This is a genomic window from Pseudomonas sp. EA_105y_Pfl2_R69, from assembly GCF_963970915.1.
Taxonomy (GTDB): domain Bacteria; phylum Pseudomonadota; class Gammaproteobacteria; order Pseudomonadales; family Pseudomonadaceae; genus Aquipseudomonas.
Genome location: NZ_CAXAOO010000001.1, coordinates 746594 through 802713, shown reverse-complemented (window position 1 = coordinate 802713; position 56120 = coordinate 746594). Strand labels below are relative to the sequence as shown.

Below are 56120 nucleotides of genomic sequence, written 5' to 3'. Positions count from 1 at the left end.
GCAGGTTCTGCCCATCGAGCACATAGACCGCACGGCCCAGGTCGAACAGTTTGCGCTCCACGGCGTAGGCCAGGGTGCTCTTGCCAGCACCGGACAGGCCGCTGAACAGCACGGTGGCCGGCTGCTGACCGAAGCGTGCGGCACGCTCCTCGGTGGACACGTGGGCCAGCTTGCCGTGATGGCCGTCGCCACTCTGCGCACCCACTGGCTCGGCGATGATCATGCCGGCACCGACGGTGCCGTTGGTCAGGCGGTCGACGACGATAAAGGAGCCGGTGGTGCGGTTGTGCGCATAGCCGTCGAGGGCGATGGGCGCATCCAGGGCGACGCGCACCTGACCGATTTCGTTGAGCTGCAGGCTGCTGGCCGAGCCATGCTCCAGGGTGTTCACATCGACCCGGTGGGTGATGCTGGCAATCGAGCCCGGCACGTAGCTGGTGGCGCGTTTGATATCGTACTTCTTGCCCGGCAGCATCGGCTCCTCGGCCATCCACACCAGCATGGCGTCGAAGCTGTCGCTGATCTGCGGACGGTTATCGGCGTGCACCAGCATGTCGCCGCGGGACACGTCGATCTCGTCTTCCAGGGTCAGGGTGATCGCCTGGCCCGGGCCGGCATGTTCCAGTTCGCCTTCATAGGTGACGATGGACTTGACCTTGCTGCTCTTGCCCGACGGCAAGGCAATCACTTCGTCGCCCTTGCGCACGATGCCGCTGGCCAGGGTACCGGCGAAGCCGCGGAAGTTCAGGTTGGGGCGATTGACGTACTGCACCGGGAAGCGCAGGTCGGTGAAGTTGCGATCGCCGGCCACTTCAACGGTTTCGAGGATTTCCATCAGCGACTGGCCGTCGTACCAGGGCGAGCGCTCGCTGCGGTTGACCACGTTGTCGCCCTTGAGCGCCGACATCGGAACGAAATGCAGGGTGCTCGGCTTGAGCGCGATGCCTTCGGCGAACTTCAGGTAATCGGCCTTGATCTGCTCGAACACGCCCTGATCGAAGCCCTTCAGGTCCATCTTGTTGATGGCCACGACTATGTGCTTGATGCCCAGCAGGCTGGCGATAAAACTGTGGCGCTTGGTCTGGGTCTGCACGCCGTAACGGGCGTCGATCAGGATGATCGCCAGGTCGCAGGTGGAAGCGCCGGTGGCCATATTGCGCGTGTACTGCTCATGGCCGGGGGTGTCGGCGATGATGAACTTGCGCTTGGCGGTGCTGAAATAGCGGTAGGCCACGTCGATGGTGATGCCCTGCTCGCGCTCGGCCTGCAAGCCGTCGACCAGCAGCGCCAGATCGACCTCTTCGCCAGTGGTGCCGGACTTCTTCGAGTCACGGGTAATGGCTTCCATATGATCTTCGTAGATCATCTTGGAATCGTGCAGCAGGCGGCCGATCAGGGTACTTTTGCCGTCGTCGACGTTGCCGCAGGTGAGAAAGCGCAGCAAATCCTTGCGTTCGTGCTGGGCCAGGTAGGCGAGGATGTCCTCGCTGATCAGATCGGATTGGTGCGACATCTTAAAAGTACCCCTGACGTTTTTTCTCTTCCATCGAACCGGCAGCATCGTGGTCGATGACACGCCCCTGACGCTCGGACGTTCGGGTCAGGAGCATTTCCTGAATGATGTCGGTCAGGCTGGTGGCCGTGGATTCCACTGCACCGGTAAGCGGGTAGCAACCGAGGGTACGGAAGCGCACCATCTTCTTGGTGATCTGGGCTTTTTCTTCGTCGGAAAGGTGCTCGAGGATGCGATCGTCGTCGATCATGATCAGCGTGCCATTCTTCTCGATCACTTCGCGCTCGGCAGCGAAGTACAGCGGCACAATCGGGATCTGCTCCAGATAGATGTACTGCCAGATATCCAGCTCGGTCCAGTTGGACAGCGGGAACACGCGGATCGACTCGCCCTTCTTGACCTTGCCGTTGTACACGTTCCACAGCTCGGGGCGCTGATTCTTGGGGTCCCAGCGGTGCTTGCTGTCGCGGAAGGAGTACACCCGTTCCTTGGCCCGGGATTTCTCTTCGTCGCGGCGCGCGCCACCGAAGGCGGCATCGAAGCCGTATTTGTCCAGCGCCTGCTTGAGGCCCTCGGTCTTCATCACGTCGGTGTGCTTGGCACTGCCGTAAGTGAAGGGGTTCATGTCCTGGGCCACGCCATCGGGGTTGATGTGGGTGATCAGATCCAGGCCGTACTCCTTGACCATCTTGTCGCGAAACGAATACATCTCCTGAAATTTCCAGCGCGTGTCGACGTGCATCACCGGGAACGGCAGCTTGCCGGGAAAGAACGCCTTGCGTGCCAGATGCAGCATCACGGCGGAGTCTTTGCCGATGGAATAGAGCATTACCGGGTTGTCGAATTCGGCGGCCACTTCACGAATGATGTGGATACTTTCCGCCTCCAGCTGTTTCAGGTGGGTCAGTTTATCGAGCATGGTTACTCACGATTTGCAGTGTAATTGGGCCGGCGGGCCGTGGACGATGGCGCACTCTAGCACAGCGCTCCCTTCTATTCAGGAGCCCGGTTAGATCGAAAAGGTCTAGCTTTATACCGGCAAAACAGGCCGATGCAGCGCCTCAGATGGGGTTGTCGCAGTCGATAAAGCGGTGTTCCAGAGCGAAGTGACGCGCCAGGTATTCACCCAGCGCCTGCACGCCATAACGCTCGGTGGCGTGGTGGCCGGCGGCGATAAAGCTGATGCCGTTCTCCCGGGCACTGTGAAAGGTCTGCTCCGAGGCCTCGCCGGTCAGGTACAGATCGACGCCGGCGGCGATGGCCTGGTCGATATAGCCCTGACCGCCACCGGTACACCAGCCGACCCGGCGGATCAGCCCTGCGCCTGCGACCAGCAATGGCTCGCGCCCCAGCACCTGCTGCACGCGGCCTGCAAAATCCTCGGCGCTGACGGCCTCATCGAGGGAACCGACCAGACCAACGGTACGCGGGTTGTCCGGTTCCAGCGGGCCTTCGACGGTGATGCCGAGCCGGTGGGCCAGCTGCACGTTGTTGCCCACCTCTGGATGCAGATCCAGGGGCAGGTGGTAGGCCAGCAGGCTGATATCGTGAGCCAGCAGGGCCTGCAGACGGCGACGCTTCATGCCGGTGACGCAGGGGTTTTCGCCTTTCCAGAAATAACCATGGTGAACCAGCAGCACATCGGCCTCGGCCGCCACCGCGGCATCGACCAGGGCCTGGCTGGCGGTGACGCCACTGACGATACGCAACACCTGAGGCCGGCCCTCGACCTGCAGGCCATTGGGGCAGTAATCGCTGATACGCGCCGCATTCAGATAACGGTCGGCTTCTGCCACCAGGGTTGCCAGAGCAATGGCCATAGGAATTCCTTCTTGCGCGGATTAGGGGTCGCTGCTTTATTACCGGCCACCCCTCTATAATGGCGCACCTTAAGGGGCCGGTCCGGCCCTCGCAACCCTCAGGATTCGATTGATGTTCAAGGCCCTGCGTTTTCTTGGCTGGCCCCTGCTGGCCGGCGTGCTTCTGGCGCTGCTGATCATGCAGTACTACCCGCAATGGGTCGGCCTGCCGAATCAGGATGTGCACGTGCGCCAGACCCCGGTCTACAGCCGCATGCAGGAAGGCCCGGCATCCTACGCCGACGCCGTGGACATTGCCTCGCCCGCGGTGGCCAACCTCTACAGCACCAAGTTCACCAATAAACCAGCCCTGCCCCTGTTCGACGATCCACAGTTTCGCAAGTTCTTCGGCGACAACCTGCCACGGCAGCGACGCATGGAGTCCAGCCTGGGTTCGGCGGTGATCATGAGTCCGGAAGGCTACCTGCTGACCAATAACCATGTGGTGGCCGATGCCGACCAGATCGTGGTGGCGCTCAAGGATGGCCGCGAGACCCTGGCCCGAGTGATCGGCAACGACCCGGAAACCGACCTCGCGGTGCTCAAGATCGACCTGCCGCAGTTGCCGTCCATGACCCTGGGGCGCTCGGACAACGTCAAGATCGGCGACGTCACCCTGGCCATCGGTAACCCCTTCGGCGTCGGCCAGACCGTGACCATGGGCATTATCAGCGCCACCGGGCGCAATCAGCTGGGCCTCAATACCTACGAAGACTTTATCCAGACCGATGCGGCGATCAACCCCGGCAACTCCGGCGGTGCCCTGGTGGACGCCTATGGCAACCTGGTCGGGATCAACACCGCGATCTTCTCCAAGTCCGGCGGCTCGCAAGGTATCGGTTTCGCCATTCCGGTGAAGCTGGCGATGGATGTGATGCAGGCAATCATCGAGCATGGCCAGGTGATCCGTGGCTGGCTGGGCATCGAGGTGCAGCCGCTGACCCCGGAGCTGGCGGAATCCTTCGGCCTGGAAGGCCGCCCCGGCATCGTCGTGGCCGGTATCTACCGCGATGGCCCGGCGCAGAAAGCCGGCCTGCAACCGGGCGACCTGATCCTCAATATCGATGGCGAACCCGCCGGCGACGGCCGCCGCTCGATGAACCAGGTGGCCCGGACCAAGCCCGGCGAGAAGATCCGCATCGAGATCATGCGTAACGGCAAGCTGCTGGAGCTCAATGCCGAGATCGGCGTGCGCCCACCGGCCAACGGCAACTAATTCCCCACGCAATCCGCTTAACGATAACTCTTCTCAATTTTAATGTTATGTTATTACATTGAAATTAATCGAGAGGAGTTCCGTCTTGCGCTCAACCCTTGCCCTCGCCGCCAGCCTGCTTGCCCCCGGCGCGCTGGCCGCCCCCCCGGTCCAGCTCACCGACAGCGTCATCACCGCACCGGCGGAGGTCGCCGATGGCCCGGTACAGGGTTACCGCGCCACCCGCTCGGCCAGTGCGACCAAAACCGACACACCACTCAATGAAATCCCCCAGGCCATCAGCGTGGTGCCCGCCGCCGTGCTGGAAGACCTCGGCAGCAGCGATGTCGAGCGCGCCCTGGACTTTGCCGGCGGGGTCTCCAAGCAGAACGACTTCGGCGGCCTGACCCTCTACGAATACAGCGTGCGCGGCTTCACCACCTCGGAGTTCTACAAGGACGGCTTCAGCGCCAACCGCGGCTACCCGAGCACCCCGGACGCCGCCAGTATCGAACGCATCGAAGTGCTCAAGGGCCCCGCCGCCAGCCTCTATGGCCGCGGCGACCCCGGCGGCACGGTGAATATCGTCACCAAGAAGCCCCAGGCCAACAGCTTCGCCCGCCTGCAAACCAGCGCCGGCAGCTGGGACCGCTACCGCACCAGCCTGGACCTCAACAGCCCGCTGGACGAACAAGGCGACCTGCTGGCGCGCCTCAACCTGGCCGTCGAGGACAACCACAGCTTTCGCGATCACGTGACCAGCGAGCGGCTGTTCGCCGCGCCCTCGTTCAGCTGGCAGCTCAGCCCCGATACCCGCCTGCTGCTGGAGGCCGAAGTGGTGCGTCATCGCTCGGTATTCGACCGTGGCATAGTCGCACCGAACAACCGCCTGGGCAGCGTTTCGCGTTCGACCTTCCTCGGCGAACCCAGCGACGGCGACATCGAGAACGACAACAACCTTATCCAGGCCAGCCTCGAGCATGCCCTCAACGACAGCTGGCAACTGCGCCTGGCCAGCCATTTCAAGGAAGGCGAGCTGACCGGCGACGCCTCGGAAAACCAGGCCCTGGCGGCCGACGGGCGCACCCTCACCCGACGCTTTCGCGAGCGCGAAACCACCTGGCACGACAGCATCACCCAGCTGGAACTGCGCGGCGACGTGCAGCTCGGCGGCTTGCAGCACCAGCTGCTGATCGGTAGCGAGTATGAGAACTACCGCAAGAACGAGCGGGTCACCGAAGTGCGCCCGCGCAGCGCCATCGACATCTACGACCCGATCTATGGCCGCCCGCGCCCCACTGGCGCACGCTCCGGTAGCGACAATCACGAGCAGGTAGAGAGCCATGCGCTCAATCTGCAGGACCAGATTGTCTTTACCGAGCGTCTGCGCGGGCTGATCGGCGTGCGCTTCGAGCACTTCGACCAGTCGATCGACAACCGGATCAATGCTGCACGCAGCAATCAGAGCCACGATGCGGTTACCCAGCGCGCCGGCCTGCTCTACCAGCTGACGCCGGCCGTCGGCCTGTTCGCCAATGCCTCCACCTCGTTCAAGCCGAATAACGGCCTGGACCGCAGCGACCGGCCGTTCGACCCGGAACAGGGCATCGGCTATGAGGCCGGCGTGAAGCTGGACCTGTTGGACAACCGCCTCAGCGCCACCCTGGCGGCCTTTCACCTGACCAAGGAAAACGTGCTGAGCGCCGACCCGGTCGACGCCAGCTTTCAGACCGCCGCCGGAGAAGCGCGCAGCCAGGGCTTCGATCTGCAGCTCAGCGGCCAGTTGAGCGATGCGCTGCGGGTGATCGGTGCCTTCGCCTTTATCGACGCCGAGGTCACCAAGGGTGACGCAGCGCTGCCGGCCGGCAGTCGCCTGCTCGGCGTTGCCCGGCAAAGCGGCAGCCTGCTGGGCGTTTATGAGTTTCAGGATGGCTGGCTGCGCGGCGCGGACCTGGGCGCGGCCGCCACCTATGTCGGTGACCGCTCCGGCCAGACCGGCAGCAACTTCACCCTGCCGGCCTATCACACCCTCGACCTGCTCACCCACTACCCCCTCAGCCCGCGGGTAAAGGTTGGTGCCCACCTCAACAACCTGTTCGACGAGAAGTACTACGAGCGCTCCTACAGCAACCTCTGGGTCATGCCCGGCGAGCCGCGCAACCTGAGCTTCAACCTGACTGTCGATCTCTGATTTCCCTCAACCCAAGGATCTTCCATGAAAAAAGTCTTTCCGTTACTCGCCGTCGCCCTGCTTATCGGCCAGGTCCAGGCCCACGGCCTGTGGACCGAACAACGCCGTGGCAATATCGAAACCATCTACGGTCATGGTGCCGAGGACAATGCCTTCAAGGCCGAGAAGATCAGCGGTGCCTGGGCCTACGACAACCACGCCAAGATGATTCCGGTCACGGTCAAGCGCCTCGACGACCACGCACGCCTGGAGCCGCTGAAGCCGCCAGCGCTGATGACTGTTGCCCTGGACAACGGCCCCTGGTCGTTGACCCCGGACAAGCAGTGGATCAACCAGGGCCGCAGCCAGGTGCCGAACTCGACCCAGTCGCTGCACACCTTCAAGTACAGCCTGGCGATTTACCGGGAGGGCGCGGAGCTGCCTGCGCTGGATCAGTTGAAGATGGTCATCCTGCCCGAGGCCGATCCGCTCGCAGTCGGCGTGGGCAAGCTGCTGCCGGTACGCGTGCTGATCGACGGCAAGCCCGCCGCGGGCATCGAACTGATCGGCGACTACCGCAGCGCCCCACACCAGATCAGCGCCACCACCGATGGCGAAGGCCGCGCCAAGGTGATGGTGCGCAACGAAGGGCTGAATATCATCGCCGCCGAGATCGACTTGCCGGTGGTCAATGATGCGGATATCGAAAGCCGCGGCCTGTTCACCTCGCTGACCTTCCTCGGCGAAGCGCACCGCGAATAGCCGGCAGCGCATCCATAAAAAAGCCGGAGCAGGGCTCCGGCTTTTTTATGTCGCAACGCTTACAAGCCGCTCAAGGCATCCAGCAGCGCCTGGTTCTGCTCCGGCGTACCGATGCTGATGCGCAGGAACTGGGCAATGCGCTGCTGCTTGAAGTGGCGCACGATCACCCCCTGCTCACGCAGGCCGGCGGCCAGGGTCGCCGCATCCTTGCCCGGATGACGGGCGAAGACGAAGTTGGCGGCCGAGGGCAGCACCTCGAAGCCCAACCCCTCAAGGCCGGCAACCACCGCGTCGCGACTTTCGATAACCTGGCGACAGGTCTGCTCGAAGTAGTCGCGATCCTCGAAGGCCGCCGCCGCACCGGCAATCGCGATACGGTCCAGCGGGTAGGAGTTGAAGCTGTTCTTGATCCGTTCCAGGGCCTCGATCAGCTCCGGGTGGCCGACTGCGATACCGACCCGCAACCCAGCCAGGGAACGCGACTTGGACAGGGTCTGGGTCACCAGCAGGTTGGGGTACCTGTCCACCAGCGCGATGGCGCTCTGGCCGCCGAAGTCGATATAGGCCTCGTCGACCAGCACCACGCTATCCGGGTTGGCCGTCAGCAGCTGCTCGATGGCCTCCAGCGCCAGCACGCAACCGGTCGGCGCATTGGGATTGGGGAAGACGATGCCACCATTGGGCCGCGCGTAGTCCTCGACGCGGATCTGGAACTGCGGGTCCAGAGCGATCTGCTCCGAGGCGATGCCATAGAGACCGCAGTAGACCGGGTAGAAGCTGTAGCTGATATCCGGAAACAGCAGCGGCTTGTCGTGCTGGAACAGGCCGTGAAAGGCATGCGCCAGCACTTCGTCGGAACCGTTGCCGACGAACACCTGGGCCGGCTGCACACCGTAGTAATCGGCCACCGCCTGCTTGAGGCGCTCGCCATTGGGGTCCGGGTACAGGCGCAGACTGTCATTCAGCTCGGCCTGCATGGCCTCGATGGCCCTGGGCGACGGGCCGTAAGGGTTTTCGTTGGTGTTGAGCTTGACCAGCTTGGCCAGTTTCGGCTGCTCACCCGGTACGTAAGGCACCAGGTCTTTGACGAAGGGGCTCCAGAATTTGCTCATCTGCCCTTCTCTCCTCGAATTCGTTCGATTTGCTTGTGTAGGAGCCAGCTTGCTGTGGTCCGGCAATCCGGCGATCCACGCCAAAGAGCATCGCGAGCAAGCTCGCTCCTACGGGTTCGGTATTCGCCTCAGGGTTTGATGCGGTACTCGGCGCTACGCGCGTGAGCGGTCAGCGACTCGCCGCGGGCCAATACACTGGCGCTCTTGCCCAGTTCGGAGGCACCGGCGGCCGAGCAATGGATGATCGACGAGCGCTTCTGGAAGTCGTAGACCCCCAGCGGCGAGGAATAGCGCGCGGTGCCGGAGGTCGGCAGCACGTGGTTGGGGCCTGCGCAGTAGTCGCCCAGGGCCTCGGCGGTGTAGCGCCCCATAAAGATCGCCCCGGCGTGACGGATCAGCGGCAGGTACTGCTCGGGGTTTTCCACCGACAGCTCCAGGTGTTCCGGGGCGATACGGTTGGCCACCTCGATGGCCTGGGCCATATCGGCGACCTGAATCAGCGCGCCGCGGGCTTCCAGGGAGGCGCGGATGATCTCGGCGCGCTCCATGGTCGGCAGCAGTTTGGCAATGCTCTCGGCGACGCGGTCGAGGAAGGCGGCATCCGGGCTGAGCAGAATCGACTGGGCGTCTTCGTCGTGCTCGGCCTGGGAGAACAGGTCCATGGCGATCCAGTCCGGGTCGGTCTGGCCGTCGCAGACCACGAGGATTTCCGAGGGTCCGGCGATCATGTCGATGCCGACCTTGCCGAACACATGGCGCTTGGCGGTGGCCACATAGATGTTGCCGGGGCCGACGATCTTGTCCACCGGCGGCACGCTCTCGGTGCCATAGGCCAGCGCGGCAACCGCCTGGGCCCCGCCAATGGTGAATACCCGGTCGACCCCGGCGATGCAGGCGGCCGCCAGCACCAGCTCGTTGAGCTCGCCGCGCGGGGTCGGCACCACCATCACCACTTCGGGTACGCCGGCGACCTTGGCCGGGATGGTGTTCATCAATACCGAAGACGGGTAGGACGCCTTGCCCCCCGGCACATAGAGGCCGGCGCGGTCCAGCGGGGTGACCTTCTGCCCCAGCACCGTGCCGTCGGCCTCGGTGTAGGTCCAGGAATCCTGCTTCTGCTTCTCGTGATAGCTGCGCACCCGCTCGGCGGCGATTTCCAGCGCCTGACGCTGCTCCGCGGTGATGCGGGTCAGGGCCAGTTCCAGGCGCTCGCGCGGCAGGATCAGGTCGGCCATGCTGGCGACTTCCAGGCCGTCGAACTTCTGGGTGAACTCGACCAGGGCTGCATCGCCACGCTCGCGCACGGCCTTGATGATCTCCAGCACGCGATGGTTGACCGCATCGTCCGAGACACTTTCCCAGCTCAGCAGATGATCCAGATGACGGGCAAAGTCCTGGTCGGCGGCGTCGAGTCGGCGGATAGCGATAGCAGCGGTCATAGCGGGCCTCATGATTGGCAAATGCTCGGGCGTCGCTAGGCTACCAAGCCCACCGCATGGACGCCCGAGATAATTGGCTATGACACGGATAGGCAGACGCGGCGTATTGCCGCGTGAAGGGTATTAGCTCGGGTGTCGCGACTCGACCGCTTCGCGCAGGGTGTCGATCAACGCCTGGATGCGCGCGTGCTGCATCTTCATCGACGCCTTGTTGACGATCAGCCGCGAGCTGATGTGGGCGATCAGCTCCTGAGCCTCCAGACCGTTGGCGCGCAGGGTGTTGCCGGTGTCGACCACATCGATGATCTTGTCGGACAACCCCACCAACGGACCCAGCTCCATCGAACCGTACAGCTTGATGATATCGACCTGACGGCCCTGTTCGGCGTAGTAACGCTTGGCCACGTTGACGAACTTGGTGGCCACCCGCAGGCGTCCCTTGGGCTCGGCCGCGCCGACCGCACCGGCGGTCATCAGCTTGCAGCGGGCGATGCGCAGGTCCAGCGGCTCGTACAGGCCCTGGCCGCCGTACTCCATCAGCACATCCTTGCCGGCCACGCCGAGATCGGCGGCGCCATGTTCGACATAGGTCGGTACATCGGTGGCGCGGACGATCAGCAGGCGCACGTCATCCAGGGTGGTGGGGATGATCAGCTTGCGGCTTTTCTCCGGATTCTCGGTCGGCACGATGCCGGCCGCGGCAAGCAGCGGCAGGGTGTCGTCGAGAATGCGGCCTTTGGACAGCGCGATAGTCAGCATTTTTAATAAAAATCCTTAGAAGCTGTTTAAAAACGTCGCGAGCGCAGCTGAGACAAGGCGAAAACGGGCGAGGAAGCGGAGTTTACTGGTGTAAATGAGCATTCCGACTGGGCTCGCACCCGAGCCTGTTTTCAACGCAGTATCAGCTAGCGCAGCAGTTTTAAAACTGCTTCTAGCCCGGCACACGGCGAATTTTGGCACCTAACATCTGCAGTTTTTCCTCGATGCACTCGTAACCCCGGTCGATGTGATAGATGCGGTCGATCAGGGTATCGCCGTCGGCGACCAGAGCGGCGATTACCAGGCTGGCCGAGGCACGCAGATCGGTGGCCATGACCGGTGCGCCCTTGAGCTTGTCGACACCGGTGACGATCGCGGTATTGCCTTCAACCTGGATCTGCGCGCCCATGCGGCTCATTTCATAAACATGCATAAAGCGGTTTTCGAACACGGTTTCGATCACCGTGCCGGTGCCCTCGGCAATCGCGTTGAGGGCGATAAACTGCGCCTGCATATCGGTGGGGAACGCCGGATAAGGCGCGGTCCGCAGGTTGACGGCCTTCGGCCGCTTGCCCTTCATGTCCAGCTCGATCCAGTCGTTGCCGCAGGTGATTTCCGCCCCGGCTTCCTGCAGCTTGGCCAGCACCGCTTCCAGGGTGGTCGGATCGGTGTCCTTGAGCTTGACCCGGCCGCCTGTCGCCGCCGCCGCCACCAGGTAGGTACCGGTTTCGATACGGTCGGGCATCACATTGAAGCGTGCGCCGTGCAGGCGCTCGACGCCATCGATGGTGATGGTGTCGGTACCGGCACCGCTAATTTTCGCGCCCATGGCGATCAGGCAATTGGCCAGGTCGACCACTTCCGGCTCGCGCGCGGCGTTTTCCAGCACGCTACGACCCTTGGCCAGGCTCGCGGCCATCATGATGTTTTCGGTGCCGGTGACGCTCACGGTGTCGAAGAAGAAATGCGCACCGCGCAGACCGCCCTCGGGGGCCTTGGCCTTGATATAGCCGCCTTCCACATCGATGATCGCGCCCATGGCTTCCAGGCCACGGATATGCAGGTCGACCGGCCGCGAGCCGATGGCGCAACCACCCGGCAGGGCCACTTCGGCATAACCGAAACGCGCCACCATGGGCCCGAGCACCAGGATCGAGGCACGCATGGTTTTCACCAGTTCGTAGGGCGCGACCAGGGTCTTGATCGCCCGCGCATCCACTTCCACGCTGAGTTTTTCGTCGATCACCGGTTCGATGCCCATGCGCCCGAACAGCTCGATCATGGTGGTGATGTCATGCAGGTGCGGCAGGTTGCAGATGGTGATGGGGGCATCACCCAGCAGGGTGGCGGCGAGAATCGGCAGGGCGGAGTTCTTCGCCCCGGAGATGCGGATTTCGCCGTCGAGGCGCACACCGCCGGTAATAATCAGTTTGTCCATGATTCTCTCGGTTTAGGAGCGCGCGGCCCAATCGGCACGGCTGAAAAATTTCATGCTCACGGCGTGGATGCTGCCATCGGCAATCCAGGCGTTGAGGTGAGCGTAGATCTGCTGTTGACGCTTGACCGGGCTGAGGCCGGCCAACTCGTCGCTGATCAGGTTCAATTGGAAGTTGCAGCCTTCGCCTTCAACTTCCACCTGGGTATTCGGCAACTTAGCCTCCAGGAGGCTCTTCACTTCTAAGGCCTGCATGCTCAACCTCGATCAACGCATGGATTAACGACAGCAAAGCATGGGGCAGCCTGTCGAACGGATGACGAGCCCCGGGCAAAAATCGGACTTTACCTCGCCCGCAGCGATCAAGTCCGGCGGCAGCCAGGGCTCGCGGGTCGAGCATCATACAAAAAAGCCCATCCACTGCGAACCCCGCATCGTCGCCAGCCGACCAAAACCCGCTCTGCGCGGTCTCAGGACTCCAGCGGTAACACCTCGAGCAGGCCACAGACACCGGCAATCTGCCGCATATCCTCGGACAGGCCGCGCACCACCAGGCTTTTGCCCGCGGCCTCGGCGTCGCGCATAAAGGCCAACAACAGGGACAGGCCGACGCTGCTGGATTTGCTCACCGAAGCACAGTCGATCACACAGCCCGGCCCCTGGCTCGCACCGATCAGGCGCGCGCCCTGTTCACGCAGCGTCGGGGCGCTCAGGTAATCGAGCACGCCGTCGAGCCGCAACACGCCGGGACTCGCCTCGCCAATAGCGGCCTGACTCATGACTCACCCGAGCTCTGACGGGCCTTGGCGACGGTATCGCTCCAGGTGTCGATGACCTTGTTCAGGTCATTGCCGTTGTTCTGCATGGACTGGGCGAACTGATCGCGGAACAGCTTGCCGACGTTGATGCCGTTGATGATCACGTTGCGCATCTTCCAGGTGCCATCCTGGCTGACCATGGTGTAGGACAGCGGATAAATCGCGCCATTGCCATCCTTGATTTCCATATTCACCGCAGTGCGCTGCGGATCCTGCTTGCCGCTGACCGGTAGCACGCGGATGTCCTGGTTGTTGTATTCGAGCAAGGCATTGCCATAGAACTGCATCAGGCTGCGCTTGAAGTTTTCTTCGAAGCGCCGCATCTGCTCGGGGTTGGCCTGGCGCGAGAAGCGCACGGTCATCACGCCCCGGGAAATCCCCTCGACATCCACCACCGGACCGAGAATGTTGTTCAGCGCGTCGTAGAACGCCGCCGGATCGGTGCGGTATTGCTCCTTGTTTTCCTTGAGGTCGGCCAGCAGCTTGGTGGTGGTTTGCTGCACCACCTCATGGGCCGCCGGGGCCGCCCAGACGGACAGCGACATCAGGGCCAGGCAAAGGAACAGGCTGTTACGCAGTAACTTGATCATATTCACTACCTTTATCAATTGGCCTGGTCTTTATTGACCGAGTTGAGCAGAAACTTGCCAATCAGATCTTCCAATACAAGGGACGACTGGGTGTCGTGAATGGTTCCACCATCGCGCAACAACTCCTCTTCACCCCCCACGCTGATGCCGATGTACTTCTCGCCCAGCAGGCCGGCGGTGAGGATCGACGCCGTGGAGTCCAGCGGCAGATTGTCGACATCCTCATCGAGCACCATGGTCACGCGCCCGGTGTAGCTCTCGCGATCCAGGTCGATGGCCGTCACCTTGCCGATGGTCACCCCGGCCATGGTCACTTTCGACCTGACCGTAAGACCGGCGATATTCTCGAAGTGCGCGTAGACCTTATAGGTGCCGTCGCTGCTACCCACGGCCAAGCCGCTGACGCGCAGGGCCAAGAGCAACAAGGCCAACAACCCGGCCAACAGGAACAAGCCGACACCAACTTCCAGCGTGCGGTTCTGCATCAGAAATCTCCAAACATCAAAGCGGTCAGAATAAAGTCCAGCCCCAACACGGCCAGCGAGGCATACACCACGGTTTTGGTGGTGGCGCGGCTGATGCCTTCCGAAGTCGGCTCGCAGTCATAGCCCTGGAACACGGCGATCCAGGTCACGACAAAGGCGAAGACCATGCTCTTGATCACGCCATTGAGCACGTCTTCGCGAAATGAAACGCTACTTTGCATATTGGCCCAGAACGAGCCCTCGTAAACCCCAAGCCAGTCGATGGCGACCATGGCCCCACCCCAGATGCCGACCACGCTGAAAATCATCGCCAGCAAGGGCATCGAGATAAAACCGGCCCACAGCCGCGGCGCGACTATGTACTTGAGCGGGTCGACCCCGATCATCGCCAGGCTGGAGAGCTGCTCGGTGGACTTCATATTGCCGATTTCCGCGGTCAGCGCCGAACCGGCGCGCCCAGCGAACAACAAGGCGGTGACCACCGGCCCCAGCTCGCGCAGCAGGGTCAGGGCGACCATCTGCCCCACCGCCTGCTCCGAACCGTATTGGGTCAGGATGCTGAAGCCCTGCAGCGACAGCACCATGCCGATAAACAGCCCCGATACCACGATGATCGCCAGGGACATCACCCCCACCGAATAGAGCTGCTTGACCAGCAACTGGAAGCCGTTGCGCGAACCGCCGCCGAATAACGCCCGCAGCAGAAACAGACTGGAGCGACCCAGCGTGGCCACCACGTCGATACCGGCCCGGCCGAACAGGCGAACCCGCTCGAGCACAGATGTCTTGCGCATCAGCGCCCCCCCAATAGATCGTCGCGGTAGTTGGCCGCCGGAAAGTGGAAGGGTACCGGCCCGTCGGGGATACCCTGCATAAACTGGCGCACCCGCGGGTTGTCCGATTTCATCAGCTCGTCCGGGGTGCCCTGGCCCAGCACCTGGGTGTCGCCCACCACATAGATGTAGTCGGCGATGCTGGCGGTTTCCGCCAGATCGTGGGAGACCACGATGCTGGTAATCCCCAGGGCATCGCTGAGCAGGCGAATCAAGCGCACCAGCACGCCCATGGCGATGGGGTCCTGGCCGACAAAGGGTTCGTCGTACATCAGAATCTGCGGATCCAGGGCGATGGCGCGAGCCAGGGCCACGCGGCGCTTCATGCCGCCGGACAGCTCGTCCGGCATCAGCTCGAGGGCACCGCGCAGGCCCACCGCCTGCAGCTTCATCAGGACGATGTCGCGGATCATTTCCTCGGGCAGCTGGGTGTGCACCCGCAGCGGGAAGGCCACGTTCTCGAACACATCCAGGTCGGTGAACAACGCGCCACTCTGGAACAGCACGCCCATCTGCTTGCGCATGTCGAACAGCTCGCTGCGCGACAGCGTGGGCAGGTTTACGCCATTGACCCAGACCTCGCCCTCGCTCGGCCGCAGCTCGGCGGCGATCAGGCGCAGCAGGGTGGTTTTGCCGCAGCCGGACGGCCCCATGATGCCGACGACCTTGCCACGGGGAATGCGAATATCGATATTGCTGAAGATATCCCGCTCGCCGCGCTTGAAGCTCAGGCTCTTCAGCTCTACGGCATATGGGTTCTCGGCGCTCATCTGGACTCCTTGCTCTAACGCTTGCCTGACAGACGCAGCATCCCGAAAAAAGGGCACTACAACCGCCGAACGGACCGAAAATGGGCGCGAACTATACCACTAGGCTTTTCCCGACCCAAGATTGAACATGTGATGCCAGATAACAGTTTGCACAACCGCTCGAGCAGCGAGTCGTGCTGGAAGTGCTGGGCAGGCGCACCTTTCCCGCTATAATCCTCGACTTTTACTCAGCCGCCCTAGAGACGCCATGAGCCAGCCCAACGAACTGATCCAATCCGCGCAGCGCACCATCCGCCTCGAACTCGAAGCGATCGAGGACCTGCTGCAACGCATCAACGGCGATTTCGTCCGCGCCTGCGAGCTGATTCTGGGCAGCAAGGGCCGCGTGGTCGTGGTGGGCATGGGCAAATCCGGGCATATCGGCAACAAGATCGCCGCCACCCTGGCCAGCACCGGCACCACCGCCTTCTTCGTCCATCCGGCCGAAGCCAGCCATGGCGACATGGGCATGATCACCCGCGACGACGTGGTGCTGGCCCTGTCCAACTCCGGCTCGACGGCGGAAATCGTCACCCTGCTGCCGCTGATCAAACGCCTCGGCATCACCCTGATCAGCATGACCGGCAACCCCAATTCGCCCCTGGCCAAGGCCGCCGAAGTCAACCTGGACGCCCAGGTCTCCCAGGAAGCCTGCCCACTGAATCTGGCACCGACCTCCTCGACCACCGTGTCCCTGGTGCTCGGCGACGCCCTGGCCATCGCCCTGCTGGAAGCCCGCGGCTTTACCGCCGAAGACTTCGCCTTTTCCCACCCCGGCGGAGCCCTGGGCCGCCGCCTGCTGCTGAAAGTGGAAAACGTCATGCACGCCGGCAGCGCCCTGCCCCGCGTGCAGCGCGGCACCTCGTTGCGTGATGCCCTGCTGGAAATGACCCAGAAAGGCCTGGGCATGACCGTGGTGGTGGAAAGCGACGGCCGCCTGGCCGGGGTCTTCACCGACGGCGACCTGCGCCGCACCTTGGATCGCGGCATCGACGTACGCCAGGCCCTGATCGACGATGTGATGACCGCCCACGGCAAGACCGCCCGCGCCGAGATGCTCGCCGCCGAGGCCCTGAAAATCATGGAAGACCACAAGATCAGCGGCCTGGTGGTGGTCGACAGCAACGACCACCCGGTCGGTGCGCTGAATATGCACGACCTGCTGCGCGCCGGAGTAATGTGATGACCCTAGAAACGCTCAACCCTGACCTGCTGCAACGCGCCCAAGGCGTCAAACTGGCCATTTTCGATGTCGACGGTGTGCTCACCGACGGCAAACTGTACTTCCTGGTCGACGGCAGCGAGTTCAAGACCTTCAATACCCTCGACGGCCACGGCATCAAGATGCTGATCAACTCCGGAGTGCGCACCGCCATCATCAGCGGGCGCAAGACCCCGGTGGTCGAGCGCCGTGCGCAGAACCTGGGCATCCAGCACCTGTACCAGGGCCGTGAAGACAAGCTGGTGGTGCTCGACGAGCTGCTCGGTGAACTGGGCCTGAGTTATGCGCAGGTGGCCTACCTGGGCGACGACCTGCCGGACCTGCCGGTGATCCGCCGGGTAGGCCTGGGCATGGCCGTGGCCAGCGCCGACGCCTTCGTCCGCCAGCACGCCCATGGGGTAACCCAGGCCCGCGGCGGCGAAGGGGCCGCCCGCGAGTTCTGCGAACTTATCATGCGCGCCCAGGGCAGCCTCGAAGCCGCCCAAGCCGCCTACCTATAGAGCCCATCATGTCGCGCAAACTGCTCAACATTGCCCTGCTCGCCTGCGCCGCCGCGCTTCTGGTGGCGCTCGGCTACTGGAACATCAACCCCGCAAGCTTCTCCGAGCGGGACAAACCGGGGACCGCGCAGAACACCATCGATTTCTACGCGACCACTATCCGCACCGTGCAGTACATGCCCGACGGCTCGCTGCACTACGAGGTCACCGCGGACAAGACCGAACATATCCAGAGCACCGACATCACCCTGCTCAGCAACCCCGACATGCAGCTGTACCGCGGCGACGAGCTGCCGTGGAACATCAGCAGCGAGCGCGGCGAAGTCGCCCCCGCCGGCAAGGAAGTCGAGCTGATCGACAAGGTGCGTATCGCCCGCACCGACGCCAAGGGCCGCCCGACCATTCTCACCACCAGCCGCCTGACCGTATTCCCGGATAAGGAATATGCGCAGACCGAGCAAGCCGTTAGAATCGACGCCGCCAATGGGGTGACCACGGCACAAGGAATGAAAGCGTACTTGAATGACGGCAGGATGCTCCTGCTGTCCAATGTAAGAGGTCAGCATGAGGCTCGTTAAAACCCTCCCCCTTCTTTTCGGTCTCAGCGCCGCGCTCGGAAGCATCAGCGCCTGGGCCCTGCCGTCGGATCGCGAACAGCCGATCCGGATCCAGGCCGACAGCGCCGAACTTGACGACAAGAAAGGTGTGGCCGTGTACCGCGGCACCGTGGTCATCACCCAGGGAACGCTGAAGATCACGGGCGACACCGTGACCATCACCCAGACCGCGGCGGGCGATATCGACGTGTTCACCGCCGTCGGCAAGCCCGCCTATTACGAGCAGTTGCCAGCCGCCGACAAGCAGATCGTCAAGGCCTACGGCCTGACCATCCAGTACTTCGCCGCCAACGAGCGCATCGTGCTGATCGACCAGGCCAAGGTGATCCAGGAAGGCAACACCTTCGAAGGCGAGAAGATCGTCTATGACACCCAGCGCCAGATCGTCAACGCCGGCCGCGCCACTGGCAGCAATGTCAGCGTGCCACGGCCGCGAATCGACATGGTGATCCAGCCGAAGAACAAACCAGCCGACCAGCAGGCGCAGTAACCATGGCCACATTGAAAGCCCAGCACCTGGCCAAGAGCTACAAAGGCCGCCAAGTCGTGCGCGACGTCAGCCTGAGCATCGACAGCGGGCAGATCGTCGGCCTGCTCGGCCCCAACGGCGCGGGCAAGACCACCTGCTTCTACATGATCGTCGGCTTGGTCCAGGCCGACCAGGGCCGCGTCCTGATCGACGACCTCGACGTCAGCCACCAGCCCATGCACGGCCGCGCCCGCGCCGGCATCGGCTACCTGCCGCAGGAAGCCTCGATCTTTCGCAAGCTCAGCGTGGCCGACAACATCATGGCCATCCTGGAAACCCGCAAGGACCTGGACCGCACAGAGCGGCGCAAGGAGCTGGAAAGCCTGCTGCAGGAGTTTCATATCAGCCATATCCGCGACAACCTCGGTATGAGCCTGTCCGGCGGCGAACGCCGGCGTGTGGAAATCGCCCGCGCCCTGGCGACCTCGCCCAAGTTCATCCTGCTCGACGAACCCTTTGCCGGGGTCGACCCGATCTCGGTCGGCGATATCAAACAGATCATCTACCACCTCAAGGCCAAGGGTATCGGCGTACTGATCACCGATCACAACGTACGCGAGACCCTGGACATCTGCGAAACCGCCTACATTGTCAGTGACGGCCAACTGATCGCCGAAGGCGACGCCGAAGCCATCCTGGCCAACCAGACGGTCAAAGAGGTGTACCTGGGACATGAGTTCCGCCTGTAACAGGGGCTTTTCTCACGCAAACAAGCGCCACCCCTAGGCAAACCCCTTAGAGTCAGGCATATAATTTGCTTCCTTGTGGCGCCTCCGCGCCCTGTAGTGGATTGCGCACAGACGCCGGTAAATAAGGTCTGCAATGAAACCATCGCTAGTCCTGAAGATGGGCCAGCAGCTGACGATGACACCGCAGCTGCAACAGGCCATTCGCCTACTCCAACTGTCGACCCTGGATCTGCAACAAGAGATCCAGGAGGCACTGGAATCCAATCCGATGCTCGAACGCCAGGAAGACGGCGAAGATTTCGACAACTCGGACCCCATGGCCGATGGTGCGGAGAGCGCCACTTCCAGCGAACAGCAAGAGCCCACGTTCCAGGAGCCCAGCTACCAGGAAAACACCCAGACTGTGGACAACCTGGAGGAAGGCGACTGGAACGAGCGCATTCCCAACGAGCTGCCCGTCGATACCGCCTGGGAAGACATCTACCAGACCAGCGCCAGCAGCCTGCCGAGCAGCAGCAACGACGATGACGAGTGGGACTTCACCACCCGCACCTCCAGCGGCGAGAGCCTGCAGAGCCATATGCTCTGGCAGCTCAATCTTTCGCCCATGTCCGACAAGGACCGCCTGATCGCGGTGACCCTGATCGACTGCATCAACGAGCAGGGCTATCTGGAAGAAACCCTGGAAGAAGTGGTCGAGGCCTTCGACCCGGAGCTGGACATCGAACTGGACGAAGTCGAGGCCGTGCTGCACCGCATCCAGCAGTTCGAGCCCGCCGGCATTGCCGCGCGCAACCTCGGCGAATGCCTGCTCCTGCAACTGCGCCAACTGCCGGCCAAGACCCCCTGGCTGAGCGAGGCCCAGCGCCTGGCCAGCGACTACCTCGACCTGCTCGGCAGCCGCGATTACAGCCAGCTGATGCGCCGCATGAAGCTCAAGGAAGACGAGCTGCGCCAGGTTATCGAGCTGATCCAGAGCCTCAACCCGCGCCCCGGCTCGCAGATCGAATCGAGCGAGCCGGAATACGTGGTGCCGGACGTGATCGTGCGCAAGCACAACGAACGCTGGCTGGTGGAGCTGAACCAGGAAGCCATGCCGCGCCTGCGGGTCAACGCGCAGTACGCCGGTTTTGTGAAGCGTGCCGACTCCAGTGCCGACAACACCTTTATGCGCAACCAGCTGCAGGAAGCGCGCTGGTTTATCAAGAGCCTGCAAAGCCGCAACGAAACCCTGATGAAGGTCGCCACGCAGATCGTCGAACACCAGCGCGGCTTCCTCGACTACGGCGACGAGGCGATGAAACCTCTGGTGCTGCACGATATCGCCGAGGCCGTGGGCATGCACGAGTCGACCATCTCGCGGGTCACCACACAGAAATTCATGCACACCCCGCGCGGCATTTACGAGCTGAAATACTTCTTCTCCAGCCACGTCAGTACCTCCGAGGGCGGCGAATGCTCGTCCACCGCAATCCGCGCCATCATCAAAAAACTGGTCGCCGCGGAAAATGCAAAAAAGCCGTTGAGTGACAGCAAGATCGCTGGTTTACTGGAGGCACAGGGCATTCAAGTAGCCCGCCGTACAGTCGCAAAGTACCGTGAATCCCTCGGGATAGCGCCATCCAGCGAGCGCAAGCGATTGATCTAGGGCGGCACAAGAAGGAAGACGGTTCACACTGCACAAAACAACACCCGGCCTCGCCTTTGCGCGCAAGCAGCTCTGCTGCCTATACGCGCCGGCGACAGTGCCAGACTCGTTCTGCCAGGGTCTTCCACGCCACAGTGTTCCGGCGGCAGGCCTATTGCCTGCCTCTTACACACGGCAACAAGGAGAATGCGGTATGCAAGTCAACATCAGTGGACATCAGCTGGATGTGACCGACGCCATGCGCGCCTATATCGACGAAAAACTCGGTCGACTGGAGCGCCACTTCGACAAAATCACCAATGTGCAAGTCATCATGGAGGTCGAGAAGCTCAAGCAGAAAATCGAAGCGACCCTGCACATTGCCGGCGGTGAAGTCGTCGCCAATGCGGTACACGACGACATGTACGCCGCCATCGATTTACTCACCGACAAACTCGATCGCCAACTCATCAAGCACAAGGAAAAACAGCTCGACCGTCAACAGGGCGCACTGGCCCGCTGACCTCGCCTATCTCCTATGATCCGACTTGAAACTATCCTGACCCCCGGCCGTTCCCTGGTGAACGTGCCGGGCGGCAGCAAAAAACGTGTTCTCGAACAGATTGCCAACCTGGTGGCGCGCGAGCTGCCCGACCTGGATGGCCAAGATATATTCGAAAGCCTGATCGCCCGCGAAAAACTCGGCTCGACCGGTTTCGGCAATGGCATCGCCATTCCGCACTGTCGCCTGCCCGGTTGCAACGCGCCGATCAGTGCCCTGCTGAAACTGGATGCCGCGGTGGACTTCGACGCCATCGACGGCGCGCCGGTCGATCTGCTGTTTGTCCTGCTGGTTCCCGAAGCGGCGACCGACGCCCACCTGGAACTGCTGCGACAGATCGCCAGCATGCTCGACCGCAGCGACGTGCGCGACCGCCTGCGCCAGGCTCAGAGCAGTGAGTCCCTGTACCAGGTGGTGGTGGACGTGCAAAGCCAACTCAATCGAGCCTGAGCATGCGCCTGATCATCGTCAGCGGTCGCTCCGGCTCCGGCAAAAGCACCGCCCTCGATGTACTTGAGGACAACGGTTTCTATTGCATCGACAACCTGCCGGCAGGCCTGCTCCCGGAGCTGGCCGAACGCGCCCTGCTGCATACCGAGCTGCTGCACCCGCAAGTGGCCGTGTCGATCGACGCGCGCAACCTGCCCAGCCACCTCAAGCGTTTCCCCGAGCTGCTCGACGAGGTGCGCGCACGGCATATCAAATGCGACGTGATCTACCTCGACGCCGATGAAGAGACTCTGCTCAAGCGCTTCTCCGAGACCCGCCGGCGCCACCCGCTGACCAACGAGAGCCGCTCGCTGGCCGAGGCCATTGCCGACGAAAGCCTGCTCCTGGGCCCGATCATCGATCTGGCCGACCTGAAGATCGACACCACCCACCTCAACCTCTACCAGTTGCGCGACAGCCTCAAGCTGCGCCTGCTCAACCAGCCGGAGCCGGGTACCGCCTTTCTTATCGAGTCCTTCGGCTTCAAGCGCGGTATGCCGGTGGATGCCGACCTGGTGTTCGACGTGCGCTGCCTGCCCAACCCCTACTGGAAACCGGACCTGCGCGACTACTCCGGCCTGGATCAACCGGTGGCCGACTACCTCTCGGCCCAGGCCGATGTCGAAGACATGTACCAGGACATCTTCGCCTACCTGACCAAGTGGCTGCCGCGCTTTGCCGCCAGCAACCGCGCCTATGTCACGGTCGCGATCGGCTGCACCGGCGGCCATCATCGTTCGGTATACCTGGCCAACCGCCTCGGCGAAGCCCTCAAGCCCATCCTGAAGAACGTCCAGATTCGCCACCGCGACCTCAGTTAAGGAATTGCCGCGATGCCCGCCTGCGAAATCACCATCATCAACAAGCTTGGTCTGCACGCCCGTGCCGCCGCCAAGTTTGTTGGCGTCGCCGGCCGCTTCCCCTGCCAGGTCAAGATCGGCCGCGCCCCGGACAGCCTGGTGGACGGCAAGAGCATCATGGCGGTGATGATGCTCGCCGCCGGCAAAGGCACGCCCGTGCACCTGCATACCGAGGGCGAACAGGACGGTGAGGCGCTCAATGCCCTCAGCGAGCTGATCAACAACTACTTCGACGAAGGCGAATAGCGGATCGAAGCAATAAAAAGGGGCTGAGCGCTTAAGCGACAGCCCCTTTTTCATACAGCCCGAATCAACTACCGGCCACCGTCATCCGCTCGACCAGCACCGAGCCGGTGCGGATATTGCTGCGCAGTTCCAGATCATTACCCACAGCGACAATCTGCCGGAACATATCCCGCATATTGCCGGCGATAGTGACTTCCTGCACCGGGAACTGGATCTCGCCGTTCTCCACCCAGTAGCCGCCCGCGCCGCGGGAATAGTCGCCGGTGACCATGTTCAGGCCCTGGCCCATCAACTCGGTGACCAGCAGACCGCGGCCCATGCGTTTGAGCAACGCTTTCTGGTCTTCATCGCCATGGCTGACGAACAGGTTGTGCACACCACCGGCATTGGCGGTGCTGGGCATGCCCAGCTTGCGCCCGGAATAGGTGCCCAACACGTAGGAGAGCAACTCGCCACGCTCGACAAAGGACTTGGCGTAGGTGGCCAGACCGTCGCCGTCGAAGGCGGCGCTGCCCAACGCGCGGGGGATATGCGGACGCTCGTCGAGCGTCAGCCACTCGGGAAACAGCTGCTGACCCAGTGTGCCTTCGAGAAAGGAGGACTTGCGGTACAGGTTGCCGCCGGAAATCGCCGCCAGGAAACTGCCGAACAGACCGGTGGCCAACTCGGCTGCAAACAGCACCGGCACCTCGCAGGTCGGCACCGGGCGCGCGCCCAAACGGCTCACCGCGCGCTCGGCGGCGCGCCGGCCGATGCTGCCGGCATCGGCCAGCAGCTCGCCCTGGCGATTGACGTCATACCAGTAGTCGCGCTGCATCTGCCCACCGTCTTCGGCGATCATCACGCAGCTCAGGCTGTGCCGAGTGCTGGCATAACCGCTGACAAAGCCATGGCTGTTGCCATACACCCGGCAACCTTGATGGGTATTGAGGGTGGTGCCGTCTGCGTTCTTGATCCGTCCATCCGCGGCAAAAGCCGCCGCCTCGCAGCTCAAGGCCTGCTCGATGGCCTGCTCCGGGGTGATCGACCAGGCATGGTAAAGATCCAGCTGCGGCAGTTCGCGGGCCATCAAACCGGCATCGGCCAGGCCGGCGCATTCGTCCTCGGAGGCATGCTTGGCAATCGCCAGGGCGGCCGCGACGGTCTCGCGAATGGCCGCCTCACCGCTGGCCGAGGTACTGGCCGAACCCTTGCGCTGGCCGACATAGAGGGTGATGCCAAAGCCCTGATCACGGTTGAACTCGACGGTTTCCACCTCGCGCTGACGCACCGTGGTGGACAGGCCCTGCTCCACCGACACGGCCACTTCGCAGGCGCTGGCACCCTGCTTGCGGGCCTCGGCAATAATCTGCTCGACCTGGGCCTGCAATTGCGGCACCGCCTGGGGGCCGACTATATCTACTTCACTCATAAACACTCCTGAACGATAAGCTGCAGCACGGCCAGACAAGCCAGGCGCTTACAGCTGGAAACTTGCTGCTATCATGTCGGCGTTTTCCACTGGACCGCCACCATGTCTGAATACCTTGACGACTTCTCCGGCGAGAAGAGCAAAACCCAGGTCAAGCGCGAGTTGCATGCGCTACAGGATCTGGGGCAACGCCTGACTACCCTGAAACTCGACCTGCTGAACAAGCTGCCGCTGACCGACGAACTGCGCCGCGCCCTGGCCGAAGCGCCGAAACACACCGCCAATGCCGCGAAAAAGCGCCATGTGCAGTTTATCGGCCGGCTGATGCGCGATCAGGACATCGAATCCATCCTGACCCTGCTCGACCAGCTGGATGCCTCCACCCGCCAGTACAACGAACGCTTTCATAACCTGGAGCGCTGGCGCGACCGCTTGCTCAACGGCACCGACGAAACCCTGGAAGCCTTTGTCGTCGAATACCCCGACGCCGACCGCCAGCACCTGCGTCAGCTGATCCGCCAGGGCCAGCACGAACTGGCGCAGAACAAAGCGCCAGCCGCGTCACGCAAAATCTTCAAATATATCCGCGAGCTGGATGAAACCCAGCGCGGCCTGCGCTAGGCAGCTACATCGCCGGGCTGGAGCCCAATAGCTCCGGCCCGTAGCCCTCTCCAGGCTCAGCCACTCCACGCCACAACCTAGGCGTGATACAGCCAGTACACAAAACCGCCCAGCACAGCAGTCCAAATCTCTACAAAGCCCAGAGTGCCCAGCCAGCGCACACTGCGTACGGTCTTGCGTGGGCGAACCCGCCCAAACGTAACCACGATCACAGTCCAGCGCCCCAGCGAATAGCACAGCCATTCGAAGAGCCAATCCAACAACGCCCCCAGCAGCTCATCCACAATCTCAGCTGCCTGTCCCACCCACGGTAATCGCATCGATCTTCAGCGTCGGCTGGCCGACGCCCACCGGCACCGACTGGCCGTCCTTGCCGCAGGTGCCGACACCGCTGTCCAGGGCCAGGTCGTTGCCGACCATGGATACCCGGCTCATGGCTTCCGGGCCATTGCCGATCAGGGTGGCCCCCTTGACCGGGGCGGTGATCTTGCCGTTCTCGATCAGGTAGGCCTCGCTGGTGGAGAAGACGAACTTGCCGCTGGTGATATCGACCTGACCGCCGCCGAGGTTGGCGCAGTAGATGCCCTTCTTCACCGAACGGATGATTTCCTCCGGGTCGCTCTCGCCGGCCAGCATGTAGGTGTTGGTCATGCGCGGCATCGGCAGGTGCGCGTAGGATTCACGGCGACCGTTACCGGTGCAGGCCACGCCCATCAGGCGGGCGTTGAGCTTGTCCTGCATATAGCCCTTGAGCACGCCGTTCTCGATCAGGGTGGTGCACTGGGTCTGGGTACCCTCATCGTCCATGCTCAGGGAGCCGCGGCGCTCGGCCAGGGTCCCGTCATCGACGATGGTGCACAGGCTGGAAGCCACCTGCTCGCCCATGCGCCCGCTGTAGGCCGAACTGCCCTTGCGGTTGAAGTCGCCTTCCAGACCATGGCCGACCGCTTCGTGCAGCAGCACGCCGGACCAGCCCGCGCCCATAACCACCGGCATGCTGCCGGCCGGGGCGGGGATCGCCTCCAGGTTGACCAGGGCCTGGCGCAGCGCCTCACGGGCGTAGCCCATGGCGCGCTCTTCGTTATTGCTGGTCTGTTCGAGGAAATAGCGGTAATCGGTACGTCCGCCACCGCCATGACCGCCGCGCTCGCGACGGCCATTGTGCTCGACGATCACGCTGACATTGAAGCGCACCAGCGGGCGGATATCCGCGCCCAGACTGCCATCATTGGCGGCGACCAGCACCCGGTCCCAGACGCCGGCCAGGCTGACAGAGACCTGCTTGATCCGCGGATCGAGGGCGCGGGTGGCGACGTCGATACGCTTGAGCAACTCGACCTTTTCCGCCCGCCCCAGCACATCCAGCGGATTGTCCGGCGCATAGAGCGGCGTCAGCAGCGGGCTGCTGAAGGCCTGTACGCGGCCATGCTGCCCGGCCCTGGCAATTGAACGGGCGGCCTGCGCCGCCTGGCTCAGGGCCGTGGCGGTAATCGCATTGCTGTAGGCAAAACCGGTCTTCTCCCCGGACTGGGCACGCACGCCCACGCCCTGATCGAGGTTGAAGCTGCCTTCCTTGACGATGCCATCCTCCAGGGCCCAGGTTTCCGAGACCTGGCTCTGGAAATACAGGTCGGCGGCATCGATACCCGGACCAGCCAGTTCGGCCAGTACCCCGGGCAGATGCTCAAGGGTCAAACCACCCGGACCCAACAGATGTTCACTGACGGACACCAACATCTCGCTCATAACGGCTTAATCTCGTTCATGACTGCTCCACGCCAGGCAGCCGGGGTTCGGCTGTGGCAAAAAATCGTTTGTGCCGGGCCACCGGCATGCGCCGACGAACGGCGGCCTGTTCCGCGGCATCGCGCTCGGCCACAAGCACCGCCTGGCCCGCGGCCTGCTCGGCCAGCACCTGGCCCCAGGGGTCGATGATCGCAGAATGACCAAAGGTCTCGCGGCCGCCCGGATGACGGCCGCCCTGCCCGGCCGCCAGCACATAGCACTGGGTTTCGATGGCGCGCGCGCGGGTCAGCACCTGCCAGTGCGCCGCCCCGGTCACCGCGGTAAAGGCCGCCGGCAGGCTGATCAGTTCGGCCCCCGCCTCACGCAGAGCGCCAAAGAGCTCGGGGAAGCGCAGGTCGTAGCACACCGTCAGCCCCAGACGCCCCAGCGGCGTGTCGGCCACCACCACCTGCTCACCGCAGGCGAAGTCATCCGATTCACGGTAACAGCCATGGCTGTCGCCGACCTCCACATCGAACAGGTGCAGCTTGTCGTAACGCGCCACCCGCTGACCGTATTCGTCGATCAGCAACGAACAGGCGCGGGGCTTGGCCGTGGGCTGGGCGTCCGGCGGCAGTGGCAGGGTACCGGCGACAATCCACAGGCCCAGATCGCGGGCGGTCTGATACAGCCAGGGCAATATAGGCCCCTCGCCCGCGGCTTCACGGTGGCCGAGCGCAGCCAGATCACTGCGCCCCATGGCGGCGAAATTTTCCGGCAATACCGCCAGCCGCGCCCCTCTGGCCGCGGCTTGTTGCAATAACAGCCGGGCCTGGGCCAGGTTGGCCAGCACATCGGCCTGACTGACCATTTGAATGACGGCGAGACTCATGACATGCGGATTCCGAAAACGGCTCGAACCGTCAGCTTACAAGCCATGGCCCCCGACTGCACAGCCACACGTCCAAAGACGCCCACTCACCGCGGTTTCTCAAAGGGTTTGTCGAAGCTGATCTGCGGATCCTGCCAGGGCCCCTTGACGTCGTACTGCACACTGGCGAAACGCGCCACCCGGTCGCCCAGCAACTTGTCGGCAATAAACAGCGCGCCGCCGATGGCCGGGGCCCCGACGATCAGGGCGGCCAGGGGCAGGTTATTGCTCACTGGCAGGGTGACCAGTAGCTTGGCATCGACCTGCTCCCGGCGCATATCCAGGGTACCGTCCAGCTCCAGGTTGCTCGAGGGCCCGATCAGGGTCAGCGGCTCACGGGTGACGAACACCCCCTCGCTGGCGACCAACAGACCCTTGACCCGGTCATAGCTCAAGCCCTTGTCCAGCAGATCGGAAAAGTCCAGGCGCAGGCGACGGCCAATCGAGTTGAAGTTGAGGAGACCGAAGACCCGCAGCGCCGAGGCCGGCCCCTGCACTTCGGAAAACTGCCCCTTGCGCATGGCCACATCCAGGCTGCCGGAGAATCGTTTCAGGCCGAACCAGGCCGGCGAGCCCGGCCAGTTGCCATCGACCTCCAGGCGAAAGCTGGCGCTGCTGGCGGTCGGTGCATAACCCCAGGCGATCAGCACATCAGCCAGATCCGCGCCGCCCAGGCGGCCGCTGTACCAGCTCCGGCTGGCCCCCGGGGTGCCCTGCCAGCCGCCCTGGCCGCTGAGCTGCAGGCCCTTGAGGTTGAGATCGAGGTCGCTGAACTTCACCCCATCCCCGCTCGGACGAATCTTCAGCGACCAGGCACCAAGGGCCTCGATACCCTGATAAACCGTGGCGATACGCAGGTCGATCGCCGGGATCTGACGCGGATCGACGCCGGCCAGCGGGTCGGGCTTGTCCACCGCCACACTGGTTTCTGGCTTGGGTTCGGCCGCAGGCAGACGCAGGTAGTCGAGGTTGAGGGCAATCGGCACCGCGGTATCATCCGCCACATCGATCCGGCCCTTGATCCGCTCACTGTCCAGGTTCACCGCCCAGCTCTGGGCGACCCGCTGCAAACGCAGTGCAAGCGCCTCCAGCTCGGTACCAAAACCGCTGAAGCGGCCAATCTGCAGCTGCGCATCGCTGAACAGCTGCTGCGCGCTCTCGCTCGGCATGCGCTTGTAGGGTTGCAACACCGCCTGCCAGGCGTCCCAGTCCAGCTCCGCGACCCGGCCGCGCAAACGCACGCCCTTGCCTCCCGGAAGGCTCGCCGGGCCGTCCGCCAGGCGCAATTCGCCGCGCCCTGCGCCGAACTGCCCGAGCGGCGCAGCGAAAGACAGACTGGCCAGCTCGGCATAATCCAGCCAGTAGCGGCGCTCGGGGCCGCTCAGGGTCATCCGCCAGTCGGCGTAGCTGGTCGCGCCAGCCGCCTTGCCGAAAGGCGCGGGCAGCGCGATGGCCAGGCCCTGAAGATTGGAGTCGACCCGCAACTGGCTGTCGGCTCCATCCAGGGCCAGGCGCAAGCGGTAAGGCAGGCTGCCGCTCAGCGGCAGCGGCTGGGTCACGCCCAGCCAGGCGCTCAGCTCGGTGACGCCGACCCGGCCGGTGGCCTCGATGCGCGTCAGGGCACGGCCCGCGCGGCCTTCGGCCAGCGCCTTGCCACGCACCGCGTGGCCCAGCACCCGGGCGCGAATATCCGGCGCGCTGAGGCCGCGGGCCGTGTCGTAGCGAAAGCGCCCCTGCACCTGGCTGAGCTGCAGCAGCGGGTTGCTCAGGTTGAGTTCGGCATTGCTGCTGGCAAAATCGACCACCACTGCGGGCAGCAGCCCCTTGCGCAGCGGCAGGTCGAGCTTGAGCCTGCCGCTCAGATCACCCGCGCCGCTCCAACCGGCGAATATCTCGGCAGTGCCCAGCGGCGCGTCCTGAAGAATCTGCAGGGCATCATCGACACTGCTGCTCAGCTCGCTGTTAAGCAGCAAACGTATCGGCTGCCCGGGCAACGCCGTGGCAATCAGGGCCTGGGCATTGCTCACCCGGCTGTTGAGAATGCGCCCCTCGGCCAGCTCGACGCGCACCCCGCTGTCCTCGATATAGACTTCCCCGCGCCCTTCACGCAGCGTCGGCCAACCGGGCTGATAGGCCAGCTCGGCGTCGCGCACGGCAAAGAACAGGCTGAGGCTGCGCGCGGCATTTTCCGCCCCCTTGATCAACGACCCCTGGTACTGGAAGAAGCCCTCATCCACCCGGCCGCTACGAATCGCGCTTTTCAGCCAGGCATCCAGCTCGGGGCTCAGTCCCGGAGCCAGGCTCGGCAGGTATTTTTCGGTAAAGCGCGCATCGCCATCACGCAGGCCGACGCGCAGGTCCATATAGTCTTCGGCCTGGGGATCGCGCATCAGGCGAATCAGGAAGTCGCCGGCAATCGCCCCCTCTTCGCCCACCACCTGCAGATAGGGGCTGCGCAGGGTGAATGCCTGCTCATCGAGTTGCCAGGTCAGCCTGGCATTGGCCGTGCTGTAGTGCCAGGGCTGGGGGAACAGGGTGTCCAGGTGCAGGGAGAAGTTCTCGCTGGCCATGCGCAACTCGCCCTGGGCGAGGTCGCCGCTGATGCTGCCACTGACGTTTTCCGCCGCAGGCGAGGCCAGGTAGGCGGCAAAGCCGATGCCGTCGAGATTGGCCGAGAACTGCAGGCGGCCAGGCCCCTCGACCTGCGGCCGGTAATCGAGCTGCAGGTTGCGCACCGCGCCCTGGGGGTTGAGTTGCGCCAGCACGCCCAGGGCCTTATCCGGCAGCGGGGCCAGCGCCGCCACCAGCGGCTGCAGGGGGGCCAGGTCGAGGTGATCGGCACTGAGCAGCCATTGCTCTTGCAGCTCCACACTGCCCGCCTGCTGCCTGAGGGCCACGCGCGCCTCGCCCCAGCGCTGCTCGCCCCGGCTGAAGGCCAGGTCATCGAACAGCACCTCGGAGCCCTCGGCGGTGCGGGTGAAGTAGGCGTTCAGGCTCAGGTTGCTCAACGCCACCGACTCGCGCGGGCCATAGCCCGCCTGCAACTGCGGCGCGTGCAGGCGGCTGACGGCACGCTGCACCGCCCCCTCGGCCCAGGACAACCAGATCTCGCCGCCGGCCTGCAGGCGCTCGAGCCGCCAATCCGCCAGCAGGCTGGCCGGCACCCAGGCGGCCCAATCGCTCTGCGGCAGGCTCAGGTACAGTTCGGTCCGGGCCTCGCGCCAGCGCTCGGGCTGCATCCGGGTGCGTAACTGCAGAGCCAGCGGCTGGCCATCGGGCAGCAGCAGGCGGCCATCCAGGCGCTGACTGGCGCGGCCGTTGCGCAGCGTCAGATTGACGTAGGTCAGGGTGCGCGCCGGTTGCTCGAACGCCTGCAGGGTCACCTGGCTGTTGAGCAGCGACAGGCGTTTGACCGTCTGCAACTGGCGCAACAGCTGGGGCACGTCCAGGGGCGCGGCCGCCTCGCGCTGCGCCAGCCCCTTCAGCGCCCAGCCACCCTCGGCATCCTGCTGGACCAGCAGCTGCAGGCCGTCCAGCTCCAGACGCGCCACCCGCAGTTGCCGCGCCGCCAGGCTGGCCAGCACATCGGGCACCACCCGCACCTGATCGAGCTGCAGGACTTCCAGGCCTTCGCCGACCCGCAGGTCATGGGCAATCAGCACCGGCGCAAAGCCCTGCCAACGCCCCTCCAGGGCACCGATGCGCACCGGCATGGCCAGCGCCGCAGCGGCCTTGTCTTCCACCTCCAGGCGGTATTCGGCGGCCAGCGGCAACAGCTCCCGGCCGAGACTGACATACAGCGCCGCCAGCACCAGGCCGAGCGCACAGAGCCCCAGCGTCCAGCGCAGCAGGGCCATGATCCAGCGAGCCAATGCCTCCATTCAGCTTATACCCGACAAATCAGACGAGAATTCAGAGCAACACCACATCGTATTGCTCCTGGGAGTACATGGTCTCGACCTGAAACTTGATAGTGCGGCCGATAAAGGCCTCCAGATCGGCGACATTACCCGACTCCTCGTCGAGCAGGCGGTCGACCACCTTCTGGTTGGCCAGCACCCGGTAGCCCTCGGCCTGATAGGCCCGAGCCTCGCGCAGGATCTCGCGAAAAATCTCGTAGCAGATGGTTTCCGCGGTCTTCAGCTTGCCGCGGCCCTGACAGGCGCTGCAGGGCTCGCAGAGCACCTGCTCGATGCTTTCGCGGGTGCGCTTGCGGGTCATCTGCACCAGGCCCAGCTCGGTGATGCCGATGATATTGGTCTTGGCGTGGTCGCGCTCCAGCTGCTTTTCCAGGGTGCGCAGCACCTGGCGCTGGTGCTCCCCGTCTTCCATGTCGATAAAGTCGATGATGATGATCCCGCCCAGGTTGCGCAGGCGCAGCTGGCGGGCGATGGCGGTGGCCGCCTCCAGGTTGGTCTTGAAGATGGTCTCTTCCAGCGTACGGTGACCGACGAAGGCCCCGGTATTGACGTCGATAGTGCTCATCGCTTCGGCTGGATCGATGATCAGGTAGCCGCCGGACTTGAGCGGCACCTTGCGCTCCAGGGCGCGCTGGATCTCGTCCTCGACGCCGTACAGGTCGAAGATCGGCCGCTCGCCGGGGTAGTGCTCGAGGCGGTCGGCGATTTCCGGCATCAGCTCAGCGACGAACTGGGTGATTTTCTGGAAGGTCTCCCGCGAGTCGACGCGGATCTTCTCGATCTTCGGGTTGACCAGGTCGCGCAGGGTGCGCAGCGCCAGGGACAGGTCCTCGTAGATCACCAGCGGCGTCGGGCCGACCTTCATCTGGGTGGCGATCTGCTCCCACAGCCGGCGCAGGTAGCGGATATCGGCGAGGATCTCCTCGGCCCGGGCCCCATCGGCGGCGGTACGCAGGATAAAGCCGCCGGCTTCCTCGATGCCTTCGGCGGCCACACAGTCGGCCACCACCTGCTTGAGGCGCTCGCGCTCGGCTTCGTCCTCGATCTTCAGCGAGATGCCGACGTGAGCGGTGCGCGGCATATACACCAGGTAACGCGAGGGAATCGACAGCTGGGTGGTCAGGCGCGCGCCCTTGGTGCCGATCGGGTCCTTGGTCACCTGCACCACCAGGCTCTGGCCTTCGTGCACCAGGGCGCTGATGCTCTCCACCGCACTGCCTTCGCGGCTGGAGATTTCCGCGGCATGGATAAAGGCCGCACGCTCCAGGCCGATATCGACGAAGGCCGCCTGCATCCCCGGCAGTACGCGCACCACCTTGCCCTTGTAGATATTGCCGACGATGCCGCGCTTCTGCGTACGCTCGACGTGCACTTCCTGCAGCACGCCGTTTTCCACCAGCGCCACACGCGATTCCATCGGCGTGATATTGATCAGAATCTCTTCGCTCATGCGCTTATCTCTTCTGAAGCAAGCTGAAAGCCCGGACGGCGGCACTCGTGCCAGCCATCACCCGCGCCCCGCAACCTCTTGACTGTCAACCGGCAACGACTGCCAGCACGGAATGGCAAATTCTTCGAGCAGCTCGGCGGTTTCGCACAGGGGCAAGCCCACTACCGCCGAATAACTGCCCTGCAACTGGCTGACGAACACCGCCGCCAGCCCCTGGATCGCATAACTGCCGGCCTTGTCCTGCGGCTCGCCGCTGGCCCAGTAGGCCGCGATCTCCTCGGCCCGCAATGGCCGAAAGCTGACCTGACTGCTGACCACCCGCACGGCCACCCGCGCCGGACTGGCCAGGGCCACGGCTGTAAGCACCTGATGCATACGCCCGGACAGGGCCATCAGGGTCGCCCGGGCCTCTGCCGCATCGGCGGGCTTGCCCAGAATACGCCCATCCAGCACCACGGCCGTATCGGCACCGAGCACCACGGCATCCTGCGGCCGGCTCAACGCCGCCAGGCCGGCCTGCGCTTTCGCCCGGGCCAGACGCTCTACATAGGCGACTGGCAGCTCATCTGGCAATGGATTTTCATCAATAGGAACGATTTGGCTGAGAAAGGGCACGCCAATCTGCGTCAACAATTCACGTCGACGCGGCGAACCGGATGCCAGATAGAGCGTGGCCATGCAGACTTCTCCCTGTCGGATAAGCGCAAGGCCCGCAGGCCCTGCTCAATTGACGCCAATGCGTTGCTGCAACCCACGCAGGATTGCGCAGACCCAGGGCCAGAGCAACGCACTGACCAGTGCGGGGAATACGAACTCGAGGGTCGGCTGACGATTGCCGGTCAGCGCATGCAGCCACAGCTGCACCAGTTGCGCCAGGCCGAACACCACCAACAGCACCATGCTTTGCTGCCACATGGGGAACATGCGCAGGCGCTGATGCAGAGTCAGCACCAGAAAGGTGATCAGGGTCAGCACCAGAGCATTCTGCCCGAGCAGAGAACCATTCAGCACGTCGGCCAACAGCCCCAGGCACCAGGCCGTGGTCATTCCCACGCGATGGGGCAAGGCCAGCACCCAGAAGGTCAGAAACAGCGCCAGCCACAACGGCCGGCCCATTTCCATAAAGCGCGGCATGCTCGAAACGCTGAGCAGCAGGGCAAAGCCCAGGGTCAGCCAGACCACCCACAGATTGCTCGCCCGCGTCGATCTCATTGCTCAGCCCCCACTTCAGGAGCCGGTCCAGGAACGGGGGGCGCGACTGACGGCGCACCCGCCTGCTGCAGAATTTCCCGATCCAGGGCTTCCTGGGCCTGCGCCGACTCGGTGGCACGCTGTTCCGGCGAGCGCGGGTCGGTAAACACCAGCAGCATATAGCGGCTGCGATTGAGGCTGGCGGTGGGCATGGCGCGCACGATGGCGAATGGCTGGCCGGAATCGTGAATCACCTCGGTCACGGTGGCCACCGGATAACCCGCCGGAAAGCGCTGCCCCAGACCCGAACTGACCAGCAGATCGCCTTCCTTGACATCCGCGGTATCGGCCACGTGGCGCAGCTCCAGGCGCTCCGGGTTGCCGGTGCCGCTGGCAATCGCGCGCAGGCCGTTGCGGTTGACCTGCACCGGAATGCTGTGGGTGGTGTCGGTGAGCAGCAGCACCCGCGAACTGTAGGGCAGCACTTCCACCACCTGACCCATCAGGCCACGGGCATCCAGCACCGGCTGGCCGAGCAGCACGCCATCCTGCGCGCCCTTGTCGATCAGGATGCGATGGGTGAAAGGGTTGGGGTCGATACCGATCAGCTCGGTGGCCAGCACCTCGTCGTCGACCAGGGCGGACGAGTTGAGCAATTCGCGCAGGCGCACGTTCTGCTCGGTCAGCGCGGCAAGCTTCTGCAGGCGGCGCTGCATCATCAGCTGCTCGGCCTTGAGCCGTTCGTTCTCGGCGGCCAGCTCGCTACGCGAACTCAGGCCCTGGGTGGCCCCCTCCCACAGGGTCACCGGCAGACGGCCGAGCCAGTACACCGGCTCGACGATCAGGCCGAGCTGAGCGCGCAAGGGTTTGAGCACGGCGAAACGGGCATCCACCACCATCAGCGCAACCGCTAACACGGTGAACACCAGCAGGCGAACGCCGAGCGAAGGACCTTTGGTGAATAGCGGTTTGATGGCGAGTTCCTCGTAGCCACAAGCTTCAGGTTGCTGGCGACAAGCCAAGGCCGAGCCGGGACATATTCAGCTTGCGGCGTGTCGCCCAGGGCTTACTCGCTGGACAGCAGGTCCATGGTGTGGCGATCCATCATTTCCAGAGCCTTGCCGCCGCCACGGGCCACACAGGTCAGCGGATCTTCGGCGACGATCACCGGCAGGCCGGTTTCCTGGGCCAGCAGCTTGTCCAGGTCGCGCAGCAGCGCGCCACCGCCGGTCAGTACCAGACCACGCTCGGCGATATCCGAGGCCAGCTCCGGCGGCGACTGCTCGAGGGCACTCTTGACCGCCTGGACGATGGTGGCCAGGGATTCCTGCAGGGCTTCCAGTACTTCGTTGGAGTTGAGGGTGAAGCTGCGCGGTACGCCTTCGGCCAGGTTACGGCCACGCACGTCGACTTCACGCAGCTCGCCACCGGCGTAAGCGGTGCCGATTTCCTGCTTGATCCGTTCGGCGGTGGACTCGCCGATCAGCGAACCGTAGTTGCGCCGCACGTAGGTGATGATGGCTTCGTCGAAACGGTCGCCGCCAACCCGTACGGACTCGGCGTAAACCACGCCGTTCAGCGAGATCAGGGCAATTTCGGTGGTACCGCCGCCGATATCGACGACCATCGAACCGCGGGCTTCTTCAACCGGCAGGCCGGCACCGATGGCGGCGGCCATCGGCTCTTCGATCAGGAACACTTCACGGGCACCGGCACCGAGGGCCGATTCACGGATGGCGCGACGCTCTACCTGGGTGGATTTGCAGGGTACGCAGATCAGCACGCGCGGCGACGGCTGCAGGAAGCTGTTCTCGTGAACCTTGTTGATAAAGTACTGAAGCATTTTCTCGCAGACGCTGAAGTCGGCGATGACGCCGTCCTTCATCGGGCGAATGGCGGCGATATTACCTGGGGTACGACCGAGCATGCGCTTGGCTTCGGTACCGACCGCCACCACGCTCTTCTGGTTGCCATGGGTACGGATGGCGACGACCGACGGCTCGTTCAGCACGATGCCGCGTTCGCGGACATAAATCAGGGTATTGGCAGTGCCCAGATCGATCGAAAGATCACTGGAAAACATGCCACGCAGTTTTTTGAACATGGGATAGGGACCCTAGGCAACGCGTGGGTAAAAAAGTGCGGCAAACTCTAACAACGACAGGGATTTTGAGCAAGGCACCAATATGTTAGATTGGCTGTTTTTCCGGGCTTTAAGGCCCATCATCGCGGCCTTTGACCGCCAGCTTCCACTATCCGTTCCCTGCACCTGCATGCAGGTCAACTCGTGCACATTTCCATAGGTGGCCAAGCGATTGCGCTGCCTTATAGAGGGAGAAACCTGATGGCGCTTGAACGCTCCGAAGTGGAAAAGATCGCCCATCTGGCCCGACTGGGCCTGAATGAGGCGGATATTCCGGGTACCACCGAGACGCTCAACACTATTCTCGGCCTGATCGACCAGATGCAGGCGGTCAATACCGACGGCATCGAACCCCTGGCCCACCCGCTGGAAGCCACCCAGCGCCTGCGCGCCGACCAGGTCACCGAAGTCAATCAGCGCGAGGCTTACCAGGCCATCGCCCCGGCCGTCGAGAACGGCCTGTATCTGGTTCCGAAAGTCATCGAGTAAGGGAAACCGCCTAGCCATGTATCAATTGACCCTGGCCGAGATCGCCCGCGGACTCGCCGACAAGCAATTTTCCGCCGAAGAACTGACCCGCAGCCTGCTGGCGCGCATTCAGCAACTCGACTCGCAGCTCAACAGCTTTATCAGCGTCACCGAAGATCTGGCCATCGGCCAGGCCAAGGCCGCCGACGCCCGCCGCGCGGGTGGTGAGAGCGGTGCCCTGCTCGGCGCGCCGATCGGCCACAAGGACCTGTTCTGCACCCAAGATGTGCTGACCAGCTGCGCGTCCAAGATCCTGCAAGGTTTCAAGGCCCCCTATAACGCCACCGTGGTGGAAAAACTCGCCGCCGCCGGTGCCGTGACCCTGGGCAAGCTGAACATGGACGAGTTCGCCATGGGCTCGGCCAACGAATCCAGCCACTACGGCCCCGTGAACAACCCCTGGGACCTGAGCCGCGTGCCCGGCGGCTCCAGCGGTGGTTCGGCGGCAGCGGTGGCCGCGCGCCTGCTGCCGGCCGCCACCGGCACCGACACCGGCGGTTCGATCCGCCAACCGGCGGCGCTGACCAACCTCACCGGGATCAAGCCGACCTACGGCCGCGTTTCGCGCTGGGGCATGATCGCCTACGCCTCCAGCCTCGATCAGGGCGGCCCACTGGCGCGCAGCGCCGAGGACTGCGCGCTGATGCTGCAGGCCATGGCCGGCTTCGACCCGAAAGACTCGACCTGCGTCGATCAGCCGGTGGACGACTACCTGGCCGCGCTGAGCCAGCCGCTTAACGGCCTGCGCATCGGCCTGCCGAAGGAATACTTCGGTGCCGGCCTGGATGCACGCATTGGCGAGAAGGTGATGAGCGTGGTCGAAGAGCTGAAAAAGCTCGGCGCGACCGTCAAGGACATCAGCCTGCCGAATATGCAGCACGCGATTCCCGCCTACTACGTGATCGCCCCGGCCGAAGCCAGCTCCAACCTGTCGCGCTTCGACGGCGTGCGCTTCGGTTATCGCTGCGAGAACCCGGTCAATCTGGAAGACCTGTACAAGCGCTCGCGCGGCGAAGGCTTCGGTGCCGAGGTCAAACGCCGCATCATGGTCGGCACCTATGCGCTGTCCGCCGGCTACTACGACGCTTACTACCTGAAAGCACAGAAAATCCGCCGCCTGATCAAGAACGACTTCGTCGCTGCCTTCAATGACGTCGACGTGATCCTCGGCCCGACCACGCCGAACCTGGCGTGGAAGCTCGGCGAGAAGAACAACGATCCGGTCGCCGCCTACCTGGAAGACATCTACACCATCACCGCCAACCTCGCCGGCATCCCCGGTCTGTCGATGCCTGCCGGCTTCGTCGACGGCCTGCCGGTGGGTGTGCAACTGCTCGCCCCTTACTTCCAGGAAGGCCGCCTGCTCAACGTCGCCCACCAGTACCAACAGGTTACTGACTGGCACACACAAGCTCCGGCTGGATTCTGAGGACGACACGCATGCAATGGGAAACCGTAATCGGGCTGGAAATTCACGCCCAGCTCAGCACCCAATCGAAGATCTTTTCCGCCAGCGCCATCGCCTTCGGTGCCGAGCCCAACACCCAGGCCAGCCTGGTTGACCTGGGCATGCCCGGCACATTGCCGGTGCTGAATGCCGAGGCCGTGCGCATGGCCTGCAAATTCGGTCTGGCCATCGATGCCGAAATCGCCGGCAAGAACGTCTTCGCCCGCAAGAACTACTTCTACCCGGACCTGCCCAAGGGCTACCAGACCAGCCAGATGGACGACCCCATCGTCGGCAAGGGCTTCCTCGACATCACCCTGGAAGACGGCAGCCAGAAGCGCATCGGCATTACTCGCGCGCACCTGGAAGAAGACGCAGGCAAGAGCCTGCACGAAGACTTCCACGGCATGAGCGGCATCGACCTCAACCGTGCCGGCACGCCGCTGCTGGAAATCGTCTCCGAGCCGGACATCCGCTCGGCCAAGGAAGCCGTGGCCTACGTCAAGGCGATCCACGCCCTGGTGCGCTACCTCGGCATCTGCGACGGCAACATGGCCGAAGGCTCGCTGCGCTGCGACTGCAACGTTTCGGTACGCCCCAAGGGCCAGGCCGAGTTCGGCACCCGCGCCGAGATCAAGAACGTCAACTCGTTCCGCTTTATCGAAAAGGCCATCAACCATGAGGTTCAGCGGCAGATCGAACTGATCGAGGACGGCGGCAAGGTGGTGCAGGAAACCCGCCTGTACGACCCGAACAAGGATCAGACGCGCTCCATGCGCAGCAAGGAAGAAGCCAACGACTACCGTTACTTCCCCTGCCCGGACCTGCTGCCGGTGGTGATCGAACAGAGTTTCCTCGACGAAGTACGCGCCACCCTGCCGGAGCTACCGGTACAGAAACGCGCACGCTTCGAAGCCGAGTTCGGCCTGAGCGCCTACGACGCCGACGTATTGGCCGCCAGCCGTGAACTGGCCGACTACTTCGAAGCGGTCAACGCTGTCTGTGGCGATGCCAAGCTGGCCGCCAACTGGGTGATGGGCGAGCTGTCCAGCCTGCTCAACAAGGACAACCTGGACATCGAGCAGTCGCCAGTTTCCGCCGCGCAACTGGGCGGGATGATCCAGCGCATCAAGGACAACACCATCAGCGGCAAGATCGCCAAGATGGTCTTCGAGGCCCTGGCTGCCGGCGAAGGCGCCACGGCCGACGAAGTGATCGAGAACAAGGGCCTCAAGCAGGTCACCGACTCCGGTGCCATCGAAGCCATGCTCGACGAGGTGCTGGCGGCCAACGCCGAGCAGGTCGAGCAATACCGGGCCAGCGACGAAGCCAAGCGCGGCAAGATGTTCGGCTTCTTCGTCGGCCAGGCCATGAAGGCCTCGAAAGGCAAGGCCAACCCCGGCCAGGTGAACGAACTGCTGAAGAAAAAGCTCGAAGGGTAAACCGCATACGCTGGCCCGGCGAACACCGGCCAGAATGACTCGCGATAATGACGCCGGGCTTGCCCGGCGTCTGTCCCTCTGGAGGAGCTGACCGATGTTCACTCGTAGCCCGGATGCAATCCGGGAACAACCGGCCCCGCGAATGACAGCCGGGCTGCGGACCGCCACACGGTTCCGTAACGGCCTGATCCTTGGCGCACTGGCCTTGCTTGCTGGCTGCACCAGCCAGAGCCTCTACCCCGGCGGCTACAGCGCCGAAGGCAAGGCCTCCTACTACGGGGCCCGTCACCATGGCAAGAAAACCGCTAGCGGCGAGCGCTTCGACCAGCACGCCATGACCGCCGCCCATCGCAGCCTGCCCTTTGGCACCCGGGTGCGGGTGACCAACCTGCACAACGACACACAGGTGGTGGTGCGCATCAACGACCGCGGCCCCTTTGTCAGGGGGCGGATTATCGACCTGTCGCACAAGGCCGCCGAGCGCCTCGACATGCTGCGCGCCGGCGTGGTGCCGGTGCGGGTACAGCAACTGGCGGACTGAACCGGCGCTGGCCGAGCATCACCAGGCCGCCCCGGCATAGCGCCCACGACATCACCTCCACGCCTGCCGCCGAAGCCGAAGCCGAAGCCGAAGCCGAAGCCGAAGCCCCAGAGTTTCAGGGCTGCAGCGTCCGCACGGCAAACGCAGACACAAATAAAGCTGCAGCCCCACTGGCAGCCCAACTCGGGATGATTAAACTAGCGCCACTTTTCTGGAGCCCCTTGCAATGACCCTGATGACCTTTGTCTACCTGATCGCCGGCCTGGTGCTGCTGGTCGCCGGCGCTGAAGTGCTGGTGCGCGGCGCGGCCAAGCTGGCCGCCCAGTTCGGCATTCCGCCGCTGATTATCGGCCTGACCGTGGTGGCCTTCGGCACCAGCGCCCCGGAAACCGCCGTCAGCGTACAGGCGGCCTATAACGGCAGTGGCGACCTGGCGATTGGCAACGTGATCGGCAGCAATATCGCCAACGTACTGCTGGTCCTGGGCATGACCGCCCTGGTCGCGCCGCTGATCGTCTCGCGCCAGTTGATTCGTCTCGATGTGCCGATCATGATCGGGGCCAGCCTGGTGGTCTACGCCCTGGCCTGGGACGGCAGCCTCAGCCGCCTCGAGGGAGCGTTGCTGTTTGCCGGAGTGGTCAGCTATACCGCCTTCCTGATTATCAGCTCGCGCCGCGAGCAGACGGTCGCCGCCGAGGATGATGAATTCGTCAAGGAGTTCGGCCTCGATCAGCCGGCCAAGCCCCATGCCTGGGCGATCAACCTGGGCCTGCTGATCGCCGGCCTGGTGCTGCTGGTGGTGGGTTCCAATTTCCTGGTCGAAGGCGCGGTCAGCCTGGCCCGCGCCCTCGGCCTGTCGGAACTGGTGATCGGCCTGACCGTGATCGCCATCGGCACCTCGCTGCCGGAACTGGCCACCTCGATCATTGCCGCCTTCAAGGGCGAGCGTGATATCGCTGTGGGCAATATCGTCGGCAGCAATATCTTCAACCTGCTCTGCGTGCTGGGCCTGGCCTCGCTGACCTCACCACAGGCGATCAACGTCGCGACCAACGCCCTGGCCTTCGACTTCCCGGTAATGATCGCTGTGTGCGTGGCCTGCTTGCCGATCTTCTTTTCCGGCTACCGCATCAACCGCTGGGAAGGCCTGCTGTTCCTCGCCTACTACGTGGCCTATACGGTTTACCTGGTGCTGTCGTCGACCGGCCGCCCCTTCGCCGAAGTGTTTGGCGAGGCCATGCTCGGCTACGTGCTGCCGCTGACCGCGGTGACCCTGGTGGTCATTGCCGGGCGTGCCTGGCACAGGCAGCGTGGCCAGGAGGTTTAACCGATGAGCGATAGCCGTGAACAAGGCCTCAAGGTGCGCCGCGAGGTGATGGGCGATGCCTTCGTCGACCGCGCCCTGGGCAACGCCAGCGACTTTACCCAGCCGCTGCAGGATTTCGTCAACGAGCATGCCTGGGGCGGCGTCTGGACCCGCGAAGGCCTGGACCGCAAGACCCGCAGCCTGATCACCCTCTCGGCCCTGACTGCACTGAAATGCCCGCAGGAACTCAAGGGCCACGTGCGCGGCGCACTGAACAATGGCTGCACGGTGGCGGAGATCCGCGAAACCCTGCTGCACTGCGCGGTGTATGCCGGCGTGCCGGCGGCCATCGACGCCTTCCGTGCGGCGCAGGAAGTGATCGACGAATATCAGCAAGCCTAAGCCATAAAAAAGCCGACGCGAACGTCGGCTTTTTTATGGCTGCGTATTGTGCCGTCGTACTAGAGCCACCCCACCCACTGCAGCAACAAGAGCCCCAGATTGGTGGTAATCACCGAGGCCAACGTACTGATAACGATAATCGCCGAGGCCAATTGATAATTGCCCCCTACCGCCTTGGCCATGACAAAGCTGGCTGCCGCTGTTGGGCTGACAAAGTAGAGAAACAGGATGCCAAGGTCTGCACCGCGAAACCCACACAACCCCGCCCCCAGTGTGGCCAGCACGGGCAACCAGAGCACTTTCATCAGACTCGAACTGATAGCCATCCCAGTGCCCTGGCGCAAGGAATCCAGAGTCAGCGTGGCACCTATGCAGATCAGTGCCAACGGCAGGCTCATCTGGGCAAAATAGCCTGCCGAGGTCAGCAGCCAGGCGGGCAGCGGTATCTGCCAGGCCGCGAATGGAATCGCCGCCAGCACCCCGATAATCAAGGGATTGCTGACGATGCTCTTGCCTACACTCCAGACATCGGCTTTTGCCTGTGGGCTGTAGATCGCCAGGATAATCGCCGACAGAATGTTGTAGCTGAGGATCACCACACCGCCAAGCACCGCACCGACTGACAGCCCATAATCGCCGTATATGCTGGTGGCCAGCGCCAGACCAACAATGCCGTTATTGCCGCGAAACGCGCCCTGGGTGTAGATGCCTCGGTCAGCCTTGGGACAACGCCAGACCGACCAAGCCCAGGCCAGCAGGAAACAACCCAGGGTAGCCAGCACAAAATACAGCAGTAGCGCCGGCTGCAGCGCCGCGCTCAGGTCCGCCTTGATTATCCCGAGAAACAGTAGCGTGGGCAGCGTGCCGCGAAACACCAGGGTCGACGCGGTATTGATAAAAGCCACATCGACCAACCCCAGGCGTTTGAGCACCACACCGAGAAACAGCATGGAGAACACTGGAGCCGTGACGCTGATGGTTTGCTGAACGACGGCGAGCATAACGGCCCCTGCCAAGCGATTTACTTAGGGGGCTAATAATAGCAAGGCTATTTACAGGAAAGCTTTCAGCACCCTTCCACCCGTGAGAAATAGCCCCTAGCGACCCTCAGCGACGCACCGGGCGCTTCTGCAATTTGCGCTGCAGGGTACGCCGGTGCATGCCCAGGGCGCGGGCGGTGGCGGAGATGTTGCCTTCGTGCTCGGCCAGCACGCGCTGGATATGCTCCCACTGCAGGCGGTCCACCGACATCGGGTTTTCCGGCACCAGGGTGTCCAGGTCGGCATGTTGGGTCAGCAGCGCGGCCAGCACATCGTCGGCATCGGCCGGTTTGCACAGGTAGTTGCAGGCCCCGCGCTTGATCGCCTCCACCGCGGTGGCGATGCTCGAGTAACCGGTGAGGATCACCACGCGCATCTCGGCATCCAGCTCCAGCAGCTTGGGCAGCAGCACCAGGCCGGAGTCGCCTTCCATCTTCAGATCCAGTACGGCGTAGTCCGGCAGATCCTGCTCGGCCAGGGCCAGGCCCTCCTCGGCGGAGCCGGCGGTGGACACCCGCAGGCCGCGACGGCTCATGGCGCGAGCCATAACGCGGGTGAAGGTCGGGTCGTCATCGACCAGCAGCAGATGGGGTTGTTCTTCGCCTTCGAACAGCACTTCGTCGCTCATTCGGGTAATTCCTTAGGCTCGGCCATAGGCGCGCGGCAACTTCAGCTCGGTCAGCGTGCCGCCCTCTTCGTGGTTATACAGTTTAACCGTGCCGCCGGCACGGGTGACGCTGGCCTGACTAAGAAACAGGCCCAGGCCGAAACCCTTGCCCTTGGTGGTGAAAAACGGCCGCCCCAGCTGCTCGGCAATCGCCAGCGGCACGCCCGCGCCGAAGTCGCGGATGCTCAGGCGCAGCCATTGGTGGTCCCAGTCCAGACGGATATCCAGGTTGTCCGGGCAGGCGTCGGCGGCGTTGTTCAGCAGGTTGAGCAGCGCCTGGGTCAGGTCGGCCGGTGGCATCATCCGTGGCACCGCGCCACGCCCCAGGCATTGGTAGCGGTAGCTGGCCTCGGGACGCATCAGGTGCCAGCGATTGAGGGCCGCTTCCAGCCACTCCCCAGCGGACAGCTCGATCACCGCCTGACGTCGGTCCGCCTCGGCGGCGCGCACCAGGTGTTGCAGGGTTTCCTTGCACAGTTTGACCTGCTCCTGCAGCACCGCCAGGTCCTCCTGCAGGGTCGGCTCCTGATGTTCGCGGCGCAGCTCCTTGATCAGCACGCTCATGGTCGCCAGCGGCGTGCCCAGCTCGTGGGCGGCACCGGCGGCCTGGGTCGCTACGGCGAGCAACTGCTGATCGCGCAGCCCCTCCTCACGGCGCTCGGCGCGCAACTCTTCCTGATGGCGCAGCTCTTCGGCCATCTTGGCGACGAAGAAGGTGATCAAGCCGGCGGCCAGGGCAAAGCTCAGCCACATACCGTAGATCAGCAGGCTTTCCCGCGGCCCTGGCGGCAGGTCCAGGGGGTGCGACCAGACCAGCAGAAAGGTATAGCCGGCCAGCGCCAGGCCGGACAGGGTGATGGTGTAAAGCCAGGGTAGAGTCGCCGCGGCGATGGTCAGCGGCACCAGGTAATAGGAGACGAAGGGGTTGGTCGAACCGCCCGAGTAGTACAGCAGCACGCTGTGGATCACCAGGTCGCAGCCCAGTTGCACCGCGTACTCCTGCTCGGTCACCGGCCAGGGACCGCGCAGACGCAGGGCGGTCAGCAGGCACAGCACCAGCGACACCGCCAGGGTGACGCTCAACTCCTGCCAGGGCAACGGCAGCGCCCCGGACTTGTAAGCCAGGCCCACGGAGCCGGCCTGGGCGGCCAGCACCAGAATACGGATCAGGGTCAGGCGCCAGAGATTTTGCCGACTGGCCGACAGCAACTGCACGGGTGCGAGCATGGGCTCTCCAAAAAATGCTCGGTCAACGAGCGGCAGGAGTATAACCAAGCCACTGTGCCCCCAGCTGCGGCAACACGCCGCAGCTGGGTGGCTGGCGCATGCCGGCAGTGTAGCGCGCAGCGAATAACCCAGGTCACGACGCCGGATGCCGGTGCCCACGGCGCACCCTAGGGGCGTGGCCCGGCGAGCCTGGTAATGAACCGGATTTAACCCGAATAGTCGAACGGCTACGTCTACCCTCTGGAAAGCCGCGCATAACCCATGCGCCCATCACATTAAGGAATCGTCATGCTGCCATTGTCCCGCCTCGCCGCCGCCCTGCTGCTCAGCGCCACCGCCCTGTCGAGCGCCAGCGCCATGGCCGAAGAAGCGCGTTACAACCAGGTTTCCCTGCGCGCCGAGGTCAATCAGGAAATCGCCCACGACCTGATGCACGTCACCCTCTACAGCGAAGCCCAGGACAGCGATCCCGCCGCCCTCGCCGCGCAAATCAGCAAGACCCTCAACGCCAGCATCGCCCAGGCGCGCAAGGTCAAAGGCATCAGCGTTGCCTCCGGCAGCCGTAACAGCTACCCGGTCTACGACGACAAGGGGCAGAAAATCACCGCCTGGCGCGAGCGCGCAGAGCTGCGCCTGGAAAGCGCCGACTTCAGCGCCCTGTCCAAGCTCACCGGGGATATGCTGCAAACCCTGAAGATGGGCGGCATGAGCTTCAGTATCGCCGACGACACCCGCAAGACCCACGAAGATGCCCTGCTCAAGGATGCCGTGGCCGCGTTCAAAGCCCGCGCCCAGCTGGCGACTGAAGCGCTGGGTGGCAGCGGTTACAAGCTGGTCAGCCTGAACCTCAACAGCGGCGGTTTCCAGCGCCCCATGCCGATGCGCATGGAAGCGATGAAAGGCGCTGCGATGATGGATGCGCCGGTGACACCGGAGATCGAAGCAGGCACCAGCCAGGTCAACATCAACGCCGACGGGGTGATTGAAGTGCAGATGCCGTGAAAACTGCTACAAACAGAAGCAGCGCCGTTATCAGACGATAGCGGCGCTTCGCCATGTTTTCCCCGCATATTTATAGAAATGCGACAACAACATACAGCTGCATCGCCATTCCCGCCCCCACTGCGACATGCCCCTTGCCTACGGCATACGCCCTGCATAGTTTCTCCCAAGGTCTCCACAAGAGGCCCCTCAGGATCACAACCACAATAACCATGAGGTCACTATGCGTAAAAACGCCGTCATCCAGGCTTTACTCGCCGCTGGGCTGATCGCCAGCACCCCGCTCGCCAGCGCCGCCGGCAATCTGGTGTTCTGCTCCGAGGGCAGCCCCGCCGGGTTCGACCCTGGCCTGTACACCACCGGCACCGACTTCGATGCTGCAGCGGAAACCGTGTTCAACCGCCTGAGTCAGTTCGAGCGTGGCGGCACCGCGGTGATCCCTGGCCTGGCCGAGAAGTGGGACATCAGTGAAGACGGTCTGAGCTACACCTTTCACCTGCGCCCGAACGTGAAGTTTCATACCACCGAATACTTCAAGCCGAGCCGCACTTTTAACGCCGATGACGTGCTGTTCACCTTCCAACGCATGCTCGATAAAGAGCATCCGTTCCGCAAAGCCTACCCGTCGGAATTTCCCTACTTCACCGACATGGGCATGGACGCGAATATCGCCAAGATCGAAAAACTCGACGACATGACCGTCAAGTTCAGCCTCAACGAAGTCGACGCCGCCTTTATCCAGAACCTGGCGATGAGCTTCGCCTCGATCCAGTCCGCCGAATACGCCGATAGCCTGCTCAAGGCCGGCAAGGCCGCCGACATCAACCAGAAGCCCATCGGTACTGGACCGTTCGTGTTCAACCGCTACCAGAAAGACGCGGTAATCCGCTTCAAGGGCAACAAGGAATACTGGCAGCCGGATGAGGTGAAGATCGACAACCTGATCTTCGCCATCAACACCGACGCCTCGGTACGCATGCAGAAGCTCAAGGCCGGCGAATGCCAGGTCACCCTGTTCCCACGCCCGGCGGATCTGGACTCGCTGAAGAAAGACCCGAATCTGGATATGCCCGAACAGGCCGGGTTTAACGTCGGCTATATCGCCTACAACGTCACCCACCCGCCGTTCGACCAGCTCGAAGTGCGCCAGGCGCTGGACATGGCGGTGAACAAGCAGGGCATCATCGACGCGGTGTACCAGAGCGCCGGCCAGCTGGCGGTCAACGGCATGCCGCCGACCCAGTGGTCCTATGACGACAGCATCGAGGACCCCGCCTACGACCCGGAAAAGGCCAAGGCGCTGCTCAAGGCCGCCGGCGTCAAGGAAGGCACCGAGATCACCCTGTGGGCCATGCCGGTGCAACGCCCGTACAACCCCAACGCCAAGCTGATGGCCGAAATGCTGCAAAGCGACTGGGCCAAGGTCGGCATCAAGGCCAAGATCGTCAGCTACGAATGGGGCGAATACCTCAAGCGTGCCAAGGCCGGCGAACACGACGCCATGCTGATCGGCTGGAGCGGCGACAACGGTGACCCGGACAACTGGCTGGGCACCCTGTATGGCTGCGACGCGGTGGACGGCAACAACTTCTCCAAGTGGTGCGATGCCGACTACGACAAGCTGGTCAAGGCCGCCAAGCGGGTCACCGACACCGCCGAACGCAGCGAGCTATACAAGCAGGCTCAGGTGATCCTCAAGCGTGAAGTACCGATCACCCCGATCGCCCACTCCACGGTCTACCAACCGATGAGCAAGAAGGTTGTGGACTTCAAGATCAGCCCCTTCGCGCTGAACTCCTTCTACGGTGTCGGCGTCAAGTAACAGCGTTCCTCAACATGCTGGCGAGGGGTGTATCCGACCACTGCCAGCCGGACAACGGCGGCCTACCCGGCCGCCGCGTGTTTGCTCCGTATAACCCGAGGAGTGCCCTGATGCCTGAACCTTTCCGGCCCCACCCCAGCGGATGCCGCGCCATAGCCGGCAACGCCCGGCCTGCAGCGCGCGCGCTCGACCGGCGCACTGTTGCCGTGCCATCCGCCACCGCACAACAGCGTCCGGCCACGCAGCCCGACGCACGCTCACCTTTTCTGGAGCACTGACCCCGATGCTGTCTTTTATTGCCAGACGCCTGGGGCTGTTGATCCCCACCTTTTTCGGCGTCACCCTGCTGACCTTCGCGCTGATCCGCATGATCCCCGGTGACCCGGTGGAAGTGATGATGGGCGAGCGCCAGGTCGACCCGGTGATGCACGCCCAGGCAATGGAGCGCCTGGGCCTGAACAAGCCACTCTATGCCCAGTATTTCGACTATATCGGCCAATTGGCTCAGGGCAACCTGGGTGAGTCACTGCGCACCCGCGAAAGCGTTTGGCGCGAGTTCCTCACCCTGTTCCCCGCCACCCTGGAACTGGCCCTGGCGGCCCTGCTGTTCGCCGGCACGCTCGGTCTGATCGCCGGAGTGATTGCCGCACTGAAACGCGGCTCGCTGTTCGACCACGGCGTCATGGGCATCTCGCTGGCCGGCTACTCCATGCCGATCTTCTGGTGGGGCCTGCTGCTGATTATGTTTTTCTCGGTATGGCTGGGCTGGACCCCCGTTTCCGGGCGCATCGACCTGCTCTACGACATCCCGCCGGTCACCGGTTTTATGCTGATCGACACCCTGCTGGCGGACGAACCGGGGGCCTTTGTCGACGCCCTGCGCCACCTGATTTTGCCGGCCATCGTGCTCGGCACCATTCCCCTCGCGGTCATCGCGCGGATGACCCGCTCGGCGATGCTTGAAGTGCTGCGCGAGGACTATGTACGCACCGCCCGCGCCAAGGGCCTGTCGCCGGCCCGCGTGGTGTTCGTCCATGGCCTGCGCAATGCACTGATCCCGGTGCTCACGGTGTTCGGCCTGCAGGTCGGCGCGCTGCTGGCCGGCGCGGTGCTGACCGAAACCATCTTCTCCTGGCCGGGCATCGGCAAATGGCTGATCGAGTCGATCGGCGCGCGTGACTACCCGGTGGTGCAGAACGGCATTTTGCTGATCGCCTGCCTGGTGATCCTGGTCAACTTCGTGGTGGACATCCTCTACGGCCTGGCCAACCCACGCATTCGCCATCAGCGCTAAGGAACACACCATGCATAGCCGCATTGTTTCCGTAGGGTGGATGACGCTTCACTCATCCACCATCGCAACGCCCAAACGGTGGATGAAAAAAGCGTCATCCACCCTACACAGGCCCACTCTGGAAGCTCGCCCATGACGACCACCACTGTAGACCAGAGCCTGTTCTACCCCTCGCCGCTCAAGGAGTTCTGGCAGGCCTTCGCCCATAACAAGGGCGCAGTTGCCGGGCTGGCGTTCATGATCCTGTTGGTGATCTGCGCGCTGTTTGCGCCCTGGCTCGCCCCACACGACCCCAGCGAGCAATACCGCGAATTCCTGCTGACCCCGCCGGCCTGGCTGGAAGGCGGCCAGTGGCAGTTCCTGCTCGGCACCGATGAGGTCGGGCGCGACCTGCTCTCGCGCCTGATCCATGGCGCGCGGCTGTCGCTGCTGATCGGCCTGGCCTCGGTGCTGCTGTCGCTGATCCCCGGCATTCTTCTGGGGCTGGTCGCCGGCTTCTTTCCGCGCCTGCTCGGGCCGTCGATCATGCGCCTGATGGACATCATGCTGGCCCTGCCCTCGCTGCTGCTGGCGGTGGCCATCGTCGCCATCCTCGGCCCAGGGCTGATCAACACCATCTTCGCCATCGCCATCGTCTCGCTGCCGTCCTACGTGCGCCTGACCCGCGCTGCGGTGATGGGCGAGCTGAACCGCGATTACGTCACCGCTGCACGCCTGGCTGGTGCCAGCCTGCCACGGCTGATGTTTATCACCGTGCTGCCCAACTGCATGGCACCGCTGATCGTGCAGGCCACCCTGAGCTTTTCCTCGGCGATTCTCGATGCCGCCGCCCTGGGCTTTCTCGGCCTCGGCGTGCAACCGCCGACCCCCGAGTGGGGCACCATGCTGGCCTCGGCGCGCGACTATATCGAACGCGCCTGGTGGGTGGTGACCCTGCCGGGCCTGACCATTCTGCTCAGCGTGCTGGCAATCAATCTGATGGGCGACGGGCTGCGCGATGCACTCGACCCGAAACTCAAGAACGCCGCCTGAGGAGGCTCGCATGCACAACGCAACCTCGGTGCGCACGGCGCACCCTACCCCGCCGCGCCGCGCGCATCACATGGTCGCAACGCTCCGCAGGGTGACGCGGGGCCGCCTAGGCCGTGCGCACCCCATCCACGCGGAGCGCCGCCCATGAGCCTGCTCGATATCAAAAACCTCAGCGTGCGTTTCGGTGATGCCACTGCCATCCCGGTGGTCGACGGCCTCGACCTCAGTGTCGACAAGGGCGAGGTGCTGGCCATAGTCGGCGAATCCGGCTCCGGCAAATCGGTGACCATGATGGCGCTGATGGGCCTGATCGACGCCCCCGGCATCGTCAGCGCCGACAGCCTGCTGTTCGACGGCACCGATATGCTGCGACTCAAGGGCCGCCAGCGCCGGCATATCGTCGGCAAGGACCTGTCGATGGTCTTTCAGGACCCGATGACCGCGCTCAATCCCAGCTTTACCGTGGGCTTCCAGATCGAGGAAGTGCTGCGCCAGCACCTCGGCCTCAAGGGCCAGGCCGCCCGCCAGCGCGCCTTGCAGCTGCTCGAGCGGGTGGAGATCCCCGCCGCCGCCAGCCGCCTGAATGCCTACCCGCATCAGCTCTCCGGCGGCATGAGCCAACGGGTGGCGATTGCCATGGCGATCGCCGCCGAGCCCAAACTGCTGATCGCCGACGAACCCACCACGGCCCTGGATGTGACCATTCAGGCGCAGATCATGGACCTGCTGGTGGGCCTGCAACGCGAACAGAACATGGGCCTGGTGCTGATCACCCATGACCTCGCCGTGGTGGCCGAAACCGCGCAACGGGTCTGCGTGATGTATGCCGGCCAGGCGGTGGAAATCGGCAGCGTGCCGCAGCTGTTCAATGCGCCAACGCATCCTTACACCGAAGCACTGCTCAAGGCGATCCCCGAGCACAGCCAGGGCCAGCGCCGTCTGGCCACCCTGCCCGGCATCGTCCCGGGCCGCTACGACCGCCCGACCGGCTGCCTGTTATCGCCGCGCTGCCCCTACGCCCAGGCCCATTGCCGTGAGCAACGGCCGAGCCTGGATGCCCATGAACGTGGCGCGGCGCGCTGCTTCTATCCGCTCAACCTGACTGCGGAGGTGGCCTGATGAGCGCCGTCCTGACTGCCCGCGACCTCACCCGCCACTACGCAATCTCCCGCGGCCTGTTCCAGCCCGCCGCCCAGGTACAGGCGCTCAATGGCGTGTCCTTTGAATTACAGGCGGGCAAGACCCTGGCGGTGGTCGGCGAGTCCGGCTGCGGCAAGTCCACCCTGGCCCGCGCCCTGACCCTGATTGAGCAGCCCAGTTCGGGCTCGCTGCAGATCGCCGGGCAGGAAGTGGCCGGGGCCAACAAGGCCCAGCGCAAACAGCTGCGCCGCGATGTGCAGATGGTCTTTCAGAACCCCTACGCCTCCCTCAACCCGCGGCAGAAGGTCGGCGACCAGCTGGGCGAACCGCTGCTGATCAACACCGATCTGTCGCGTCTGGAACGCCGCGAGCGGGTGCAGGCGATGATGCAGCAGGTGGGCCTGCGCCCCGAGCACTACCAGCGCTACCCGCATATGTTCTCCGGCGGCCAGCGCCAGCGCATCGCCCTGGCCCGGGCGATGATGCTGCAACCCAAGGTGCTGGTGGCGGACGAGCCGACCTCAGCGCTGGACGTGTCGATCCAGGCCCAGGTGCTCAACCTGTTTATGGACCTGCAGGAGCAGTTCGACACCGGCTATGTATTTATCTCGCACAACCTCTCGGTGGTGCGCCACGTTGCCGACGAGGTGCTGGTGATGTACCTCGGCCGCCCGGCGGAAATGGGCCCCAGCGAGCTGATCTACAACCGCCCGCTGCACCCCTACACCCAGGCGCTGCTGTCGGCGACGCCGACCATTCACCCCGACCCGAGCAAACCGAAGATCAAGCTCAGCGGCGAGCTGCCCAACCCGCTGTCGCCGCCCAGCGGTTGCGCTTTCCACCAACGCTGTCCCCATGCGACCGAGCGCTGCAAGGTGGAACAGCCGCTACTGCGCCTGCTCGATGCGCGGCAGGTGGCTTGCCACCATGCGGAGACAATCAACCGCTGAATGGCACCTGGTGTCACCTTCGTAGGAGCGGCGGGGCCAAGGTCAACGCCCAAAGAACCGGTAGAACTCGCGCAGCTCGGCCTGGGCATCGCTGACGCTGACCGGGGTAAAGCGCACCTCCTGGTGCGCCGGGCATTGTGCCAGGCGGCTCTGGTCCAGCGGGTGCAGCCAGCCCAGCAGCGGGTAGCCGCCCATGGTCTGGTGATCGGCCTGGAGAATGATCGGCTGACCATCCGGCGGTACCTGAATGGCCCCACGGCCGACACCCAGGGACCATTGCCGCGCAGGCACCTGCAGCGGCTCGCCCAGCAGCCGCGCGCCCATCCGGTCGGAGTGCGGGCTGAGCTGCCAGGCCCGGGCGAAAAAGCCCTGCAACTGATCCTCGTCGAAGCTCGCCGCATCACCACCGGTAATCACCCGCAGCAGGGGCATGCCGCGATAGTCCGGTCGATAGGGCCAGGGCACGCTGGCCGGGTGGCTGAATCCGCGGCGGCCGCCACAGGGCAGCCGATCCCCCACCTGCAGCGGCGAACCCTGGCCATCCAGGCCGCCGAGCCCCTCGCGTTGCTGAGCGCTGACGCTGCCCAGTACCGGCGCGGCGCGAAAACCGTCGGCCACCGCCAGGTAAGCGCGCTGCCCGCTGCGGGCAAAGCCCAGCTGCAGGCAGGCCCCGGCGCGCACGGGGAACCGCGACCAGCTCAGTTGTGCCCGGCCATCCAGGCTCAGCGGCAGATCCGCGCCGCATACCGCCAGCCAGGTATCGCATTCGGCCTGCAGCTCGACATCGCCCAGGGCGATTTCCAGCAGCGGCGTGCCCCAGGGGTTGTGCAGCAGGCGATTGGCCCAGGCCGCCGCATGCAGATCCAGCGCCCCGGCCGGCGACACACCGAGGTGCTGCCAGCCCTGGCGGCCGCCATCCTGCAGCAGGCTCAGCGGCCCGGCTTTCAACACGCACAAGCCCGTCACGGCTGACCGCCCTCGCTGACGAAGCTGCGCTCGTCGATCGCCCGGAATCGCACCCGGTCGCCCAGGGCCAGGGGGCATGGCGGCTCGCGGGTGGCGTCGAACAGGGTCCAGGGACAACGCCCGAGCAGGTGCCAGCCGCCGGGCGAACGCTGCGGATAGATGGCCGTCAGCCGTTCGGCGATGGCCAGGCTGCCGGCCGGCACAACCAGCCTCGGCGTGGCGCGGCGCGGCAAGACCAGACGCGGATGCAGCTCACCCAGGTAGGCGAACCCAGGGGCGAAGCCGATGGCTCCGACGCGGTATTCGGGCGCGCCATGCAGCTCGATCACCTGCTGGATATCCAGGCGACACAGGCGCGCCACCTCGGGCAGGTCTTCGCCGCTGTAACAAATGGGGATTTCGTGCAGGCGACCCGCCCGCTCGTTCAAGGGCTGCTCGAGCCAGCGCTCCAGCAGCGGCTTGAGGCGCTCGGCCAGTTGCAGGTGATCGGTGCGGCTCAGGTCGTAGTGCAGCAACAGGCTGGTCCAACCGGGTACCAGATCGGTCAGCAGCGGCCCGAGTTCGCCGCGGATACGCTCGGCCAGCAGGGCCAGGCGTTGCGCCAGGTGCGCGTCCGGCTGCTCGGCCAGCACCAGCAGCAGCGCTTCGGCACCCGCCAGCTCGAGGCGGATCATGAGGCGTCCAGCATGGCCCGCAAACGCCGCAGCACGGCCAGTGAATCGGCGTTGTCGCCATGCACGCAGAGGCTGTCGGCACGCAGCTGCAAGGGCTTGCCGTCGATATCGGCGAAGGGCTCGCCTTGGGCAATCGCCAGGCCCTGCTCGAGAATCCGCTGCGGGTCGCGATGCACCGCCCCGGACAAACGCCGCGGGGCCAGCTGCCCATCGGCCAGGTAGGCGCGGTCGGCGAAGGCTTCAAACAGCAGCGGCACATCGGCTTCATCGGCCAGGCGCAGCTCGCGGGTGTTGTCGGTCAGGGCCAGGGTCATCAGCGGCAGGCCCTGGCGATAACTGGCGCAGGCCTCCAGCACCGCCGCGAACAGGGCATCGTCGCGCACCAGGTCGTTGTACAGAGCGCCATGGGGTTTGACATAGGCCAGGCGGCTACCGGCGGCGCGGCAGAAGGCATCCAGCGCGCCGACCTGGTAGAGCACCAGGGCGGTCACCTCGTAGGGCGAACAGGCCATGTGCCGGCGACCGAAACCGACCATATCGGGATAGGCCGGATGCGCGCCAATGCTCACCCCATGCTGCACCGCCAGCTCGACGGTACGCAGCATGGTCATGGGGTCGGAGGCATGGAAGCCGCAGGCCAGGTTGGCCTGATCGATCAGCGGCATGGCATGGGCATCGTCACCCATGGTCCAGACGCCGAAGCTTTCGCCCATATCGCAGTTCAGCAGGATTCTTTTCATGGCCCCAAGCTTAGAGCCACAGGCGCATCGGCACCAGTCGCAGGCGCGCACTTTGTGGCCTTGGCCAGAGGGCTACAGGCCACCCCGAGATTATCCCGGGGCGACTGGCGCAAGGCTCAGTAGACATCGCGGCGATAGCGGCCCTCTTCGCGCAGTGTGCTGAGCGCAGCCGCGCCCAGCAGTTCGCGCAATACCTGGTCCACCCCGCTCGCCATGCCATCCAGACTGCCGCAGACATAGATCGCCGCGCCCTCGGCCAGCCATTCGCGCAGCTGCTCGGCGGCTTCGCGCAGACGGTCCTGCACATAGACCTTGGCGGCCTGGTCGCGGGAGAAGGCCAGGTCCAGACGCGCCAGATCGCCGCTGGCCAGCCAGCCCTGCAGTTCGTCCCGGCAATAGAAGTCATGCGCCGCATTGCGCTCGCCGAACAGCAGCCAGTTAGCCGTGTGCCCGGCGACGATCCGCGCCTTGAGCAGGCTGCGCAGCCCGGCCAGGCCGGTGCCATTGCCGATCAGGATCAGCGGGCGGTCGTCCTCGGGAGCGTGGAAGGCACTGTTACGCCGCACCCGCGCCAGCAGCTGGCCGTGCAACGCCGCCGCCTCGGTCAGCCAGCCGGAGCCCAGACCCAGCGAGCCGTCGGCCTGCCGTTCCTGACGCACGATCAGCTCCAGCTCGCCGTCGCTGGGCAAGGAGGCGACGGAATACTCGCGCGCGGCCAACGGCACCAGCGCGTCCAGCAAGGCCTGGGCATGCAGGCCGACCAGATGGCTGAACTGCTCGGGCAACTGCTTGCCGCGCAATGCCTGCTGCAGCGACTGGCTCAGGCCGTCGAGGCTGACCGTTTGGCTGCCATCCACTGCATGGGCCAGCAACCAGGCCTGTACCGTAGCGTCGCTGTGACGTGGCGGCACTTCGAGAATATCGCCGGCACTCCAGTTAGTCGGCTGTGCGGCACGCAATGCCAGCAGATAGGTCGGCGCACCCTGGCTGCCGGGGTTGAGCCGCTCGCGGCGCGTCAACGTCCACAGGCCATAGGGCATTGCACCCTGGTGCAACGGCTGGGCTCCGGTCAGCTCGCCGAGCTGGCGCTGCCAGCTGGCCAGCGCCGTGGTATCGGCGGCGTCCACCTGCACCGGTTCGAACAGGCTGTGCGCGCCCTGGCCGGCCAGCCAGTCCTGCACCCGCAGGGCAAAGCCGCAGAAATGCTGATACTGGCGATCCCCTAGGGCGAGCATGGCATAGCGCAAATGCTCGAGAGCCAGCGCCTGACCGAGCAGCTTGCGCTCGAAACCACGGGCACTGTCCGGGGCCTCACCGTCGCCAAAGGTACTGACGACGAATAGCGCCTTGTCGGCCTGGCGCAGCATCGGCTCGGTGAGCTTGGCCAA

55 protein-coding genes (2 of these 55 running past the window's edge) are annotated in these 56120 nt (G+C 64.1%); 26 read left to right on the top strand and 29 right to left on the bottom strand.

Translation table 11 applies throughout. The features are described 5' to 3' along the window. From cysN to AACY13_RS03475, 3 genes are all read right to left on the bottom strand, one after another. On the bottom strand, positions 1-1513 hold the 5' portion of the coding sequence (cysN, locus tag AACY13_RS03485) for a sulfate adenylyltransferase subunit CysN (protein ID WP_339459338.1). 389 nt of this gene lie to the left of the window's left edge; 1513 of the gene's 1902 nt are visible here — the first part of the coding sequence; it begins with the start codon at positions 1511-1513; the stop codon falls past the left edge of the window. A gap of 1 nt (position 1514) precedes the next feature. Then, positions 1515-2432, bottom strand: a complete 918-nt coding sequence (cysD, locus tag AACY13_RS03480; protein ID WP_339459337.1) for a sulfate adenylyltransferase subunit CysD — start codon at positions 2430-2432, stop codon at positions 1515-1517. A 142-nt stretch (positions 2433-2574) separates the two neighbouring features. Continuing rightward, positions 2575-3333: a Nif3-like dinuclear metal center hexameric protein gene (locus tag AACY13_RS03475; RefSeq protein WP_339459336.1), complete on the bottom strand. Its 759-nt coding sequence runs from the start codon at positions 3331-3333 to the stop codon at positions 2575-2577. Between the two features lie 112 nt (positions 3334-3445). Between AACY13_RS03475 and algW the strand changes: the two genes are divergently transcribed. The 3 genes from algW (at position 3446) to AACY13_RS03460 (ending at position 7499) form a co-directional block, all read left to right on the top strand. Further along, positions 3446-4588, top strand: coding sequence for a Do family serine endopeptidase AlgW (algW, locus tag AACY13_RS03470; protein ID WP_339459335.1), 1143 nt, complete (start codon positions 3446-3448; stop codon positions 4586-4588). 85 nt (positions 4589-4673) lie between these two features. Next, entirely contained in the window at positions 4674-6758 is a 2085-nt protein-coding gene (locus AACY13_RS03465; RefSeq protein ID WP_339459334.1) for a TonB-dependent siderophore receptor, read from the top strand. 24 nt (positions 6759-6782) lie between these two features. Beyond that, entirely contained in the window at positions 6783-7499 is a 717-nt protein-coding gene (locus AACY13_RS03460) for a DUF4198 domain-containing protein (protein ID WP_339459333.1), read from the top strand. A gap of 59 nt (positions 7500-7558) precedes the next feature. Here the strand turns inward: AACY13_RS03460 and hisC are convergent, their stop codons facing one another. The 10 genes from hisC to AACY13_RS03410 form a co-directional block, all read right to left on the bottom strand. Beyond that, positions 7559-8611, bottom strand: coding sequence for a histidinol-phosphate transaminase (gene hisC, locus AACY13_RS03455; protein WP_339459331.1), 1053 nt, complete (start codon positions 8609-8611; stop codon positions 7559-7561). A 128-nt stretch (positions 8612-8739) separates the two neighbouring features. Further along, positions 8740-10050: a histidinol dehydrogenase gene (hisD, locus tag AACY13_RS03450; protein WP_339459330.1), complete on the bottom strand. Its 1311-nt coding sequence runs from the start codon at positions 10048-10050 to the stop codon at positions 8740-8742. A 123-nt stretch (positions 10051-10173) separates the two neighbouring features. After that, positions 10174-10809, bottom strand: coding sequence for an ATP phosphoribosyltransferase (gene hisG / locus AACY13_RS03445; protein ID WP_339459329.1), 636 nt, complete (start codon positions 10807-10809; stop codon positions 10174-10176). Positions 10810-10981: 172 nt separating this feature from the next. Further along, complete coding sequence (gene murA / locus AACY13_RS03440) at positions 10982-12247, bottom strand: UDP-N-acetylglucosamine 1-carboxyvinyltransferase (RefSeq protein WP_339459328.1); 1266 nt, start codon at positions 12245-12247, stop codon at positions 10982-10984. A 12-nt stretch (positions 12248-12259) separates the two neighbouring features. Further along, on the bottom strand, positions 12260-12499 hold the full coding sequence (locus AACY13_RS03435; protein WP_305622058.1) for a BolA family protein: 240 nt from the start codon (positions 12497-12499) through the stop codon (positions 12260-12262). 215 nt (positions 12500-12714) lie between these two features. Continuing rightward, positions 12715-13023 carry an STAS domain-containing protein gene (locus AACY13_RS03430; protein WP_339459325.1) on the bottom strand — a complete coding sequence of 103 codons (309 nt, stop codon included), beginning with the start codon at positions 13021-13023 and terminating at the stop codon, positions 12715-12717. Beyond that, on the bottom strand, positions 13020-13652 hold the full coding sequence (locus tag AACY13_RS03425) for an MlaC/ttg2D family ABC transporter substrate-binding protein (RefSeq protein WP_339459323.1): 633 nt from the start codon (positions 13650-13652) through the stop codon (positions 13020-13022). The genes AACY13_RS03430 and AACY13_RS03425 overlap by 4 nt, the downstream gene beginning before the upstream one ends. 14 nt (positions 13653-13666) lie before the next feature. After that, entirely contained in the window at positions 13667-14137 is a 471-nt protein-coding gene (mlaD, locus tag AACY13_RS03420; protein ID WP_339459322.1) for an outer membrane lipid asymmetry maintenance protein MlaD, read from the bottom strand. Then, the gene (gene mlaE / locus AACY13_RS03415) at positions 14137-14931 is read right to left on the bottom strand and encodes a lipid asymmetry maintenance ABC transporter permease subunit MlaE (protein WP_339459320.1); all 795 of its coding nucleotides are present in this window, start codon (positions 14929-14931) and stop codon (positions 14137-14139) included. The genes mlaD and mlaE overlap by 1 nt, the downstream gene beginning before the upstream one ends. Continuing rightward, positions 14931-15740, bottom strand: a complete 810-nt coding sequence (locus AACY13_RS03410) for an ATP-binding cassette domain-containing protein (protein WP_339459318.1) — start codon at positions 15738-15740, stop codon at positions 14931-14933. Before AACY13_RS03410 ends, mlaE begins: the two co-directional genes overlap by 1 nt. Before the next feature lie 247 nt (positions 15741-15987). Between AACY13_RS03410 and AACY13_RS03405 the strand changes: the two genes are divergently transcribed. The 10 genes from AACY13_RS03405 to AACY13_RS03360 all read left to right on the top strand — a co-directional run bounded on the left by AACY13_RS03405 (position 15988) and on the right by AACY13_RS03360 (position 23120). Further along, positions 15988-16962, top strand: coding sequence for a KpsF/GutQ family sugar-phosphate isomerase (locus tag AACY13_RS03405; protein WP_339459317.1), 975 nt, complete (start codon positions 15988-15990; stop codon positions 16960-16962). After that, a complete protein-coding gene (locus tag AACY13_RS03400) occupies positions 16962-17501 on the top strand; it encodes a KdsC family phosphatase (protein ID WP_339459316.1) in 540 nt (179 codons plus the stop codon). The genes AACY13_RS03405 and AACY13_RS03400 overlap by 1 nt, the downstream gene beginning before the upstream one ends. A gap of 8 nt (positions 17502-17509) precedes the next feature. Continuing rightward, entirely contained in the window at positions 17510-18079 is a 570-nt protein-coding gene (gene lptC / locus AACY13_RS03395; RefSeq protein WP_339459314.1) for an LPS export ABC transporter periplasmic protein LptC, read from the top strand. After that, entirely contained in the window at positions 18066-18608 is a 543-nt protein-coding gene (gene lptA / locus AACY13_RS03390; RefSeq protein WP_339459313.1) for a lipopolysaccharide transport periplasmic protein LptA, read from the top strand. The genes lptC and lptA overlap by 14 nt, the downstream gene beginning before the upstream one ends. Positions 18609-18610: 2 nt before the next feature. Then, the gene (gene lptB / locus AACY13_RS03385; protein ID WP_339459311.1) at positions 18611-19336 is read left to right on the top strand and encodes an LPS export ABC transporter ATP-binding protein; all 726 of its coding nucleotides are present in this window, start codon (positions 18611-18613) and stop codon (positions 19334-19336) included. Positions 19337-19469: 133 nt separating this feature from the next. After that, on the top strand, positions 19470-20984 hold the full coding sequence (locus tag AACY13_RS03380) for an RNA polymerase factor sigma-54 (RefSeq protein WP_339459310.1): 1515 nt from the start codon (positions 19470-19472) through the stop codon (positions 20982-20984). A gap of 193 nt (positions 20985-21177) precedes the next feature. Further along, complete coding sequence (gene hpf, locus AACY13_RS03375; RefSeq protein ID WP_339459309.1) at positions 21178-21486, top strand: ribosome hibernation-promoting factor, HPF/YfiA family; 309 nt, start codon at positions 21178-21180, stop codon at positions 21484-21486. 15 nt (positions 21487-21501) lie between these two features. Then, on the top strand, positions 21502-21975 hold the full coding sequence (gene ptsN / locus AACY13_RS03370) for a PTS IIA-like nitrogen regulatory protein PtsN (protein ID WP_339459308.1): 474 nt from the start codon (positions 21502-21504) through the stop codon (positions 21973-21975). Between the two features lie 2 nt (positions 21976-21977). Next, positions 21978-22835: an RNase adapter RapZ gene (gene rapZ / locus AACY13_RS03365; protein ID WP_339459306.1), complete on the top strand. Its 858-nt coding sequence runs from the start codon at positions 21978-21980 to the stop codon at positions 22833-22835. 12 nt (positions 22836-22847) lie between these two features. Then, positions 22848-23120 carry an HPr family phosphocarrier protein gene (locus tag AACY13_RS03360; protein ID WP_339459305.1) on the top strand — a complete coding sequence of 91 codons (273 nt, stop codon included), beginning with the start codon at positions 22848-22850 and terminating at the stop codon, positions 23118-23120. A gap of 64 nt (positions 23121-23184) precedes the next feature. On the opposite strand, the gene pmbA is transcribed toward AACY13_RS03360, so the two are convergent. Beyond that, a complete protein-coding gene (gene pmbA / locus AACY13_RS03355) occupies positions 23185-24531 on the bottom strand; it encodes a metalloprotease PmbA (protein ID WP_339459304.1) in 1347 nt (448 codons plus the stop codon). Positions 24532-24633: 102 nt separating this feature from the next. On the opposite strand from pmbA, the gene yjgA reads away from it, so the two are divergent. Continuing rightward, positions 24634-25152, top strand: coding sequence for a ribosome biogenesis factor YjgA (gene yjgA, locus AACY13_RS03350; protein WP_339459302.1), 519 nt, complete (start codon positions 24634-24636; stop codon positions 25150-25152). A 288-nt stretch (positions 25153-25440) separates the two neighbouring features. Here the strand turns inward: yjgA and tldD are convergent, their stop codons facing one another. The 8 genes from tldD to mreB form a co-directional block, all read right to left on the bottom strand. Continuing rightward, positions 25441-26898 (bottom strand): metalloprotease TldD, encoded by a 1458-nt coding sequence (tldD, locus tag AACY13_RS03345; protein ID WP_339459300.1) that lies wholly within the window; start codon positions 26896-26898, stop codon positions 25441-25443. Between the two features lie 16 nt (positions 26899-26914). After that, on the bottom strand, positions 26915-27769 hold the full coding sequence (locus AACY13_RS03340) for a carbon-nitrogen hydrolase family protein (protein ID WP_339459299.1): 855 nt from the start codon (positions 27767-27769) through the stop codon (positions 26915-26917). Positions 27770-27855: 86 nt separating this feature from the next. Beyond that, positions 27856-31689 (bottom strand): YhdP family protein, encoded by a 3834-nt coding sequence (locus AACY13_RS03335; protein ID WP_339459297.1) that lies wholly within the window; start codon positions 31687-31689, stop codon positions 27856-27858. A gap of 31 nt (positions 31690-31720) precedes the next feature. Next, positions 31721-33178, bottom strand: a complete 1458-nt coding sequence (gene rng / locus AACY13_RS03330; protein WP_339459296.1) for a ribonuclease G — start codon at positions 33176-33178, stop codon at positions 31721-31723. A gap of 57 nt (positions 33179-33235) precedes the next feature. Then, a complete protein-coding gene (locus AACY13_RS03325; protein WP_339459295.1) occupies positions 33236-33856 on the bottom strand; it encodes a Maf family protein in 621 nt (206 codons plus the stop codon). 45 nt (positions 33857-33901) lie between these two features. Continuing rightward, positions 33902-34390, bottom strand: a complete 489-nt coding sequence (mreD, locus tag AACY13_RS03320) for a rod shape-determining protein MreD (RefSeq protein WP_339459294.1) — start codon at positions 34388-34390, stop codon at positions 33902-33904. Beyond that, positions 34387-35343: a rod shape-determining protein MreC gene (gene mreC, locus AACY13_RS03315; protein WP_339459988.1), complete on the bottom strand. Its 957-nt coding sequence runs from the start codon at positions 35341-35343 to the stop codon at positions 34387-34389. Before mreC ends, mreD begins: the two co-directional genes overlap by 4 nt. Positions 35344-35435: 92 nt before the next feature. Continuing rightward, positions 35436-36473, bottom strand: a complete 1038-nt coding sequence (gene mreB, locus AACY13_RS03310; protein WP_108096189.1) for a rod shape-determining protein MreB — start codon at positions 36471-36473, stop codon at positions 35436-35438. A 240-nt stretch (positions 36474-36713) separates the two neighbouring features. On the opposite strand from mreB, the gene gatC reads away from it, so the two are divergent. The 6 genes from gatC to AACY13_RS03280 all read left to right on the top strand — a co-directional run bounded on the left by gatC (position 36714) and on the right by AACY13_RS03280 (position 42178). Next, entirely contained in the window at positions 36714-37001 is a 288-nt protein-coding gene (gene gatC / locus AACY13_RS03305; protein WP_339459288.1) for an Asp-tRNA(Asn)/Glu-tRNA(Gln) amidotransferase subunit GatC, read from the top strand. 16 nt (positions 37002-37017) lie between these two features. Further along, positions 37018-38469, top strand: a complete 1452-nt coding sequence (gene gatA / locus AACY13_RS03300; protein ID WP_339459286.1) for an Asp-tRNA(Asn)/Glu-tRNA(Gln) amidotransferase subunit GatA — start codon at positions 37018-37020, stop codon at positions 38467-38469. 11 nt (positions 38470-38480) lie between these two features. Next, positions 38481-39929 carry an Asp-tRNA(Asn)/Glu-tRNA(Gln) amidotransferase subunit GatB gene (gene gatB, locus AACY13_RS03295; RefSeq protein ID WP_339459285.1) on the top strand — a complete coding sequence of 483 codons (1449 nt, stop codon included), beginning with the start codon at positions 38481-38483 and terminating at the stop codon, positions 39927-39929. 94 nt (positions 39930-40023) lie between these two features. Then, entirely contained in the window at positions 40024-40470 is a 447-nt protein-coding gene (locus AACY13_RS03290) for a septal ring lytic transglycosylase RlpA family protein (RefSeq protein ID WP_339459284.1), read from the top strand. Between the two features lie 226 nt (positions 40471-40696). Beyond that, positions 40697-41797: a calcium/sodium antiporter gene (locus AACY13_RS03285; RefSeq protein WP_339459283.1), complete on the top strand. Its 1101-nt coding sequence runs from the start codon at positions 40697-40699 to the stop codon at positions 41795-41797. Positions 41798-41800: 3 nt separating this feature from the next. Next, positions 41801-42178 (top strand): carboxymuconolactone decarboxylase family protein, encoded by a 378-nt coding sequence (locus AACY13_RS03280; RefSeq protein WP_339459282.1) that lies wholly within the window; start codon positions 41801-41803, stop codon positions 42176-42178. A 59-nt stretch (positions 42179-42237) separates the two neighbouring features. Here AACY13_RS03280 and AACY13_RS03275 read toward each other — a convergent pair whose 3' ends face one another. The 3 genes from AACY13_RS03275 to AACY13_RS03265 all read right to left on the bottom strand — a co-directional run bounded on the left by AACY13_RS03275 (position 42238) and on the right by AACY13_RS03265 (position 45112). Then, the gene (locus AACY13_RS03275; protein WP_339459280.1) at positions 42238-43179 is read right to left on the bottom strand and encodes an AEC family transporter; all 942 of its coding nucleotides are present in this window, start codon (positions 43177-43179) and stop codon (positions 42238-42240) included. Between the two features lie 106 nt (positions 43180-43285). Then, entirely contained in the window at positions 43286-43846 is a 561-nt protein-coding gene (locus AACY13_RS03270; RefSeq protein WP_339459279.1) for a response regulator transcription factor, read from the bottom strand. Between the two features lie 12 nt (positions 43847-43858). Beyond that, on the bottom strand, positions 43859-45112 hold the full coding sequence (locus AACY13_RS03265) for an ATP-binding protein (protein ID WP_339459277.1): 1254 nt from the start codon (positions 45110-45112) through the stop codon (positions 43859-43861). 288 nt (positions 45113-45400) lie between these two features. Between AACY13_RS03265 and AACY13_RS03260 the strand changes: the two genes are divergently transcribed. The 6 genes from AACY13_RS03260 (at position 45401) to AACY13_RS03235 (ending at position 52352) form a co-directional block, all read left to right on the top strand. Further along, positions 45401-46114 carry an SIMPL domain-containing protein gene (locus AACY13_RS03260; protein WP_339459276.1) on the top strand — a complete coding sequence of 238 codons (714 nt, stop codon included), beginning with the start codon at positions 45401-45403 and terminating at the stop codon, positions 46112-46114. A 223-nt stretch (positions 46115-46337) separates the two neighbouring features. Continuing rightward, complete coding sequence (locus AACY13_RS03255) at positions 46338-47936, top strand: ABC transporter substrate-binding protein (RefSeq protein ID WP_339459275.1); 1599 nt, start codon at positions 46338-46340, stop codon at positions 47934-47936. Between the two features lie 283 nt (positions 47937-48219). Then, positions 48220-49230 (top strand): ABC transporter permease subunit, encoded by a 1011-nt coding sequence (locus AACY13_RS03250; protein WP_339459274.1) that lies wholly within the window; start codon positions 48220-48222, stop codon positions 49228-49230. Between the two features lie 132 nt (positions 49231-49362). Next, positions 49363-50262: an ABC transporter permease subunit gene (locus AACY13_RS03245; protein ID WP_339459273.1), complete on the top strand. Its 900-nt coding sequence runs from the start codon at positions 49363-49365 to the stop codon at positions 50260-50262. 144 nt (positions 50263-50406) lie between these two features. After that, positions 50407-51381 carry an ABC transporter ATP-binding protein gene (locus tag AACY13_RS03240; RefSeq protein ID WP_339459272.1) on the top strand — a complete coding sequence of 325 codons (975 nt, stop codon included), beginning with the start codon at positions 50407-50409 and terminating at the stop codon, positions 51379-51381. Continuing rightward, positions 51381-52352: a peptide ABC transporter ATP-binding protein gene (locus tag AACY13_RS03235; protein ID WP_339459271.1), complete on the top strand. Its 972-nt coding sequence runs from the start codon at positions 51381-51383 to the stop codon at positions 52350-52352. Before AACY13_RS03240 ends, AACY13_RS03235 begins: the two co-directional genes overlap by 1 nt. 42 nt (positions 52353-52394) lie before the next feature. On the opposite strand, the gene AACY13_RS03230 is transcribed toward AACY13_RS03235, so the two are convergent. The 4 genes from AACY13_RS03230 to AACY13_RS03215 all read right to left on the bottom strand — a co-directional run. Then, a complete protein-coding gene (locus tag AACY13_RS03230; protein ID WP_339459270.1) occupies positions 52395-53318 on the bottom strand; it encodes a 5-oxoprolinase subunit C family protein in 924 nt (307 codons plus the stop codon). Beyond that, on the bottom strand, positions 53315-53992 hold the full coding sequence (gene pxpB, locus AACY13_RS03225; RefSeq protein ID WP_339459268.1) for a 5-oxoprolinase subunit PxpB: 678 nt from the start codon (positions 53990-53992) through the stop codon (positions 53315-53317). The genes AACY13_RS03230 and pxpB overlap by 4 nt, the downstream gene beginning before the upstream one ends. Beyond that, positions 53989-54732, bottom strand: coding sequence for a 5-oxoprolinase subunit PxpA (locus AACY13_RS03220; protein WP_339459267.1), 744 nt, complete (start codon positions 54730-54732; stop codon positions 53989-53991). Before AACY13_RS03220 ends, pxpB begins: the two co-directional genes overlap by 4 nt. A gap of 116 nt (positions 54733-54848) precedes the next feature. Continuing rightward, positions 54849-56120, bottom strand: partial view of a sulfite reductase flavoprotein subunit alpha gene (locus AACY13_RS03215; protein ID WP_339459266.1) — the 3' portion only. It continues 1251 nt past the right edge of the window; 1272 of the gene's 2523 nt are visible here — the last part of the coding sequence; its start codon lies off the right edge, out of view — the gene reads right to left on this strand; its stop codon occupies positions 54849-54851.

Excerpts from the sequence above, each read along its gene's own strand:
- cysD (WP_339459337.1), bottom strand. The coding sequence starts at position 2,432 with ATGCTCGATAAACTGACCCACCTGAAACAGCTGGAGGCGGAAAGTATC.
- AACY13_RS03475 (WP_339459336.1), bottom strand. The coding sequence starts at position 3,333 with ATGGCCATTGCTCTGGCAACCCTGGTGGCAGAAGCCGACCGTTATCTG.
- algW (WP_339459335.1), top strand. The coding sequence starts at position 3,446 with ATGTTCAAGGCCCTGCGTTTTCTTGGCTGGCCCCTGCTGGCCGGCGTG.
- AACY13_RS03460 (WP_339459333.1), top strand. The coding sequence starts at position 6,783 with ATGAAAAAAGTCTTTCCGTTACTCGCCGTCGCCCTGCTTATCGGCCAG.
- hisC (WP_339459331.1), bottom strand. The coding sequence starts at position 8,611 with ATGAGCAAATTCTGGAGCCCCTTCGTCAAAGACCTGGTGCCTTACGTA.
- hisD (WP_339459330.1), bottom strand. The coding sequence starts at position 10,050 with ATGACCGCTGCTATCGCTATCCGCCGACTCGACGCCGCCGACCAGGAC.
- hisG (WP_339459329.1), bottom strand. The coding sequence starts at position 10,809 with ATGCTGACTATCGCGCTGTCCAAAGGCCGCATTCTCGACGACACCCTG.
- murA (WP_339459328.1), bottom strand. The coding sequence starts at position 12,247 with ATGGACAAACTGATTATTACCGGCGGTGTGCGCCTCGACGGCGAAATC.
- AACY13_RS03435 (WP_305622058.1), bottom strand. The coding sequence starts at position 12,499 with ATGCAGGCCTTAGAAGTGAAGAGCCTCCTGGAGGCTAAGTTGCCGAAT.
- AACY13_RS03430 (WP_339459325.1), bottom strand. The coding sequence starts at position 13,023 with ATGAGTCAGGCCGCTATTGGCGAGGCGAGTCCCGGCGTGTTGCGGCTC.
- AACY13_RS03425 (WP_339459323.1), bottom strand. The coding sequence starts at position 13,652 with ATGATCAAGTTACTGCGTAACAGCCTGTTCCTTTGCCTGGCCCTGATG.
- mlaD (WP_339459322.1), bottom strand. The coding sequence starts at position 14,137 with ATGCAGAACCGCACGCTGGAAGTTGGTGTCGGCTTGTTCCTGTTGGCC.
- mlaE (WP_339459320.1), bottom strand. The coding sequence starts at position 14,931 with ATGCGCAAGACATCTGTGCTCGAGCGGGTTCGCCTGTTCGGCCGGGCC.
- AACY13_RS03410 (WP_339459318.1), bottom strand. The coding sequence starts at position 15,740 with ATGAGCGCCGAGAACCCATATGCCGTAGAGCTGAAGAGCCTGAGCTTC.
- AACY13_RS03405 (WP_339459317.1), top strand. The coding sequence starts at position 15,988 with ATGAGCCAGCCCAACGAACTGATCCAATCCGCGCAGCGCACCATCCGC.
- AACY13_RS03400 (WP_339459316.1), top strand. The coding sequence starts at position 16,962 with ATGACCCTAGAAACGCTCAACCCTGACCTGCTGCAACGCGCCCAAGGC.
- lptC (WP_339459314.1), top strand. The coding sequence starts at position 17,510 with ATGTCGCGCAAACTGCTCAACATTGCCCTGCTCGCCTGCGCCGCCGCG.
- lptA (WP_339459313.1), top strand. The coding sequence starts at position 18,066 with ATGAGGCTCGTTAAAACCCTCCCCCTTCTTTTCGGTCTCAGCGCCGCG.
- lptB (WP_339459311.1), top strand. The coding sequence starts at position 18,611 with ATGGCCACATTGAAAGCCCAGCACCTGGCCAAGAGCTACAAAGGCCGC.
- AACY13_RS03380 (WP_339459310.1), top strand. The coding sequence starts at position 19,470 with ATGAAACCATCGCTAGTCCTGAAGATGGGCCAGCAGCTGACGATGACA.
- hpf (WP_339459309.1), top strand. The coding sequence starts at position 21,178 with ATGCAAGTCAACATCAGTGGACATCAGCTGGATGTGACCGACGCCATG.
- ptsN (WP_339459308.1), top strand. The coding sequence starts at position 21,502 with ATGATCCGACTTGAAACTATCCTGACCCCCGGCCGTTCCCTGGTGAAC.
- rapZ (WP_339459306.1), top strand. The coding sequence starts at position 21,978 with ATGCGCCTGATCATCGTCAGCGGTCGCTCCGGCTCCGGCAAAAGCACC.
- AACY13_RS03360 (WP_339459305.1), top strand. The coding sequence starts at position 22,848 with ATGCCCGCCTGCGAAATCACCATCATCAACAAGCTTGGTCTGCACGCC.
- pmbA (WP_339459304.1), bottom strand. The coding sequence starts at position 24,531 with ATGAGTGAAGTAGATATAGTCGGCCCCCAGGCGGTGCCGCAATTGCAG.
- yjgA (WP_339459302.1), top strand. The coding sequence starts at position 24,634 with ATGTCTGAATACCTTGACGACTTCTCCGGCGAGAAGAGCAAAACCCAG.
- tldD (WP_339459300.1), bottom strand. The coding sequence starts at position 26,898 with ATGAGCGAGATGTTGGTGTCCGTCAGTGAACATCTGTTGGGTCCGGGT.
- AACY13_RS03340 (WP_339459299.1), bottom strand. The coding sequence starts at position 27,769 with ATGAGTCTCGCCGTCATTCAAATGGTCAGTCAGGCCGATGTGCTGGCC.
- AACY13_RS03335 (WP_339459297.1), bottom strand. The coding sequence starts at position 31,689 with ATGGAGGCATTGGCTCGCTGGATCATGGCCCTGCTGCGCTGGACGCTG.
- rng (WP_339459296.1), bottom strand. The coding sequence starts at position 33,178 with ATGAGCGAAGAGATTCTGATCAATATCACGCCGATGGAATCGCGTGTG.
- AACY13_RS03325 (WP_339459295.1), bottom strand. The coding sequence starts at position 33,856 with ATGGCCACGCTCTATCTGGCATCCGGTTCGCCGCGTCGACGTGAATTG.
- mreD (WP_339459294.1), bottom strand. The coding sequence starts at position 34,390 with ATGAGATCGACGCGGGCGAGCAATCTGTGGGTGGTCTGGCTGACCCTG.
- mreB (WP_108096189.1), bottom strand. The coding sequence starts at position 36,473 with ATGTTCAAAAAACTGCGTGGCATGTTTTCCAGTGATCTTTCGATCGAT.
- gatC (WP_339459288.1), top strand. The coding sequence starts at position 36,714 with ATGGCGCTTGAACGCTCCGAAGTGGAAAAGATCGCCCATCTGGCCCGA.
- gatA (WP_339459286.1), top strand. The coding sequence starts at position 37,018 with ATGTATCAATTGACCCTGGCCGAGATCGCCCGCGGACTCGCCGACAAG.
- gatB (WP_339459285.1), top strand. The coding sequence starts at position 38,481 with ATGCAATGGGAAACCGTAATCGGGCTGGAAATTCACGCCCAGCTCAGC.
- AACY13_RS03290 (WP_339459284.1), top strand. The coding sequence starts at position 40,024 with ATGTTCACTCGTAGCCCGGATGCAATCCGGGAACAACCGGCCCCGCGA.
- AACY13_RS03285 (WP_339459283.1), top strand. The coding sequence starts at position 40,697 with ATGACCCTGATGACCTTTGTCTACCTGATCGCCGGCCTGGTGCTGCTG.
- AACY13_RS03280 (WP_339459282.1), top strand. The coding sequence starts at position 41,801 with ATGAGCGATAGCCGTGAACAAGGCCTCAAGGTGCGCCGCGAGGTGATG.
- AACY13_RS03275 (WP_339459280.1), bottom strand. The coding sequence starts at position 43,179 with ATGCTCGCCGTCGTTCAGCAAACCATCAGCGTCACGGCTCCAGTGTTC.
- AACY13_RS03270 (WP_339459279.1), bottom strand. The coding sequence starts at position 43,846 with ATGAGCGACGAAGTGCTGTTCGAAGGCGAAGAACAACCCCATCTGCTG.
- AACY13_RS03265 (WP_339459277.1), bottom strand. The coding sequence starts at position 45,112 with ATGCTCGCACCCGTGCAGTTGCTGTCGGCCAGTCGGCAAAATCTCTGG.
- AACY13_RS03260 (WP_339459276.1), top strand. The coding sequence starts at position 45,401 with ATGCTGCCATTGTCCCGCCTCGCCGCCGCCCTGCTGCTCAGCGCCACC.
- AACY13_RS03255 (WP_339459275.1), top strand. The coding sequence starts at position 46,338 with ATGCGTAAAAACGCCGTCATCCAGGCTTTACTCGCCGCTGGGCTGATC.
- AACY13_RS03250 (WP_339459274.1), top strand. The coding sequence starts at position 48,220 with ATGCTGTCTTTTATTGCCAGACGCCTGGGGCTGTTGATCCCCACCTTT.
- AACY13_RS03245 (WP_339459273.1), top strand. The coding sequence starts at position 49,363 with ATGACGACCACCACTGTAGACCAGAGCCTGTTCTACCCCTCGCCGCTC.
- AACY13_RS03240 (WP_339459272.1), top strand. The coding sequence starts at position 50,407 with ATGAGCCTGCTCGATATCAAAAACCTCAGCGTGCGTTTCGGTGATGCC.
- AACY13_RS03235 (WP_339459271.1), top strand. The coding sequence starts at position 51,381 with ATGAGCGCCGTCCTGACTGCCCGCGACCTCACCCGCCACTACGCAATC.
- pxpB (WP_339459268.1), bottom strand. The coding sequence starts at position 53,992 with ATGATCCGCCTCGAGCTGGCGGGTGCCGAAGCGCTGCTGCTGGTGCTG.
- AACY13_RS03220 (WP_339459267.1), bottom strand. The coding sequence starts at position 54,732 with ATGAAAAGAATCCTGCTGAACTGCGATATGGGCGAAAGCTTCGGCGTC.